Below are 57,509 nucleotides of genomic sequence, written 5' to 3' on the forward strand. Positions count from 1 at the left end.
CGGGCGTCGTCTTGCCCTCGCGCGCCGTCAGCGTGAGCTTCTCGAGCGCGCGCGCGAGCTCGCGCATCGACAGGTCCTGGGCGTCCTTGATGTTCGGCACGAGCAGTCCGCGCGGTGTCGCGGCGGCGATGCCGAGGTTGACGTACCGGCGCACCCGGATCTGGGCGCCGCCCTCGGCATCCACCCACGCGGCGTTGACCATCGGCGTGCGACGGGCCGCCCAGATCACGGCGCGCGCCATGATGAGCAGCGGCGACACCCGGATGTCGGCGAAGTCGGGAGACGCCTTGAGCCGCTTGACGAGCTCCATCGTGCGCGTGGCGTCGACGTCGGTCCACACCGACACGTGCGGCGCCGAGTAGGCCGACTGCACCATCGCCGACGACGTCGCCTTGCGGACGCCCTTGACCGCGATGGTCTCCTCGCGCCCGGCCGCATCGGGGGCCGGGGTCGAAGGAGCCACGGCCGCCGGGCCCGGCGCGGACGCCGACGCCCCGACCGCGATGGTCTCCTCGCGGACGTCGCCCCACTCGGGCGTCTGGATGTTGCGGAACACGCTCGCCTGCGACGCGTGTCGCACCACGTCGTCGCGGGTCACCTCGCCGGCGGGACCGCTGGCGGTGACCGCCGAAAGCTCGACCCCGAGATCGCGCGCGAGCTTGCGGATGGGCGGCTTGGCGACGACCCCGACGGATGCCGCGACCCGCTGCTCCGGCGCGACCGCGGGCTTGCGGCGCCGCGACTGCACGTGCCCGCCGGTGCCGTAGCCCACGAGCACCGCACCGGCGCCCTCGGCAGCGTCGGCGGGCTCGCCGTGCTCGGACTGTCCGACGGTGACCGGGGCTGCGGCATCCGTCTTCGATGCGATCGTGATGATCGCCGCACCGACGTTCACGGTCGCGCCCTCGGCGGCGAGCAGCTCGCCCACGGTGCCGGCGAACGGCGACGGCAGCTCGACGAGCGACTTCGCCGTCTCGATCTCGACCAGCACGTCGTTGACGGCGACGGTGTCGCCGGGCGCGACGCGCCACTGGACGATCTCGGCCTCGGTGAGTCCTTCGCCGACGTCGGGGAGGACAAAGGTCTGCGTGCTCATGGGTGTCCTAACGGATAGCGCCCTTGCCGCGAGAGTACAGCGGGTCGCCGAGAGGGAGGGAAGCAACCTGCATCTCGTCCACCAGGTGTTCTCTCGCGGTTGAAGGGAGGGTCAGGGGGTCAGTAGGCCAGCGAACGGTCGACGGCCTCGAGGATGCGGTCGGCATCGGGGAGGTACGCGCCCTCGAGCTTGGCCGGGGGGAACGGGGTGTCGAAGCCCGACACGCGCAGCACGGGCGCCTCGAGCGCGTAGAACGCCCGCTCCATGACGGTGGCGGCGACCTCGGAGCCGAGCGACGTGAAGCCGGGCGCCTCCTGCGCGTAGACCATGCGGCCGGTGCGGCGCACGGAGTCGAGGATGGGGCCGTAGTCGATGGGCGACAGGGAGCGCAGGTCGACGACCTCGATGCTGGTGCCCTCCGACTCGGCGAGCGCGGCCGCCTGCAGCATGGTGGTCACCATGGCGCCGTGGCCGACGAGCGTCACATCGGTGCCGCGCCGGACGACGCGCGACGCGTGCAGCGGCAGCGCGCGGGCCGAGGTGTCGACCTCGCCCTTCTGCCAGTACTTGCTCTTGGGCTCGAGGAAGATCACCGGGTCGGCCGACGCGATGGCGTCCTGGATCATCCAGTAGCCGTCGTTCGGGGTCGACGGGCTCACCACGCGCAGGCCCGGGGTGTGCGTGAAGTACGCCTCGGGGCTCTCCTGGTGGTGCTCGATGGCGCCGATGTGACCGCCGTACGGGATCCGGATGACGACGGGCATCGACACCGCGCCCTCGAGGCGGTTCGTGAGCTTGGCCAGCTGCGAGGTGATCTGGTCGAAGGCCGGGAAGACGAAGCCGTCGAACTGGATCTCGACCACCGGGCGGAAGCCGGCGAGCGCCAGGCCGATCGCGGTGCCGACGAGTCCGGACTCGGCCAGCGGGCTGTCGATCACGCGCCGCTCGCCGAATTCGGCCTGCAGCCCCTCGGTGATGCGGAAGACGCCGCCCAGCTTGCCGATGTCCTCGCCCATGAGCAGCACCCGGTCGCTGCCGGCGAGCGCCGCCCGCAGGCCCGCATTGATGGCGCGGCTGAGCGGCATGGTCTGGACGGCGGATGCCGCGGCCTCGGCGCGCGTCGCGGGCTCCGTCGTCGAGCGGATGTCGGTGTCGGTCACGATGCGCCTCCCTCGAAGGATGCCTCGTAGTCGGCGAGCCACCGCCGCTGCTCGTCCATGAGCGGGTGGGGCTCGGAGTACACGTGCGCGAACATCTCGTCGGGCTGGAGCCCGCCCAGCGCGTTCGTGCGGGTGCGGACGTCGTCGGCGAGCGCGGCCGCCTCGGCGTCGACGTCGGCGAAGAACGCCTCGGTCGCACCGCGGCCGAGCAGGAACGCCTTCATGCGGGCGATCGGGTCGCGGCGCAGCCACGACTCCTCCTCGCCGGAGGTGCGGTACTTCGTGGGGTCGTCGCTCGTGGTGTGCGCGCCGAGGCGGTACGTCATCGCCTCGATCGCCCGCGGGCCCTCACCCGCCCGGGCCTCGTCGAGCGCCGCGCGCGTCACGGCCCAGCTGGCCAGCACGTCGTTGCCGTCGATGAGGTGGCTCGGCATGCCGTATCCCTCGCCGCGCTTGTACAGCGGCGACGGCGACTGGGTCGAGACCGGCACCGAGATCGCCCACTGGTTGTTCTGCAGGAAGAAGACCTCGGGCGTGCGGTAGCTGGCCGCGAACACCATCGCCTCGTGCACGTCGCCCTGACTCGATGCGCCGTCGCCGTAGTAGACGATGACTGCCTCGTCGCGCTCGGCGTCGCCGGTGCCGCAGCGCCCGTCGAACACGAGCCCCATGCCGAACCCGGTCGCGTGCAGCGTCTGCGAGCCGAGCACCAGCGTGTAGATGTGCGTGTTGCCGTTCTTCGGGTCGGTCGGGTCCCACCCGCCGTGCGTGAGCCCGCGCATCACCCGGATGATGTCGATCGGGTCGACGCCGCGGATCTTCGTGACCACGTGCTCGCGGTACGACGGGAAGAGGTGGTCCTGCGGGCGGGCGGCGCGGGCGGAGCCCACCTGCGCGGCCTCTTGGCCATAGCTCGGCGGCCACAGCGCGAGCTGGCCCTGCCGCTGGAGGTTGGTCGCCTGCACGTCGAACGCGCGGATCACCGCCATGTCGCGGTAGAACGTCTCGAGGTCGCGGTCTCCGAGAGCCTCGACAGCCTGCCGATACGGTTCGGCGGCAGGGCTCGGCGCGAACGTTCCGTCCGCCTCGAGAAACCGCACCAGGGCGGAGTCGTCGTCCGGGATCATGAATTCACGCTATCTCTCCGTGCATGCGCCGTTCTGCATGCGTTCGACAATGGATGCCGCGATCCACCGCACGCGAGCGACAACCTCATCCTTCGTGCGAGGCCGAGACCGCCGCCGCGATCCGCAGCACCTTCTCGACCGATTCCTCCTCGCCGACCGAGATGCGGATGCCGTCGCCCGCGAACGGACGCACGATCAGGCCGGCCTCCTCGAACGTCGCGGCGAACGCCGCCGTCTCGTCGCCGGCGGGCAGCCACACGAAGTTGCCCTGGGCGTCCGGAACATCCCAGCCCGCCTCGCGGAGACCCGCCGCGAGGCGGTCGCGGCGCTCCGCGATCGCGCGGACCCGCTCCAGCAGCTCTTCCTCGGCGTCGAGACTCGCCAGGGCCGCCTCCTCGCCGTGAGCCGTGACCGACAGCGGGATCGCGGTGCTGCGGGCGGCGTCGAGCACGCGCGGGTGGCCGACCGCGTAGCCGACGCGGAGCGCCGCGAGGCCGTACGCCTTCGAGAACGTGCGCAGCACGACGACGTTCGGGTGAGCGCCGGAGGCGAGCACGCGGCGCCCGTCGACCGCGTCGGGCGCCGTGACGAACTCGTTGTACGCCTCGTCAAGGATGACGAGCACGTCGGCCGGCACGCGCTCGACGAAGGCGTCGAACTCGGCCTGCGTGACGACCGGGCCCGTCGGATTGTTGGGGCTGCAGACGATGACGGCGCGCGTGCGCTCGGTGATCGCCGCGGCCATCGCGTCGAGATCGTGGCGTGCGCCCTCCGCGAGCGGCACCTGCACCGCGGTGGCGCCGGCCACGACCGCGAGCCACGGGTACGCCTCGAACGACCGCCACGCGTAGACGACCTCGTCGCCCGGGCCCGACGTCGCCAGCACGAGCTGCGCGAGGATCGACACGCTGCCCGCGCCGATGTGGACCGCGTCGGACCCGACGCCGTAGCGCTCGGCCAGGCGCTCGCGCAGGCGGGCGGCGGTGGCATCCGGATACCGATTCAGTGCCGTCGCCGCCTGCACGCGCTCGAGCACTCCCGGAAGCGGGTCGAACGGGTTCTCGTTGCTCGACAGCTTGAACGCATCGGCGCCGGCCTGCCGGCCCTGCTTGTACGGCGGCAGCGCGGCGACCTCGGGGCGCACGCGGACGGGGATCTCGGGAGCGTCGGTCACGTGCCGAGTCTACGAGCGGGACGGATGCCGCGTCTCGGGCCGGTGCGCCCCCGGTGGCCGCCTACCGGCCCTGAGGGCTGCCGGCGCAGTCACTCCTCAGCGCAGTCCCCCGGCGCAGTCCCTCCCCTGCGCAGTCCCTCCCCGGCGCAGTCCCTCCCCGGGGCGGCGCGTTCCGTTGGCCGAGCGGGACGCCCGTGGAAGACTGGGCGCACTATGGGCTTCCTCATCCGCGTCGTCGTCAACGCGTTCGCGATCTGGGTGGTCACCCTGATCCCGGCGCTCCAGGTCTACGTCGTCCCGTTCCCGCCGGGAGAGACGCTCCAGCTGGTGCTGACGCTCCTCATCGTCGCCGCCATCTTCGCGCTGGTGAACACCATCATCGGCACCGTCATCAAGGTGCTGGCGTTCCCCCTCTACATCCTGACCCTCGGCCTCATCGGCCTCCTGATCAACGCCTTCCTGCTCTGGCTCACGGCGTGGTTCACGGGCTTCTGGAACTGGGGCCTGCGGGTCGAGGACTTCTGGTGGGGCGTCGTGGCCGCCCTCATCATCACGCTCATCAACTGGGTCTTCGGCATCATCCTGCGACCGCGCAAGGACTGACTCACCCGGTGCCGCGGGTCGCGGCGTACTCGGTCACGGTCACCCCCTCGGCCTCGGCCAGCCCGCCGAACACGTCGCGGAGGCCGTCCACCCTCGGATCGGTGGAGGCGTCCACGAGCGCCGCCGTCTCGGCGTAGGCGCTCACTGGGTGAGCGGGCACCTGGACGTCATCGAGGCCGGCGTCGGGGTCGTACACGCGCTCGGCGACGAAGCTGCCCGGCGCCCCGACCGACTGCCCGTGCCCGCCGCCGGCGAGCGCGGCGACGGGGTCGTCGGTGTGGCGCAGCGCGACACTGAGGGTGCCCGGTCCGACGTCGCCGTCGACCGGCGACCCCAGCGTGACGGCGGTCTGCACGTCGTACGGGCTCTCCAGCGCGAGGTGGGTCACGATCATGCCGCCGGCCGAGTGCCCGAACGCGTGGACGACGTCGCCGGGCTCGGCGCCGGCCGCGGCGAGCGCCGCCTCGGTCGCCGCGTACGAGTCCGACATCTGCCCCGTGTACAGCTGGACGTTCGAGGTGTTGTCCCAGGGGTCGGCGCCGCCGATCCCCGCCGACTGCATCCCGGCGACGTACACCGCGTACTGACGGGAACCGTCGGGCATGGTGTACCGCTCGACCCGCACCCGTGAGTCACCGGCCCCCGGCATCCGCTCGGTCACGGCGACCAGGCTCTGCGGCGCCACCGTCGATCCCTTCGCGAGTGACGGCGCCGACGACGAGACGTTCGGCGCCGTGGCCGGCACCGGCGTCACCGTGACCGGACCCGCCTGGCCCGACAGCCGGTCGTGCCGCCAGTGGCGCCCGGCACCGGCAGTCCCGACGACCACCGCTCCGCCGATCGTGAGCAGGCCCGTGCCGGCGCCGACGACGATCCCGCCCGGCCCGCTGAAGAGCTCGCCGGCGCTCACGCCCCATTGGGTCGACTGGCGCACCAGTTCGCCGGGCCAGGCGAGGGTGCGGTCGAACTCGGCCATGAGGGCCGCGCTCCACGCGTCGGGATGGTCTTCGGCGAGCGCGTCCAGTGCCTCGCTCAGCGAGTCGGCCAGGCTCGCGTCGCCGGCCAGCACCGCCGCCTGCTGCGCCGCGCGGAGCTCGACGATCTCGTAGGCGAGCGCCGCCTCGCGCAGCGCCGCGGCGATCGCGAGCGCCTCGGATTTCGCCGCGTTCAATTGGATGCTGAGCGCCGCCGCGGACGCCGCCGCGTCGGAGGCTCCCGCGCCGGTGCTCAGCACCATGTTCCGCAGGATCCCGAGGCTGTCGCCGATGTCGGCGAGCTCACCCTCCGACGCCTCGAAACGCGCGGCCGCCTCGCGCAGCGTCACGGTGTCGACCGCGACCACGCCGCCACCGCGGATCTGCAGGCCGTCATCCACCCGCGGCCAGGCCTCACTGACGCGCCCGATGCCGAAGTCGCGCCCTCCCCCGGGCGAATCCGCCGCCTGAGGGGCTGCGGGGTCGAGCGGGTCTGCACCGAGCCCGCCGCTCATCGGATGCCGCCCGGGCGCGTGAACCCGGCCGTGGCCTCGGCGTACAGCGCGCGGTCGCGGGCATGGGCGGCGTCGATCCGGGCGGTCTCGGCCAGGCAGCTGAGCCCCGAGACGTCGCCGGCCCACAGGGTGGCTCGGTCGTGGAAGGCGGTGGCCGCCTTCGCCTGCCAGTCGGTGGCGCCGGCGAGTCCGCGGGCCACGAGCGCGGCATCCGCCAGGTTCTCGATGAGGAGCGCCAGCTGGCGCTCCACCGTGGTCAGCTGTTGCGCCGCCGTGCCGGCGGGCGAGGTGTATGCGAGCGTCACGGGTCGATCCTCACGCCGTCGCTGCGACCCCGGCCGGCGCTCTGGTCGATCTGTTCAAAACGCCGCGCGGTCTCCGGCTGGGGAGGAGGGGCGCCGCTCCGGATGGAACGACGCCCCTCACCGGCCGCGAGACGGAGCCCGCGGCCGGATCACTCTCGGGATGCGGCTACTTGCGCACCGACACCTCGACCGTCTCGATCGTGGTGTTGCCCGCGGCATCCGTCGCCGTCCAGGTGAGGCGGTAGACCGCACCCTTCACGGCCTTGACGTCGACGGTGTCGTCGTCGATCTGCTCCCAGTCCGCCTTGGCGGTGCTCGCCTCGATGTCGGTCAGCTCGACGGTGACGTCGCCGCGGTCGTCGGCGGCGTCGATCGAGAACTCGATCGTGCGCATCTTGTTGTTGGGCGGCCACACGGTCTCGGCGTCGGCGGTCACCTCGAGGGTGGGAGCCGTCGTGTCGGGCGTCAGGTTCAGCCCGACGATCACCGGGTCGTGATCGCTCGACCGGTACGGGTCGGGCGCGTACAGCGCGTCCTGCGCGGGCTGCTTGAACGACATGTCGTAGTCGATCAGGCTCGGCTCGTCGGAGTTGATGTGCCACGACGAGACCCGCGACACGTCCGCGGTGAGAGCGGGCTGCGCGAGCGCGTAGTCGAGGTACCCCAGCTGCCCGTCGAAGACGTACGAGTACGCGTGCTCGCCGTTGTCCCTCTTCTCCAGGTCGGTGAAGCCGCCCGCGACGAAGGCGTCGATCGAGTCCTCGTGGTCGTACGAGTTCAGGTCGCCGATCACGATCGCGCGGCCGTCCGGCGCCACGGTCGTGTTCAGCCAGTTCGTCAGCGCCGTGGCCGCGGCGGTGCGCGAGGCGCTGCAGTTGCCCTGGCCGTCCTTGAGGTCGGGGCTCTCGGTGCACGCCGAGCCCTTCGACTTCAGGTGGTTGACCGACACGACGAACTCGTCGCCCGACTCGGTCGCCGCGAAGCGCTGCGTCACCGCGGGGCGGTGACGCTCATCCGACCAGGTCGGGTCCACGGCGCTGGACATCAGCTGGTGCGCGCCCACCGGCGTGACCGTCGACGGCTTGTAGATGATCGCCGTGGCGATGGCATCCGTGCCGATGACACCCGTGTTCACCGGCACGTACGTGCCCGCACCGACCTTCGCGTTGAGCGCGTCGGCGAGCGTCTGGACCGCGGTGCCGTTGTTCTCGATCTCGAGCAGCCCGAACACGTCGGCGTCGATGGCGGCGAGCGCCGCCACGATCTTGTCCTGCTGACGCTGCAGCTCCTCCGCCGAGTCGGCGCCACGAGTGCGGTCGTCGTCGCGGTCGTTCGTCGGCGTGGGGTCGATCGTGGTGAAGTAGTTCAGCACGTTGAAGCTCGAGATCTTGAGGTCTCCGCCCACGTCCGGCACCGCCGGCCGCGCGTTCGCGACCGTGAAGTCGGCACCGGTGGTCGGCTGCACGCCCCACGTGTCGAAGCGGTAGTCCAGCACGCCGGTGGCGTTCTGCACGAGGTCGCCGCTGCGGAAGGAGTGCTCGAGCGTGAACACCTCGCCGTCCGGGTGGATGGCCGGGTCGGGGTTCTGGGTGCCCCGGCCGTCGTCGAGCGTGATGCTGTTGTCGAGGTTCGCGGCTGCCAGCGCGTTCGCCGCGGCGCCGGGCTCGACCACCGCGGTCGGCTGGTCGAGGCGCCCGTTGGTGAGCGTGATGGTGCCGAAGCGGCCGTACTCGAACGTCTCGCCGATCGCGAGGTTCTGCGGCAGCGTCACCGACATGCCCTCGAGCGCCTCGCGCTGTGCGGTCGTCGCCGGCAGCGTGAGCTCCGCCGGCGCCGGCAGCTCCTGCCCCGTCGCGCACACCTCGACATCGCCGGCCACGACCTGGGTGAGGCCGAAGTACTCCGCGACCTCGCCCGCGACGCTGACGCTGTCGCCCACGGCGACGTCGGCACCGCCCTCGGCGTAGACGAAGACGCCGTCCGAGGTGGCCGGGTCGCCGTCGCCGGCATCCTGCACGTAGTAGCCGTCGAAGCCGCCGTCGGCCTGGAAGTCGCCCACGACGACGCCCTTGATCAGCACGTCCTGTCCCTGGATGGGCGATGCGGCGCCCGGGCCCTGGACGGATCCGATGGTCACCGGCGTCGCGGCGCAGTCCGCCTCGAGCTCGGGCTCGGGGTCGGGGGGCGTCAGGTGCCAGCCGAGGCCGTCGACCGTGTCGGAGGCGAAGCCGGTCCACTCGACGGCGGGGTCGAAGGCATCGGAGCCGTTCGTGTCGCCCTGCACGATGTTCGCGTTGCGCCGCAGCGTGTTGTCGGCGGTGGAGGCGAGGCCTGTTCCCCACTGGGTACCGGGGTCGTTCCCGATCTGGCCGATCACGTCGACGAAGTCCGTGCCCTTGACCAGCGCCACGGCGTCGTTGCCGTTGAACAGGCCGGTACCGACCGTCTGGTCCGCTTGGGCGAGGATGGTGGCGTTCGCCCCCGAGTGCGCGAACACGAAGACGCCGCCGGGAGCGACGGTTCCCGTGAGGGTGACCGTGAGTCCGGCCGACGCGCTGCCGTTCGAGTACTGCTGCAGCTTGTAGCCGGAGGCGGCGAGGTCGACGGGCGTGGCGCCCGGGTTGTAGATCTCGATCGCCTTGTTGTTCGACGATCCTTCGACATACTCGCTGATGAAAAGATCACCGGATGCCGCGGCCGCCGGCGCGGCGAAGGCCACGACGCCGGTCAGGGCGAGCGAGACGGCCGCGATCGATGCGGCCATCGGGCGGTGTGCTGGGGACACGGAACCTCCACGGAGCATGGCGGCCGGTGGGCCGCGCAGGGAAACGGGCACGCCGATCGCATGCCCGTCCGTCACAAGCTAGGGGAGCGGCATCCGTCCTCGAAAGACCCCAGGAGGAGAGATCCTTAACGTTCGGTGTCGGCTCGGCCAGAATGGAGTTCATGACTGCGACCGACTCGGCGCCCTTCCGCGTCGTGTTCGTGTGCACCGGGAACATCTGCCGCTCGCCGATGGCGGAGGTGGTGTTCCGTGGATTCGCGGATGCCTCGGGCCTCGGCACGCGCGTCGGCTCGACGAGTGCGGGCACCGGCGACTGGCACGTCGGCGAGCGCGCCGACCAGCGCACGATCGAGGCGCTGGAGCGCGCCGGCTACGACGGGAGCCTGCACCGCGCGCGGCAGTTCACGCACGGCGACTTCGCGCGCAGCGACCTGGTCGTCGCACTCGACCGCAGCCATGAGCGGATCCTCCGCGGGTGGGCGCGCACCGAGGGCGACGCCGACAAGATCGCGCTGCTGATGTCGTTCGACCCGGCCGCGACCACGCTCGACGTGCCCGACCCGTACTACGCGGGGCCCGGGATGTTCGACGAGGTGCTCGGTATGATCGAGAGCGCGAGCCGGGCGCTCTTCCGGCAACTCGAACCCGCCATCCGCCCGGTGCCCTGACACCGGATCGACGGCCGCCCCGATGCGAGGCGCCGCCGGGTTCGCCGAGACCGACGGGAGACACCGTGACCTCTCTGCCTCCGCAGCCCCTCAGCCCCCTCGACGGCCGGTACCGTGCCGCCGTCGGCGAGCTCGGCGAGTACCTCTCGGAGGCGGGCCTGAACCGCGCCCGGGTCGAGGTCGAGGTCGAGTGGCTGATCGCCCTCACCGACCGGTCGCTGTTCGGCACGTCGCCGCTCGCGGACGACGACAAGGCGCGTCTGCGCGCGCTGTACCTGGAGTTCGGGCAGGCCGAGATCGACTGGCTCGCGGAGAAGGAGTCGGTCACCCGCCACGACGTGAAGGCCGTCGAGTACCTCGTGCGCGACCGCCTGTCGACGCTGGGGCTCGACGCGATCGCCGAGCTGACGCACTTCGCGTGCACGAGCGAGGACATCAACTCCACGTCGTACGCCCTCACGGTGCAGCGTGCCGTGCAGCGCTTGTGGCTGCCGAAGCTCGAGCAGGTCATCGCCGCGCTGCGGGCCCTGGCGATCGAGCACCGTGCCGCCCCGATGCTCTCGCGCACCCACGGCCAGCCGGCGACGCCGTCGACCATGGGCAAGGAGCTCGGCGTCTTCGTGTGGCGTCTGGAGCGGGTCGCCGCCCAGATCGCCGGCGGCGAGTTCCTCGCGAAGTTCTCCGGCGCGACCGGCACATGGTCGGCACACCTCGCCGCCGATCCCGATGCCGAATGGCCGGGCATCTCGCTGGAGTTCATCGAGTCGCTCGGCCTCGACTTCAACCCCGTGACGACCCAGATCGAGTCGCACGACTGGCAGGTCGAGCTCTACGACCGCGTGCGTCATGCCGGCGGAATCCTGCACAACCTCGCCACCGACATCTGGACGTACATCTCGATCGGCTACTTCACGCAGATCCCGGTCGCCGGCGCCACCGGCTCGTCGACGATGCCTCACAAGATCAACCCGATCCGCTTCGAGAACGCCGAGGCGAACCTCGAGATCTCGGGCGGCCTGCTCGCGACGCTGTCGCAGACGCTCGTCACCTCGCGCCTCCAGCGCGACCTCACCGACTCGACGACGCAGCGCAACATCGGCGTCGCGTTCGGCCACTCGCTGCTCGCGCTCGACAACCTGCAGCGCGGCCTGAAGGAGATCTCGCTCGCCGAGGACGTGCTGCTGGCCGACCTCGACCAGAACTGGGAGGTGCTCGCCGAGGCCATCCAGACCGTGGTGCGTGCCGAGATCGCCGCGGGGCGCTCGCAGATCAGCGACCCCTACGCGCTCCTCAAGGACCTCACCCGCGGCCGCCGCGTCGGCGCCCCCGAGCTGGCCGATTTCGTGCGCGGTCTCGACATCGGCGACGAGGCGAAGGAGCGCCTGCTGGCCCTCACGCCCGCGACGTACGACGGTCTCGCGGCGCAGCTCGTCGACGAATACCTGGTGGTCGAGACGCCGGAGGCCTGAGCGCGTTCCGGCCGCTGACGTCGACTCTTCGGTTTCGAATCGCGCACTTGGCGGTTTTCCGGCCCCGGAAAGTGCAAAGTGCGCGATTCGAACGGGTGGAGCCACGGACACCGACGCACCGGACGACTGGTCCGGTTGCGGTGCGACGACCTCAGGCCTTCGGATCTCCGGATGCCGCGGCATCCGGATTCTCGCCGTCGCGCGGCTCTGCGGTCTCGTCGTAGAGGACGGGCTTGTCGATCTGCTTCGTGACCTGCGCGGGGTCGACGGCGAGGAGCAGCAGCGACACGATCAGCAGCACGGCGATGAAGCTGACGCCGGCGATGACGAGCGCCGTGACGACGGCGGCCTGCGCCTCTTCGGCGGTGCGCTGCTGGAAGAAGCCCATCGACACCAGCGTGACGACGCCAGCGAAGAGGGCGGCGCCGAAGGCGAGCCCGAGCAGCTGCAGGGGCTTGAGGAGGTCGCGGCGGGTGGGGCTTTCGTGGCTCACGCGGAGTCCTTCTGCGGGTTCGGGTCGGCGGGCGCGGCGGCCTCGGCCGTGGCGGGCGCGATCGGCGCCGAGGGTGCGTCTTCTGGATCGGCCGGGCGCGGCGAGAACCCCGCGATGCCGAGGTACACCGCGACGATGGCGGCGTATCCCCCGAACAGCCCGACGCCGATCGTGATGCCGGTGAGGGTGAACGTCTGGTGCGCCTCTTCGATCGTGTAGTCCAGCGCGTATGCCGGCTGGACGAACAGCAGCGCGACGCCGAGCAGCGCGGTCACGACGCCGACCACGATGGCGTCGCGAGCCTCGGCGCGCGGCCAGGGGGTGCGCTCGGGCCGGGCATCGGCGACGCCCGGCGCGATCTCGCGGCGGCCGCGGCTCGAGCCGCCCCGCCAGCCGGCGATGGCCTCGAGCGCGCCGGCGACGAGCGCCCAGACGATCACGACGGCGAAGTAGCCGATGACGGTGCGGAGGGGATACAGGCCGCTCACCATGCCGGCGACGACGGTGACGCCGCCGAGGGCGGCGGCCGGCCAGCGGCGCCCGACCGGGTAGACCAGCCACACCGAGAGGAGCAGCACCAGACCCGTGGCGATCGCGAAGCCGCTGAAGACGGCGCTGCCGACCGCGGCCGAGTGGTCGGGCGAGAACGTGATCATGAGGGCCGCGATCGCCGCGAACGCGGCGCGCGCGAGCTGCACGTGGCGCACGTCGAACGTGCGGGAAGCGGCTGATGTCACGGTGATCCTGCGGAGCGGGCGGGTCCTCGCGAGCGAGAACGGATGCCTCCAGTCTACGTGCGTCGCGCGGCGCCGCCCCCGGTGCCCTCGTTCCCCTCTGACCGCGAGACAGCACCCGACGGACGAGACTGCGGCGGATACCCGCTGTCTCGGCGGTCGGGTGCAGTCTCGCGGCCGGGGGCCTGGGCCAGGACCGGCGGGGCGTCAGCGCAGAGTGTCGAGGATGCCGGTCAGCAGCTCGAAGGTCGTGAGCGGCGAGATGATCGCGAAGCGCAGCACCGGCTCGCCGTGGTGGGAGCTCGGGACGACGAACGCCTGCTGCTCGTCGAGGAGCTCGGCCGACCACGCCTCGTAGTCCGCCAGCGTCCAGCCCTCACGGCGGAAGACGACGACCGACAGCTGCGGCTCACGGACGAGCGACAGCCCCTCGCGCGCGTCGATCTCGTCGGCGATCCGCCGCGCGAGGTCGATGCCGTACTCGATCGTGGCCCGGTACTGCGCGGTGCCGTGGGTCGCGAGCGAGAACCACAGCGGCAGTCCGCGGGCGCGACGGGTGAGCTGGATCGCGAGGTCGGACGGGTTCCAGTCGGGCTTGCCCGTGAGGGTGTCGAGGTACTCGGCCTTCTGCGTGTGCGCGGTGAGAGCGAGCTCGGGCTCGCGGTAGATCAGCGCGCACGCGTCGAACGGCGCGAACAGCCACTTGTGCGGGTCGACGATGAGAGAGTCGGCGAGCTCGACGCCCGCGAATGCCGGCCGCATGCGCTCGACCAGCATCGCGGCCAGGCCGTAGGCCCCGTCGACGTGGAACCACACGCCGCGCTCGCGCGCGACAGCGCCGACCCCCGCGATGTCGTCGACGATGCCGAAGTTCGTGGTGCCGCCGGTGGCGACCACGGCGAAGACGGCGTCGCCGTGCTCGTCCAGCGCGCGCGTCACTGCCTCGCCGTGGAGCCGCCCGTCCGCGTCGACGGCGGCCGTGACCACGTCCACGTCCATGACGGCGGCCGCCGACGCGATCGACGAATGGGCCTCGGCGCTGCAGACGACCACCCAGCGCGCGGGCGCAGGACGCCCCGCTTCGGACGCGCGGCGGCGTGCGGCATCCCGCGCGGTCACCAGCGCCGAGAGGTTGCCGATGGTGCCGCCCTGCACGAAGACCCCGCCGGCGCCGGCGGGCATGCCGAACTCGCGCGCCAGCCAGTGCAGCACCTCGTTCTCGGCGTACACCGCGCCGGCGCCCTCCATCCACGAGCCGCCGTAGATGGCGGATGCCGAGACCACGACGTCGAACGCCAGCGAGGCCTTGCTCGGTGCCGAGGGGATGAACGACAGGTAGCCCGGGTGGTCGGTCGAGACGCAGGCGGGAGCGAGCACGTTCTCGAAGAGCGCGATCGCCCGGCGCGAGCCGATGCCCTCCGGCGTGATCGAGCCGGAGGCCAGCCGCTCGAGGTCGCGCGGGGTGAGCGGCTTGTCGAGCGGCACGTCTTCGTACAGGGCCCGGCGGCGCGCGTACTCGAGCACGTCTTCGACGGTGTGGCGGGTGTCGGGCGAGATGCTGTGCATGTCGGCGGGCGAAGTCACGGGCGGTCCTTCCGGTGCGGCGGCGTGGCAAGGCTATTCGCAAGCCCCGCACCGGGCAATCGTGCCGTCGTGGGCATCCAGCAGGAATGGAGAAGCACGCCGGAGTCCTGCGTCATAGCGTGAGATCACGAGCCGCACGGCGGTCCCACGAACGCAAGGAGCAGAGACATGGCCGGGAAGACGTCGACCGACGGACTGAGTCAGGAAGAGCGCGAAGCCGTCAAGGAGCGCGCGAAGGAGCTGCGCGCCCAGGCGAAGGCGGGCAAGAACCGCGAGGCGGGCACCAAGCAGGTGCTCGAGGCCATCGCCAAGCTCGACGGCACCGACAAGGACATCGCGGAAGGGCTGCACAAGGTGGTGGGCGAGGTCGCCCCCGACCTCGTGCCGAAGACGTTCTACGGGTTCCCGGCCTACGCCAACGCCGACGGCAAGGTCGTCGTCTTCACCCAGCCGGCGTCGAAGTTCAAGACCCGCTACGCCACGATCAACTTCGACGAGCCCTCGCACCTGGACGACGGCGACATGTGGCCGGTGGGTTTCGCGGTGATCTCGTGGACGCCCGAGGTCCAGAAGCGGGTCACCCAGCTCGTGAAGGCGGCGGTCGCCGAGCCCGCCTGACGCCCGCGCCGCCGCTCTGCGGCGTGCGCCGCGTGACCGCGGGGCGCGGCATCCGTTCTCTATTCCGGATGCCGCGCCCCGCGGTCGTATGCCGAGACCCCTCGGCTTCCCGCGCAGACCTCCGCGACGAGGCCGCCCGAGCGCCACGAAGTCGGAGATCTGCGGAACGTCGGGTCATAGGCGGCGTGGTGGTCCGATCAGCAGGATTTCTCCGACTTCGTGGTTGCCCGGGTCCCGCGGGGAGGGGCTCGTGTCCCCGGCCCGTTGCGGCCGGGTCGCGCCACGGAGTCGGAGAACTGCGGAAAGTCGGACGGACCGGACCGGAGTGATCCGATCGGCGGGCGAGCTCCGACTTCGTGGTTGCCGGATTCCCGCGGAGAGGTCGTGTCCCCAGCCCCGGGGGATCAGGAACCGGCGGGCGGGGCCGCGCGGGCCACGCGGTCGGCGTGACCCAGTGCGCGGCCGGGCGCGATGCGATCGCGCACCCGTCGCTTCAGGGCGACGATGTCGGGGAAACCGCCATCGGCCGCTCGCGACCACACCAGCTCGTCGTCGGCGTAGACCTCGAAGATGCCGCCGGTGCCGGGCTCGAGCGTCGCGCCACCGCCCATGAGCTCGTCCTGGAACGTGGTGAGCAGCTCCTGGGCGATCCATGCCGCGCGGAGCATCCACGCGCACTGCGTGCAGTAGACCACGCGGATCCGGTGGGTCATGCCGGGCTCCCGTCCGCGAGGAAGTCCCGCGCGAGGTCGCGGAAGACGCGTGAGCCCGGCGTGTTGAAGTGATGTCGTCCGGGGATTTCGACGAACGTGCCGGCGGGCGCGGTGGACGCGAGGGTGCGCGAGCGCTCGAGGATCGCGTCCTCCGAGCCGGTCGCGAACAGCACCGGCTGCGTGGGCGGCCGCTGCGGATCCGGGTCGGCGTCACCGAACCGCATGCCCTCCGCGAGCGCGATCAGGGCCCGCAGATCGTTCGTGTGCACGCGCTCGGCCAGCCGCACGTAGTTCTGCGTCACCGGGTCTTCGACCGGTATGCCCTCCTCGGCATACGCCCGCGCCTGCTCGATGCGGAGGCGACCGAGCGGGCGGCCGTCGGGGATGCCGCCGAGCACGGCGCGCCCGACGTGCTCGGGGGCGTCGACCGCCAGCTGCCAGCCGACGCGCGCGCCCAGCGAGTACCCGACGTAGCGCACGGCGTCGAGGAGGTAGGTGTCGAGGACCGCGATGAGATCGCCGACGAACGCCGACATCGAGTAGGCACGGGCGTCCTGCGGCTTGTCGCTGGCGCCGTGCCCGCGCTGGTCGACGCCGATCACGCGGTATCCCGCGGACGTGAGCATCCGCACCCAGCCCGTCTCGACCCAGTTGTCGCGGCAGCTCGACGCGAAGCCGTGGACGCAGAGCACCGGCTCGGCGTCGGGCTCTCCCCACGCGTACGTCGCGATCTGATACCCCTCTGCGGTCATCACGTAGCTCGGGGCGGGCATCTCGGTCCGCGGAAGCGAGGCGGCGGCATCCATATCGCCATTCTGCTCCCCTCGCAGCGCCTGCCCGCCCTCGCGTCGTCGCCGGGCCATTCCGCAGCCGCGACCGCCTCCCGGGCCCCTGGCGACCCACCCCGGGTCGGCGGAGGTTACGCCGTTCTCGCCGCGATGGCAACCGGCTGAACCGCGACCCCGGCTGCGCCTACCGTCGCCGTATGAGCACCGATGACAGCCGCGACCCGTACCGGGCGGCGCCGCCCCGCAGCGCCGGACCCGCCGGCGACCGCGATGCCGACGGCGTCCCCGACCGCCGTGAGGCGTCCCTCCGCGACGCGGTCGTCGAGCGCGAGCACGAGAGGTTCGGCGGCTTCAAGTTCGGCTCCGCCTTCTTCGGATGGCTCACCGCGCTCGGCGCGCTCGTGGCCCTCACCGCGGTCGTCGCCGCGATCGGCGCGGCGACCGGACTCGCCACCCCGGAGGTCGTCGAGGACGCCGCCGAGGCGGCCACCGACAACATGGGCGCGGCGACCATCATCGGCGCGATCGCCATCGCCATCGTGCTGTTCGTCGCGTACTTCGCCGGCGGCTACGTCGCCGGGCGCATGGCCCGCTTCAGCGGTGCCAAGCAGGGATTCGCCGTCTGGCTGTGGGCGATCGTGATCGCCGTCATCGTCGCCGTGATCACGGCGATCGCGGGCAGCCAGTGGGACATCCTGGCGAACGTCGACATCTTCCCCCGCATCCCGGTCACCGCCGACACGGCGACGCTGACCGGCATCCTGACCGCGATCGGCGCAGCGGTGATCACCCTCATCGCCGCGATCCTCGGCGGCATGGCCGGCATGCGGTACCACCGCAGGGTCGACCGCGTCGGCCTCGGCGACAGCCGGGTCTGAGACCTCTATCCACACGATGAAAGGAGATGCCGATGGGCATGGGCGATGACATCAAGCACAACATGGAAGACATGAAGGGCAAGGTGAAGGAGGGCATCGGCGACGCGACCGACAACGAGCGTCTCGAGGCCGAGGGCAAGGCCGACCAGGTCGGCGCCAACCTCAAGAAGGCCGGCGACGACGTGAAGGACGCCTTCACCGACGACCGCTGATCTGCAGAGCGATGCCCCGGACCCGCAGTGGTCCGGGGCATCGCCGCGTCTGCGGCCGGATCAGAAGACGTCCCAGTCCCGGGCGCGCTCCGCGAGCAGCTCGATCACCCGCGTCGGCGCCGGCCCCACCGGCTCCCCCGCCCGGATCGCCAGGTGCAGCGTGTTGATCGGCGCCTCGTCGGGTCGGTGCAGCACCTCGACCGCCCCGGAGAGGATCGCGGGCTCGGCGAGGTAGCGCGGCAGCGCCGACACCCCCACCCCCGCGACGACCGCCGCCAGCACCGCCCGCAGATCGGGCACGACCATGGCGACCGCGTTTGCGGGCCGATGCCCGAACTGGCTGCGCCAGTAGCGCCGCACGATCGAGAGGTCGGCGTCGTAGGCGACGAGCGGCAGGTGCTGCAGCGCGGCGGCCGGTGCCTCCGCCGCGCGCTCCCTGTCGATGGTGCGGGCGAGCGCCGGCGCACCGACGAGCACGAACTCCTCATCGACGAGCCCTCGATAGCGGATGCCGCGCCGCGGCGTCCGCACGGACGACACCACCACGTCGAGGTCGCCGTCGGCGAGCCGCGTGAGAAGGTCGTCGGCGAGACCCAGGGCGAAATCGAGACGCAGGCCCTGTCTCGTCAGCGGCGCCAGGGCCGGCACGACGCGGGCGGCGATCACGTCGCTCGCACCTCCGATGCGGACGGCCTGCGGCGGGCCCGGGTCGGGCGTCGCCCACACGTCGTGCAACTGCGCGATCGGGCCGGTGACGCGGGCGGCGAGCGCGTCACCGGCGGGTGTGGGCGCGGCGCCGCGGGACGAGCGGACGAACAGCACGGCGCCGAGATCGGCCTCGAGCCGCGCGAGGCGCTCGCTGACCGACGGCTGGCTGACGCCGAGGCGCGTCGCGGCGGCCGAGATCGACCCGGCGCGGTGCACCTCGACGAAGGTGCGGAGCAGATCGAGGTCGGGCATGCGACATCCGTCCATCAAGAAATCTATGGCCTCAGCTCAGCATATGAAATGTCGCCGATGGTCGGCTCGTTCGACACCACGGCGGCTCAGACGGGGCCGTGACAAGGAGGAGACATGGCACACGTACTCATGGTCGTCACGGCGGCCGACGCGATCACGCTCGGCGACGGCACCGCTCACCCCACCGGTTTCTGGGCCGAGGAGCTCGTCGAGCTGCACCGCGGACTGGTCGCCGCCGGACACGGCGTCGACCTCGCGACCCCCGGTGGCGCGCGGCCGCCGGTCGACCCCGGCAGCCTCACCGGCGACGCGGAGGAGAGCTTGCGCGCCTACCTGGCCGAGATCGACGCACTGCTGGCGCACTCGCGTGCGCTGGCGGACGTCGCCGAGGGCGAGTACGACGCCATCGTGCTGCCGGGCGGGCACGGCCCGATGGTGGACCTGGCGGCCGACGCCGACCTCGGCCGTCTGCTCGTCGACGCCGTCGACCGAGAGGCGGTCATCGGTGTGCTGTGCCACGGCCCGGCCGGACTCCTGAGCGCGGTGCGCGAGGACGGGTCGTTCGCCTTCAGCGGCCGCCGCCTCACGGTGTTCAGCGATGAGGAGGAGCGCCAGGGCGGCCTGGGGGAGGGCTCGCCCTACCTGGTCGAATCCCGGCTGCGCGAGCTCGGCGCGCTCATCGAGCCCGGGGCGCCGTGGTCTGTCACCGTGGTCTCGGACGGCACGCTGGTGAGCGGACAGAACCCGCAGTCGAGCGTGGCGACGGCGCAGGCGATCGTGGACGTGCTCGCCGCACGATGAGGCGAGGGGCGCCGCCCTCGCGTCGAGATGGTGCGATGTCGCCGAGCCGCCACGCTCCGGGCGCCGACGTCGTGCTCGCTCGCCGAGATGGTGCGATCTCGACGAGAAGGGGACGGATGCCGCGGGCTGCGGCATCCGTCCCTCCAGGGCTCGCCGGCCCGGAGGGGGTGGCGAGAAAGTTCTATGCAAGCGATTATCGATTAGTGTATCTTCGTGCTGCAGACACAAGGGTCGTGCACACGAGAGGATCGACGATGATCAACAGACGTACCATCACCGCTCTGGGGGCGGTCGCCGTCACGGCAGTCGCGCTGGCGGGATGCTCTACGCCGGCCGGCGGGGAAGCGGACGGCACGACCGAGCTGCGCATGCTGGTGAACGTCACCCCGAACCTGACCGAGGAGTTCTGGAACGAGCTCGTCGCCCCGTTCGAGGAGGCAAACCCCGACATCGACGTGGTGATCCAGAACCCCGGCGCCGAGGGCGTCGCGGCCGCGGTCCCGCGCCTGCTGGCCGCCGGCGACGTTCCCGACATCGTGCAGTCGCTGCCGCCGTCGGTGGAGCTCGCTCCCGAGCTCGTCGACCTGACGGAGTACGAGTGGGCGGCCGAGGCGCCGCTGGCCGATCAGTACTCGATCGACGACAAGATCTACATGGCCGGGATCGGCGTGCAGCTGCAGAGCCTGTGGTTCTACAACAAGCAGGCGTTCGAGGAGGCCGGGATCACCGAGCCGCCGGCCACGGTCGAAGAGCTCGACGAGGCGCTCGCGAAGCTCAAGGAGGCCGGCTGGACGCCGATCCAGACCGGCGGCGACTGGATGTCGAGCCACGCGCTGCAGACGCTCGGCCTGCCCAGCATCATTGCGGAGTACCCGGACTGGTTCGCCGGCATGACCGACGGCGACCTGACCTTCAGCGAGACGTACGGCGACACCGTCGAGCGCTACGCGGACTGGGTCGCCGAGGGCTACCTCAACGCCGACGCGCTCGGCGTGAAGTACCCCGACGCCGAGCAGAACTTCCTCGCGGGCAACACCGCGCTGTACCCGATGGGCAGCTGGTTCGCCGGCACCGAGGCCAAGACCCCGGACGCCCCCGAGATCGGCGTGTTCCGCGGCCCCGCGGTCGAGGGCGTCGACAACCCCGCCATGGGCGCGAACATCGCGAGCCCCTACTCGATCATGAAGTCGTCGGAGCACCAGGACGCCGCCGCGAAGCTCGTGGAGTTCCTCGTGACCGACCAGGACGCAGTGGTCGCCCAGCTCGAGGTCGACGGCAACTTCCGGGACGGCTACGCGTACGAGACCACGCCGCTCGGCGACGAGCTGCTGGCGATCGTCGCCGACACGCCGGCGGCCGACTACACGCCGACCGGCCAGGGCTATGGTGAGCGCACCGTGCCCAACGGCTACTCCACCGAGCTCAACGCCCAGACGCAGGCGCTGCTCGGCGGCACCCCGGCGGACGCCGTGCTGCAGGCCATGGACGGCTGGTTCGCAGCCAACGCCGGCTGATCCGTCCTCACACCACCCGGGGCGCGACGCGCGACGCCGCGCCCCGGGCACCACTCACCGGAGGTCCACCGACGATGGCAGACACCGCGATCCGCGCCTCGCGCACGCGCTCGGCCGCACCCCGCTCCCGCACCCTCGCGACCTGGCAGCGCCGCATCCCCGGCTTCCTCATGGCGGCGCCGGCGGTGGCCGTCTTCCTCGCGATGTTCATCGTGCCGATGATCCTCGCGTTCGTGCTCAGCCTGACCGACTGGAACGGCTACAGCGTCAACCTGAACTTCATCGGGTTCGAGAACTACCTCCACGCGTTCCAGAACCCGCGCACGGTCAATGCCGCGATCTTCACGTTCGTCGTTGCCCTCATCGGCACCGTGCTGTGCAACGCCATCGGGCTGGCGGCGGCGGTGCTCATCGCCGGTCCCGGCCGGCCGAACACCCTGATGCGCACGGTGTTCTTCTACCCGTACATCATCAGCGCGCTGATCATCGGCTTCCTGTGGTCGGCGATGCTCGCCCCGCAGGGCGTCGTGAACAGCCTCCTCGCCCAGGTCGGCATCCCCGCTCTGCCGTTCCTCACGGACGTCACGTTCGCCAAGGCAAGCGTCATCCTCACCATCGTGTGGTCGCACTTCGGCTTCAACATGATCCTCTTCCTCGCCGGCATCAAGTCGGTGCCCGCCGAGTACTACGAGGCGGCGACCGTCGACGGGGCCACCCGCTGGCAGCAGTTCCGCAGCGTCACCCTGCCGCTCATCGCGCCGGTGCTGACCGTGAACCTCGTCCTCACGCTGGTCGGCCTGCTCAAGACCTACGACATCGTGCTGGCCCTCACCGACGGCGGCCCGGCCGGCTCGACGCAGACCATCGTCTACCAGGTGCTGAAGGACTCGTTCGCGCAGGCGAACCTCGGCTTCGGCGCCGCCCAGTCGGTGATCCTCCTCATCGTGACGGCCGTGCTCGGCCTGTCCGTGACACTCGCCCGCCGCGGCGCCGAGAAGAAGGTGACCGACTGATGACCCTCACGACGCAGACCTCGGTCAACCCCGCCGCCGAGTTGATGCTGGCCGACCCGCGCGAGGTCGGCGGCAGCCGGCGCCGCCGTCGACGCGGCGCCCGCACCGGCCCGCAGAGCATGCGCACCTCGGCCCTCGCCGCCACCGTGAAGTGGGTGCTCCTCGGCGCCGGGGCCCTCGTGATGCTCGTGCCGCTGTACATCATGGTGATCAGCGCCTTCAAGTCGCAGGAGGACATCCTCCGGCATCCGCTCGCCATCAGTCCCGAGATGTTCACGCTGGACTACCTGATGCAGGCGATCACGAGCGAGAAGTTCAACGTCATCGGCGCCTACGGCATCACGCTGCTGTTCGTCGCGCTGGTCAACCTCTTCTGCATCGCGCTGGCCGCCCCCGTCGCCTACGTCATCGCCCGCGGGCGGTCGAAGTGGCATCTCGCGCTGCTGCTGCTGTTCGTCTCGGGGCTGTTCATCCCGGGCCAGGTGACACTCATCCCCGTCGTGTTCGTGCTCCGGCTGCTCGGGCTGATCAACACGATCCCCGGATTCATCCTCTTCGAGACGGCCGCGACGCTGCCGGTGACGATCTTCCTGTTCGCCGCGTACCTGCGCACCGTTCCGCGCGACATCGACGAGGCGGCGGCGCTCGACGGCGCCGGACGCATCCGCGCGTTCTGGTCGTGCGTCTTCCCGATCATGCGGCCGATCGTCGCCACGGTCATCGTGCTCAACTCGATCGGCGTCTGGAACGACTTCGTCAGCCCGCAGGTGATCCTCGGCCCGAGCTCGGGCATCTACACCGTGACCACCGGCGTGTACGCGGCGGTCGGCGAGTTCTCGACCGACTACACCACCGTGTTCCCCACCCTCCTCCTCGCCATCGCGCCGGCCGTGATCTTCTTCATCATCATGCAGCGCCACATCATCGGCGGCCTCGTCGCCGGCGCCACGAAGGGCTGACCCGTGCCGGAACCCCGGATCCTCACCACCCCGCTCCGCGAGGTGCCCGCCTGGGCGGTGCTGGAGCGACGCCTGTTCGACGAGATCGAGACGGCCTGGCGGGCGTTCTCGGATCAGTACTGCGAGCCCGACGGCCGCATCCGCGGCGCCGGTGGCTTCGACTCCCGCGACGGGGTCGACGACCTCTACGAGCCGTTCTTCAACTGGCCCGCGTTCTACTCCCTCGGCGGCAGCGACGAGATCCTCGATCGCGCGAAGCACCACTGGGAGGGCGTGACCCGCCAGCTCACCGAGGCCGGCATGCTCACCGACGAGTACGAGAACGGCTACGACTGGTTCCACCAGGGCGAGTCGCTCCTCTTCTTCTACGGGCTGTGCGCCGCCGACCCCGCCGACGAGGCCTTCGCCGAGCGCGCCCGCCGGTTCGCCGAGCTCTACACCGACCCGGCCCACGGCAACTGGGACCCCGAGCGCAACATCATCCGCGCCCCGCACACCGGAGCGCGCGGCCCGCTCCCCGGTCTCGGGCCGGAGTGGCAGGCGTACTCCGCGGGGCAGGGCGAGATGCGGCCGTACGGCCTGCCGCTGGAGTACGTCCCCGGCGTCGAGCACTGGGAGGACCTCGAGGATCCCGCCGGCGCCGAGGCGATGGGCAGAGCCATGCAGCTGCTCGCGGCGGGCGACGTGCCGGTGAACCTCGCCGCGACGAGCCTTGCGGCAAACCGGTGGCTGTACGACGGCGACGCCGCCTCGGCGCAGTGGGTGACACGCTACGTCGACGGCTGGCGCGAGCGCGCCGCCGCCAACGGCGGCCTGCTCCCCGACAACGTCGCCCCCGACGGCACCGTCGGCGGGCTGCACGAGGGCCGCTGGCACGGCGGCCACTACGGCTGGACGTGGCCGCACGGCCTGCACTCGGTGGGCATGAGCACGCTGATCGGCGGCCTCAACGCCGCCCTGGTCTCGGGCGACGACGGCGCCCTCGACCTCACGCGCACCATGCTCGACACGGTGATGGAGCAGGGCGTCGTCGCCTCCGTGGCCGAGACGCCCTTCAGCCTGCGGGGCGGGGCCATGGCGCGACTGGGAGCGGATGCCGACAAGCCGATGCTGCTGGTGCCGTACCGGTTCGGCCGTCACGGCTGGTTCGACTACGGCCCCGTGCCGATGGAGCTGCCCACGTGGCTCTGGTGGTGGACTCGCGACCCCGCCGACCGCGCCCGGCTGCGCCGGGCGGTCGACGGCCTCCCCGGCACCGACGAGCCGGTGAAGCCGTTCCGCGACAAGGTCGAGGCCGGGCACGAAGCGCCCTGGCTCGCCTTCCTCGAGGGCGAGCTCGACGACTACCCGGTGCGCGCCCTCTCGATGGCGCTCGGCCAGGTGGCCCGCCGCCTGGCGGTCATGCAGACCGAGGTGCTCGACCCCGCGACCGTCCACCTGCACTTCTGGCAGCGCGTGAACCCGGTCGTCACCGAGGTGCTCGGCCAGCTGATCACCGGCACGCCGCAGGTGCTCTACAACGGCGGCCTCCCGTTCGCGGCGGTGGCCTACGAAGACGCCGACCGCCGGCGCCCCGGTCTGCCGCCGGATGTCGCCGCCCTCGTCACCGGACTCGACGGCGACCGCATCGAGCTCGAGCTGGTGAACCTGTCGTCGACCGGCGTGCGCCGGGTGCGCGTGCGGCCCTCCCGCTTCGGGCAGCAGCGGCTGGCGGCCGTGGTCTCGAGCGGTGAGCGCGACGGCGACTGGCCCGGGCGCTCCACGGCCTACGTGTCCGCCGCCGGCAGCCCGGTCACCGAGACGGCGCACCTCGACGCGGCCGACGTGCTCGTCGAGCTGCCGCCGTCGCACCGCGCCACGCTCACACTCATCACCGCCCCCGCCGCGGGGCGGCCCCGCCACGTCGGCGCCGCCGCCGACGCCTCGATCGGAGCGGCCGGGTGATCCCCGCGCCCGCCGCCGATCGGACGACCCTCACGAGGAGGACCACATGACCGACATCACCACCCCGCTGCCCCGGCCGTCGCTGCGCCTGCCGGTGCGCGGCGAGCCCTTCGAGCGCGCGAGCCTCGACGCGATCACCGGGCTCGACCGCGTCTCGTCGGCGACCGCCTGCGCCAAGCTGCACGGGCTCGGGGTCACCCGGTCGTTCGTGGAAGGCCCTCGTCCGCTGCAGCCGGGTCAGCGCATCGTCGGCTCGGCGATCACGCTGCAGTTCATGCCGCAGCGCGAAGACCTCGCCTCGGGGCTCGGCCAGGAGTACGTCGAGCGCCACACCGCGCTGTGGGCCGTCATGGAGACGGTGCAGCCCGGCGACGTCCTGGTCATCCAGGCGTACGGCAGCCAGTTCTCGGGCTGCATCGGCGACATCCTCGCCCGCTACTTCCAGCGCAAGGGCGGTGTCGGCATCGTCGTCGACGGCCGCATCCGCGACTCCGGCCGCATCCGCGACCTCGGGCTGCCGGTGTGGTCCACGGGCGTGACGCCCCACTACGCCTCGCAGTCCGAGCTGTTCCCCTGGGCCTACGACGTGCCGGTGGCCGTCGGCGGCGCGCTGTGCCTGCCGGGCGACCTCGTCGTCGCCGACGACGACGGCCCCGTGATCATCCCGCAGGCCATGGCCGGCGAGGTCGTCGACTCGGCCCGCGACCACGAGGAGTGGGAGGTCTTCAGCCGTCACCGCCTCGACGAGGGCGCGCGCCTCAGCGACTACTACCCCCTGACGCCCGACACCCGCGAGGAGTACGAATCGTGGCGTTCCGCCCGGGCCTTCGCCCGCTGACCCCGACGCCCGGCGCCTCCGGCACGCTGGGCCTCGGCTGCGCGCCGATCGGCAACCTGTACACCGCCGTCGCCGAGGCCGACGCCGTCGCGACCGTCGAGCGGGCGCTGGATCGCGGCATCCGCTTCGTCGACACCGCCCCGCACTACGGCGCCGGCGCGAGCGAGCAGCGGCTCGGGCGGGCGCTTGCGGGGGTGCCGCGGGACTCCGTCGCCATCGCGACCAAGGTGGGCCGCCGCATCGTCGACGCCGACGGCCGCGACGTGGCCGTCGGCGACGTGGGCACGGGCACCGTCGGCGACCTGTCACGCGACGGCGTGCTGCGCAGCCTCGAGGGGAGCCTCGCGCGGCTCGGCACCGACCGCATCGACCTGCTGCACCTGCACGACCCGGAAGACGTCGAGGAAGCGCTGCGCACCGCGATCCCCGCCCTCGTCGAGCTGCGCGACCAGGGCGTCGTGCGCGCGATCGGCGTGGGGATGGTGTGGAACGAGCCGCTCGCGCGCTTCGTGCGCGAAGCGCCCGTCGACGTCGTGATGATCGCGGGCCGCACGACGCTGCTCGACCGCACCGCCGAGGCCGATCTGCTGCCCGCGGCACGCGCACACGGCGTCGGGATCATCGCCGCGGGCGTCTTCAACTCGGGCATCCTCGCCGACCCCGAGGGTGCGCCGTACTTCGACTACAAGCCGGCCGCGACCGAGCTCGTCGAGCGCGCACGCCGCCTCGACGCCGCGTGCGCCGCGCACGGCGTCGCGCTGCGTCACGCGGCCGCCCGCTTCCCCCTGCGCCGTCCGCCGGTCGAAGCCGTCGTGATCGGGGCGCGCACGCCCGCCGAGGTGGACGACTTCGTCGACGGCGCCGCCGCCCCGATTCCCGACGCGCTGTGGGACGAGCTGGAGCGGGCGTGAGCCTGGCCGTCGTCGACGCCCACGTCCATCTGTGGGACGTCGACGCGGTCCCCCTGTCGTGGTGGCGTCCCGACCTCGGCCTCCCTCGCGCGGCGCTCCTCGACGATCTGCTCGCCGTCACCCGCATGGCGCCGTCGCGGGTCGCGCGGGCCATCGCCGTGCAGGCGGCCGACACGGCCGAGGAGGCGGAATGGCTCGCCGGCACCGCGGCGGCGTCGCCGTTCCTCGGCGCCGTCGTCCTGCAGTACGACGCGAGGACGGATGCCGCCGCCTGGGCGGGCATGGCGCAGCCCGTCATCGACCGCACCGAGGCCGGCGACATCCGCGCCGAGGCCGGCCACATCCGTGCCCGGGTGGGCGGCATCCGTCTCGCCACCCCCACGGGCGCTCCCGACTTCGGCGACGTCCCGGGGCTGGAGTCGCTCGCCCGCGGCCTCGGCGCGAGCGGCCGCGTGCTCGAGCTGCTCATCCGCTCCGAACAGCTGCCGGCCGCCGCCGACCTCGCGGCGCGGCATCCCGCCCTCGCCGTCGTGGTGTGCCACCTCGCGCTGAACGGCGAAGCGCCCGACGCCGAATGGCGTGCGGTTCTCGCCGCCTTCGCGCGGCAGCCCAACGCCCGGGCGAAGGTCTCGGGGCTGGTCCGGGGCGGCAACGGCGACGACGCGCGCGTGCGCACCGCGCTGGCCCACGCGTTCGAGGTGCTCGGGCCCGAGCGCCTGATGTTCGGCAGCGACTGGCCGGTCAGCGCGCGCTTCGCGGGCTACGGCGAGGTGCTCGAGCGCACGGCCGCCGCCCTGCCCGCACTCGGCGCGGATGAGTCGCAGGCGTTCTGGGCCGGCACGGCGAACGGCTGCTACGCGGTCGCACCCTCGGACTGAGCGCCGGCGGAGGCCCCGCCGTCCGCGTCGTCGAGGAGCGTGCCCGCCGCGTGAGCGCGGAAGAGCCGCGCGCAGGCGTCGCGATCGTCGCCCGAGAGGTGGTCGAGGAGGCTCCGGTGCCACTCGGCGACCTCGTGCCAGTCGCCCGAGAACTCCGGGTCGCCCAGCACGTGCAGCGAGCGCAGGCTCGGCTCGATGATGTCCCACATGCGCGGGAGGTAGGCGTTGCCGCTCGCCTCGATGACGGCGCGGTGGAAGGTGAAGTCGAGCTCGCGGAACTCGGTCAGATCGCGCTCGGCGGCCGCGGCGTGCATGCCGTCGATGAGCGCGACCAGGTAGGCCTGGGTCTCGTCGTCGAGGCGGCGCCACGCGAGGGCGCCGGCGAGCTCCTCGAGGGCCGCGCGCGCGATCTTCGCCTGCTCCGCCTCTTCGGGCGTGTAGCTGGCGACGAAGTTGCCCTGGTGGCGGATGTGGGTGACCAGGCCCTCGTGCGACAGACGCTTGAGCGCGTCGCGCACGGGCGCTTGACTGACCTGCAGGCGGCGCGCGAGCTGCGATTCCACCAGCTGCTCACCCGGAGCCAGCGTGGTGTCTTTGATCATCGCCTTGATGAGGTCGTAGATCTGATCGGAGAGCAGACCGCGCTTGAGCCCGGTGAACGAGGTGAGCGGGTCGGTCATCTGCCCAGGGTACTTCATAATCGACAATCGTTAATCCCTTCGCGCGAGCGAGTCGTACGCGGCCAGCCAGGCGTCGGCGATGACGCGAGATCCGCGCGCGGTGGGGTGCACGCCGTCCGGCGCGATCGCCGCCACGCCCTCCCGGTCCGCGGCCGCCGACATGAGGTCGTGCAGCGGCACCAGCGCCGCGTTCGCCTCCGCCGCGATCCGGCGCACCACGTCCCGCTTGGGATCGAGGTCGTCGAGCCATGCCCGCTGCTCCGCCCGCACCGGAAGGAAGAACGGCTCCATCAGGATCAGCGCGCCGGCGCCGCCGGAGTCGGCGATCAGCGACCGGTAGGTCGCCTCGAAGGCCTCGGCGCTCGTCGGGTCGTCCTGGTCGAAGCGCCGCCACATGTCGTTGACCCCGACGAAGATCGTCAGCACGTCGGCACCGTGCGGCGCGACATCCTGCTCCCACCGCCCCGCGAGGTCGACGGCGCGGTTGCCGGCGATGCCCACGTTGACGACACGGACGGATGCCTCGCCCCGGCCGAGCTCGTCTGCGACGAGGCTGACGAACCCGTCGCCGAGCGAGCCGGCGTCGCCGCGGTCGCGACCGGCGTCGGTGATCGAGTCGCCGACGAAGACGAGGGTGGATGCGGGTGCGGGTGTGGTCATGTCGGTGTCGCTCCTTCGCGGTCTGGCGCCATCCTAGGCAGGCGCAGAGGGGAGGACGCGGCGGCGCCCTCCCCTCTGCAGATCGGCTACTTCACGGTGACCTTCACCGGCTTGGACGCCGTCTCGCCGTTGGCGTTGGCGAACACCGCGACCAGGGTGTGGTCGCCCGGCGCCACGCCGGTCAGTTCGACCGACGCGTGCTGGGCGCCGGGCGTCGCCGCCACCAGCTCGCCCGAGCCGACGACGACGCCGTCGAGCTCGAACCGGTAGGACGTCGCGTTGGTGCCCCACCACAGGTCGGCCGTCGCCGTGAAGGCGCCGTCGCGATCGCGGTTGTCGTGCGACACCTTGGGCGTTCCGGGCGCGGCGTGGACGACCTTCACGGTCGTCGACGTGGTCGCCGTCGTGCCCTTCGAGTTCACCAGCTCGCCGGTGTACACGTACGTGCCGTTCGGCTTGCCCGTGAAGCTCACGCCGGTGGTCTGCGACATCCCGTCGGTGGCCGTCAGGACCTTCGTGGCCACGAGCGCGCCGTTCTCGTAGAGGCGGAACAGGCTGCCCGGCGTTCCCCACCACAGGTTCATCACCACGTCGTAGTTCCCGTCGTGCAGGCCGTACTCCCACCCGCTCGTGTTCGACAGGCTGCCCTTGCCCGGGGCGGCCGTCGCACCGTCGTCGAGCACCGCCGGCTGCAGCCGCAGCGCGTTCTGCTCGACGTAGTGGTACACGTTCAGGTACCCCTCGTCGGCGATCGGGTTGGATGCCCCCGCGTCGAGGTGGCTCCAGACCGTCTCGCCGTCGACGCGCAGGACGAGGCGGGTTCCGGCGTCGACCTCGACGGCGCCGAACTCCAGCTCGTGCTCCTCGCCGGCCCGGATGACGGTGTTGGGGATGACATCGAGCATCGTCTGCTGGGGCTTCCAGCTCTGGAATTCGATCGTGTCCTCCTTGATCACCACCAGGTACCCCTTGTTCCCGTTCACCCACGTCGGGTCGCCCGCGCGATCGGATCGTACGGCGAAGCCGTACCAGCCGCCGTCGAAGGCGTCCACGGCCGCGCGGAACCGCAGCAGGCCGCTGCCGAACGTCTCGGCGCTGTAGCCGTACACGCCCTCGGCGTCGATCCGCAGGCTGCCCTCGTCGAAGTCGACGGCGTCCGAGACCGGCCATCCCGCGGGGTCGAGCAGCGGGGTGACGACATCGATGACCGGGTGCTCGGCTCCCTGCACCTCGACCGTCGAGGTGGCCGTGATCGAGGCATCCGCGAGCGAGGTCGCCGTGATGGTCGCCGTGCCCGCGGCGAGCGCGGTCACACGCCCCGTCTCGTCGACGGTCGCGACCTCCGGCGCGTCGGAGGTCCACTCGACGCGCGGGTTGGTCGCGTCGGACGGCGTCACCGAGAGGTCGAGCGTGAGACGCTCGCCCGGCTCGAGCGTCGCCTGGTCGGGCGAGACGTCGATCCCGGTGACGGCGGTCGGCACGATCGAGAAGGTGACGTCGTCGAAGTCGAGCGCCGTGAACTTCTCCACGTAGAACCCGACCTTGCCCGATGCGGTGGGCGAGGGGTTGGGTCCCTCGATCACCGTCTCGCCGTCGACGGTCACCTGCACGCCCGAGCCCTTGACGACCATGCGCACGTCGTACACCGTGTCGGGCGCGAGCCCGGCGCCGGCGGGCAGCTTCACCTCCTTGAGGATCTGCCACTGGGCGCCGTAGATCGTCCACGTCGAGCCGGCCTCGGCGTGGCGGTACCGCACGTGGCCGCCGGGGTTCGTGCCGGTGCGGTCGTAGACGAGCATGATCCCGCCCTCGGGCACGACCGCGGGCGTGCGCACCTGGAAGTCGAGCACGTAGTCCGTGAAGTTGCGGGGCAGCTGCGAGTTCGCGCCGCCCTTGATCCGGTACCAGTGCTCGCCGTCGGCGTCCTCCACGATCGCGCGGTTGGGGTCGACCGGCCAGCCGTTCGCGCCCGTCTCGAAGTCGGTCGCGTGCATGACGCCGTCGCCGTCGGCCACGACGACGACCATCTGGTCGCTGATGGCCGGGTCCGCCTTCGAGGTGACGGTGACGGTGATCTCGCCGGGCATCAGCGCGGTCAGGAGGCCCGAGGCATCCACGGTGGCGATGGCCGGGTCGCTCGACGCGTAGTCGACCGCCGGGTTCGAGGCGTTCCAGGGGACCACCTCGGCGCGCAGGCTCGCCGTCTTGCCGAGGTCGACGGTGAGCTGGTCGGCGGGCAGGTGCACGCTCTCCAGCGCCACCGAGTCGGGCCCGTGCGGCACGCCGATCTTGCCCTGCGGGCCGATCTGGTCGAACGGGATCGCGGCGAAACCGGGGATCCGGCTGAACACGGCGGCGTCCTCGCGGAGGCGGAAGTCGCCCGCCTGCCAGTCGACGAAGCCCGGGTCTTCACCCGTGACCCAGTTGTCGGCGTAGTTCATCAGGTTCTTCACATCGCGGGCGCCGTGCTCGTTGACCTGGCCCGAGCGGGTGAGCGTCGGGTTCCACGTCACGTTCTTCTCGAACACGTTGTTCGCGGGGAAGTAGTGGTTCTCGTCGAAGAACGTCAGCAGCTCGGGGTACTTCTCGCCGTACGGCGTGTCGACGAAGCCGTTGTTCTGCTCGAACAGCTCGATCCAGCCCGGCATGTACGACGTGTCGACCGTGTTGCCGGGCTGGTCGCCCATCCACATCTCGTAGTTGTCGTACGGCACGTGGGCGTCGACGAACACGTTGTTGCGGGTGGTGATGTGGTCGCCCGATCCGCTCTTGATCGCGGCGTTGCCCATCCGGTAGAAGACGTTCTCCTCGATGGTGAGGCCCATCGTGAGGTTGTCGGGGTAGATGCCCTCCACTCCCAGGCGCCCGATGCCGGTGTCGTGGAAGTAGTTCTGCCGGATCACGGTGCCGCGCTGCTGCGGCGTGGCGCCGGCGTTCATGTAGATCGCGCCGAGGTCCTGGAACGTCTTGCAGACGTCGTAGATGTCGTTGCGCTCGATGAGATGGTCGTTGCCGTGCACGATGATGCCCGGGTGCGGGGCGTCGTGGATCTCGTTGTTGCGGCCGATGTTGCCGACGCCGTCGAACATGATGCCCGGGTTGTAGGCCTTGTGGTAGTACGCGAAGTCGTGGATGTGCGAGTTCTCCACGCGGTTGCGGCCGGGCTCGAGCGTCGTCTTGTCACCGCCCTGCAGCACCACCGGCACGCCGCCGATGTGACGAAGGTGCGAGTCGATCACCGCGTGGTCGCGTCCGCCGCGGTTCACCGGGATGCCGTCGTAGGTGTACCGGCCCGGCGAGTTGATGAGCACGCCGCCGTCGGCGAAGTTGCGGATTTCGCTGCGCTCGATGCTGACGTGGCTGCCGCCCAGGATCACCGCCGCGTTCGCGCGTCCGTACTCGAGGACGAGCTCCTCGAACGACACGTGCGAGGTGCCGTCGGTGCGGAGCATAGGTTCGCCGAGCATCGTGACGGTCGCCTGCGCGCCGCCCAGGAACGCCTGGTTGGGCATGAGGTAGAGCTGTCCGCTCTCGCGGTCGATGTAGTACTCGCCGGGCGCGTCCAGCTCTTCGAGCAGGTTCTCGGCGAAGTGGAAGTCCTCGAACCAGGTCTTCATGAGGCCCGACATCTCGCCGTAGCGGAGCGTGATGGTCTTCGCCTCGGTGTCGATCGCGGCGATCTTGTTGTACGACCACTCCCAGCTGTACCCGAAGATGCCGTCGAGCCACACGTCGTCGGCCTCGGTCCAGTACTGGGGCCGGTCGTAGTTGTAGCTGAACGTGCCGCCGCGCTCCTGCAGGTCGGCGTCCTTGCGGGTGGGGCCGACGTCGATGATCTCGTCCATCTGGACGGTCGCGCCGTCGTTGGGCCAGCGCGCGAGCGTCATGCCCTCGCCGCCGATGTAGAGCTCCATCGGCGGCACCGTGCTGACGTCGTTGGCCTTCCAGTAGCCGTGGCGGCTGAGCTGGCCGTAGTCGGTGATGCCGGCGGCGGCCAGGTCGATGGCGACGACCTTGCTGCGCGCCGACTGGTCGACGATCCGGCTCAGCACCGCCTCGTCGGCGACGGGCTCGAAGGCGCCGGAGTCGAGCGGGATGCCGCCGGTCAGTGTGACGGTCTCGCCGGGGTAGGAGCGGTAGGTGATGGGCGACTCGGCGGTGCCGGAGTCGTCCGCGCCGAGCTCGAAGGCCTCGGTGCGGGGGTAGCTGCCCTCGCGCAGCGAGACGGTGACGCCGCCCGCCGGGAGTCCGTCCGACGCCTTGAGGGCGCGGATGGCGTCGCGGGCCCCCTCGAGCGTGCGCAGGGGAGCGTCGATGGCACCGCTCGCGCCGTCGTCGCCGTCGGGGGCGACGAAGATCTCGGCGGGAGCGGCCGGGTCGGGCGCGGCGTGCGCGGCGGTCGCGGTGGCGGCGACCAGCGTGCCGACCAGCGCGAGTACTGACAAGAATCGCTTCATCGCGATGTTCCAGCCCTTTCGTGAGTGACCGCGACGTCGCGGTCGCCTGCGTGGGGTGGTCCGCCGCGCGCACGCCGGCGGCGGACGCGAGAGGGAACGTGCGCGACGTTACACTAATCGATAATCGCGTATCAAGAGTCGATCACGTCTTGAGGTCGCGAGCCCTCCCGCCCGCGTCGAGATGGTGCCATGTCGCCGAACCGCCACGTTCCCGGCGCCGACGTCGTGGTGGCTCGCCGAGATGGTGCGATCTCGACGGCGGTACCGGGCGGGACGCGCAAAGACGATGACGGATGCCGCGGGCCGCGGCATCCGTCATCTCGTCGTCGTGGGCGTCAGGCGAGGGGCTGCTGCAGCTCCGTGATCCACTCCGACTGCGGGCCTTCGGCCTGGAGGTAGACCTCGCGGCACGCGCCGTCGAAGGTCGCGCCGTCGGCGAGCGCGGCCTGCATGAACCGGTGCCAGGCGTCTCCGATGCCCGCCATCTCGCCGTGGTACTGCGTGACGGCGGCCCGCTCGACCGCCGGCAGCTGCACGATCTCCCAGCCGTCGCCCGGCACGGGGTCGTCGCCGGCGATCCACGACACCCAGGCCCGCAGGTCGTCGGTGCCCTCGACCGGCTCGTACCAGAAGACGCCGGGCTCTCGGTAGTCCACGCCCGCCGCCTCGAGGGCGTCGTAGAGCGGGGGGAGGATGCGGTCGATGGTCGCGGGCACGTTCTCGCCGCCCGGGACCACCCCCGATGCGGCGTACACGGTCACGGGCTCGAGGCGTCGGTAGGCGATCTCGGTCATCTGGCGTTCTCCTTCATCGAGGTATCGGAGCTGTTCGTCGACGCGCGCGAGGCGAGCCGTCTCGGCGGCGACCGACGCGACGAGGTCGAGACGCCGGCGCTCGAGCACGCGCCGCAGCGCCGCACTCTCGTCCGGCGAGCGCAGCACCTCCGCCGCGTCCTCGAGACCGCACCCGACGTCTCGCAGCTGCGCGATCCGCAGCAGCGGCGACAGCTGCTGCGGCGCGTAGCGGCGATAGCCGGTGCGGTCGTCGACGTCGGCCGGCACGAGCAGGCCGATGGCGTCGTAGTGCCGCAGCATCCGCACGCTCACCCGCCCGAGTGCGGCGAACTGTCCGATGGTGTACATGGTGGAGACCACGCTCGACGATGACACAGTGTGAGGGTCAAGGCGAGCCTTCGAGCGAGCGGATGCCGCGGCCCCCGGTCGCGGGCACCGACGACCGGGTCGCACGTTAACGTCTTCTCACGCACTGCTCGCCCCGCGTTCACCGGCGCGCCGCGTCGCGGTCGCCGCCTCGTCAAGGCACGGCCGTGCCCGCGCGATTGCGTCGGCGCATGAGTCGAATCCCCACACGACGCGTCCTGCCGCGCCTCATCGCCGCCGCAGTCGCGGCCGCCACCGCCGTGGCGCTCCTCCCCGCCACCGCCGCCTCCGCCCGCCCGGTCGGCGCCGCCCCCGCGGCGTCGAACTCGCCGTTCGTGCAGACCCACGTGCCGACCCTCGTCGCCCGTGCGACGTTGTCGGCCGACCACCTCGAGCCGGGACCCGCCTCCGGCGCGCTCGCGAGCCCGGGCAACGGCCGCACGGGCCCCTGGGACGGCCAGGTCATCCCCGGCTTCTCGGCCATGATCGACAACGGCGACGGCACGTTCTGGGCGCAGCCCGACAACGGCTTCGGCAGCAAGGGCAACTCGGCCGACTTCCTGCTTCGCAACTACCTCGTGCGACCGGCGTGGCAGACGGCCGACGGCGGTGCGGGCGAGATCCAGATCGAGCGGTTCATCTCCTACAACGATCGCAACGGCGTGCTGGACTTCCCCATCGTGAACGACGGCACCGCCGACCGGCTGCTCACCGGTGCGGACTTCGACATCGAGTCGGTCGTCCGGGCCAAGGACGGCACGTTCTGGGTCGGCGAGGAGTTCGGGCCGTTCCTGCTCCACTTCGACGCCGACGGCACGCTCCTCGAGAAGCCGTACGCGCTCGACGGCGCCAAGTCGCCGCAGAACCCGTACCTGCAGCCGGGCGAGACGCCGCGCGTGCGCGCGAGCCGCGGCTTCGAGGCGCTGGCCGCGTCGAAGAACGGCCGCTACCTCTACCCGGTCGTCGAGGGCTCCTACGCCGGCGACGCCGATCTGCGCCGGCGCGAGATCCTCGAGTTCGACACGCGCGCCGGGCAGTACACCGGTCGCACGTGGAGCTACCAGACCGACCAGGAGCCGAACGTCATCGGCGACGCGTTCACCGTCCGGGGCGACGTGCTGATCCTCATCGAGCGCGACGACTTCGAGGGCGAGCAGGCGGTCACCAAGCGCGTCTACGAGGTGGACCTGCGCCGCACCGACGCCGAGGGCTACCTCGAGAAGACCCTCGTGCTCGATGCGCTGCGCATCGCCAACCCGCACGGGATCGGCGCGGGCGACGGCTACGGCACCGGCGAGATCTTCTCGCTCCCCGTGCAGTCGTTCGAGACCGTCGTTCAGCTGAAGGACGGCAGCCTCCTCATCGGCAACGACAACAACTACCCCGGCAACGACGCGCGCATCCCGGGCACCCCCGACGACACCGAGTTCGCGATCGTCGACCTCGACAAGACCAAGATCGAGCCGTCGACCGTGAGCCTCATCGGCCACCGCGGCGCCAGCGGCTCGCGCCCCGAGCACACGCTCGCGGCGTACGAGACGGCGATCCTGCAGTGCGCCGACTACATCGAGCCCGACGTCGTCTCGACCAAGGACGGCGTGCTCGTCGCCCGCCACGAGAACGAGATCGGCGGCACCACCGACGTCGCAGCGCGCCCGGAGTTCGCCGCGCGCAGAACGACGAAGGTCATCGACGGCGTCTCGATCACCGGCTGGTTCACCGAGGACTTCACGTTCGCCGAGCTGCGCACCCTCCGCGCGAAGGAGCGGCTGCCGCAGACGCGTCCGGCGAACACCGCGTTCGACGGGCTCTACGTGATCCCGACGCTCGACGAGGTGATGGATCTCGCCCGTCACTCGGTGAGCTGCGACGGCCGGCCGGTCGGCGTGTACCCCGAGACGAAGCACCCGTCGTACTTCGACGCGATCGGGCTGTCGCTCGAAGAGCGGCTCGTGGCGGCCCTGCGGGCCAACGGACTCGACCGCGCTGACGCGCCCGTGATCGTGCAGAGCTTCGAGACCGCGAACCTGCGCGACCTCGACGGCCTCACCGACGTCACGCTCGCACAGCTGGTCAGCAGCTCCGGCCGCCCGTACGACTTCGCGCTCACCGGCGACACGCGCACCTACCAGGATCTCGTGATGCCCGCCGGCCTCGCCGAGATCGCGACCTACGCCGATGGCGTCGGACTCGAGAAGTCCGTCATGATCCCGCGCACCGCCGACGGCCGCCTCGGCACGCCCACGCCGGTCATCGCCGACGCGCACGCGGCGGGGCTGACCGTGCACGGCTGGACGTTCCGGGCCGAGAATCAGTTCCTGCCGGTGGAGTTCCGCTCCAGCGCCGACCCGAGCGCCCACGGCGACCTGGACGGCGAGCTGCGCGTCTTCATCGCCGCGGGCATGGACGGCGTCTTCAGCGACCACCCCGACATCGCCGCGGTGACGATCGACACCGTGACGGTCGACGCCGTGACGGCGGAGGGCTGAGCGCACACCCTCGGGGGGACGGATGCCGCGGCCCGCGGNCATCGGCGACGGCGCTTTGGCGGTCTGGGAGCAGGCAGCGGCGGACGATCGCCGCGCGGTCTGGCTGGTCGGCACCGCCCGGGAGGCGAGGGATGCCGCGGCCCGCGGCATCCGTCCCCCCGCGTTCTCCGGGGCCGGAGGCTCGGCGGCGCCGCCTGACCGGCCTGCCTTCCGCGCCGACGCGTGCCGGAATCACGCATTTCGCGCGTTTCAGCGCATCACCGGCGCCTGACACAATGCGGAGGACGGGTGCCGCCGGGGGGCGGCGCTTTCGACGAAGGGACGAGTATGGCCATCGACGGCGCCCCCGGGGCGGGACTGACGACCGAGCAGCTCGCGGAGGAGGTCACTCACCTCGCGACGCCCGACCTGCTGAAGACGCCGTTCGGCGACTTCGAGTTCTTCGACGGCGTGCCGAAGGCCGAGTCGGTGCCGTCGATCTACGACGCGCTCGACCTGCTGCGCGGCATCGACGCGTTCCTCACCGCGGTGCCGGGGGCCTCGCTCGTCGCGATGCGCCGCGGCCTGCGGTCGGCCGGCGTCGACGCACCCGACAAGATCGGCTTCACCGACCCGCGCGCGAACTCGGGCAGCATGTTCCTCACGCCCAACACCGAGACGACGTACGGCACGACGTTCCTCGACCTGAAGGCGTGGGGCCCGACCGTCATCGAGGCGCCGCCGCAGTCGCTGTGCGTCGTCGACGACTTCTGGTTCCGCTACGTGGCCGACATGGGCATCGCCGGGCCCGACAAGGGTGCGGGCGGGAAGTACCTGTTCCTGCCGCCGGGGTACGACGGCGAGCGCCCCGGCGGGTACTTCACGTACGAGTCGCCGACGTACGCGAACTGGGTGGTGCTCCGGGCGCTCGGCGGCGTGCCGGCGATGAAGCAGACGCGCATCTACCCGCTGGCCGAGGCCGACGCGCCGAGGGAGAACACCTTCATCAACATCGCGGCGGTGCTGCAGAACACGGTGCACGCCAACGACTTCTCCTTCTTCGAAGAGGTCGCGCAGCTCGTCGCGGAAGAGCCGGTCACCGCCCTCGATCCCGAGCGAGCCGGCACGCTCGCCGCGATCGGCATCGCGCACGGCGGGCCCTTCGAACCCGACGAGCACCGTCGCGCCCTCCTGGACGAGGCCGCTCGCACAGGCGCTGCGATGTCGCGGGCGCTGGTGTTCGCGCCGCGCGACCCCGGGGCCTACTTCTGGGAGGGCTCGTCGTGGAAGAACGCGTTCGTCGGCGGCAGCTACGAGTTCCTGCGCAACGGCGCCCGCAACCTCGACGCCCGCACGCAGTTCCACTACTTCGCCACGGTGATCACCCCCGCGATGGCGCACGCGCAGGTCGGCGCCGGCTCGGCCTACGCGTACACCGCCGAGGACGCCGACGGTCAGGTGCTCGACGGCTCGGCGACCTACTCGCTGCGGATCCCCGCCGACCCGCCGGCGAAGAACTTCTGGGCGGTCGACCTCTACGACACGCAGACGCGGTCGCTGCTGCAGTCCACCGCGTACCCCGCCCTCGCCAGCCTGTCGGGCACCGTGCAGGCGGAGGACGACGGCTCGTACGTGCTGTGGTTCTCGCCCACCGCGCCCGAGGGCAAGGAGTCGAACTGGATCCCCACGATCCCGGGCAAGTCGTGGTTCCCGATGGTCCGGCTGTACGGCCCGCTCGAGCCGTGGTTCGACAAGACCTGGACACTTCCCGAGCTCGTGAAGGAGAGCTGACATGACCGACCTCGACACCCTCGCCACCGAGGCCTACGTCTACGGCTTCCCGCTCGTCTTCAACCTCGAACAGGTGGTCCGCTACGCCACCACCGGCGTCGGCGGCAACCCGCAGGCGCCGTTCAACTCGTTCTCGCATGCGCGCACACTGGCGACCGCCGCCGACACCTTCGTGTCGATCAACAACGACACCGTGTACTCGATGGCGCAGCTCGACCTCGGCGTCGGCCCGGTGCGGCTCTCGGTGCCGGCGTCCGACCGGTACTATGTGCTGCAGTTCGTCGACGCGTGGACGAACAACTTCGCCTACATCGGCACCCGGGGCACGGGCAACGACGCCGGCGAGTTCCTGCTCGTCCCGCCGGCATGGGAGGGGGATGCCGGGGGCCTCACCGTCGTCCGGGTGCCCACGCGCGTCGCCTCGATCGTCGGCCGCTGGTCGTGCGCGGGGGCCGACGACCTGCCCGCGGTGCACGCTCTGCAGGACGCGCTGGTGCTCGCCCCGCTCGATGCCGACGCGGTCGCCGCCGGGGTCCCCGCGGTGGGATCGCAGGGCGACGACGCGCTCGACTTCTGGGAGAAGTACCGCGTGTGGTCGCAGGCGTTCCCGCCGGCACCGCGCGACGAGGGGCTGCAGGCCTCGTTCGCGCCGCTCGACCTGACGGGCGATGCGCCCGTCGGCGCCGGGTCTGCCGAGCAGCAGGCGGCGCTGCGCGCCGGCGCCCAGGCGGGCCCCGCTGTGCTGGCGAAAGCGATGGCCGCGGCGGCTGAGGGCGGCGCGCCCGGAGCCTGGTCGGTCACGCTCCACGTCTTCGACTACAACCTGGACTTCTTCGAGGTCGGCGCGAAGGACGACCCCGCGTGGAAGACGACCGACCCGAAGGTGCGCATCGTCGAGCGGGCCGTCGCCGCGAAGGCCGGGCTGTGGGGCAACCACGGTTACGAGGCCGCCTACGTCATGACGTTCACCGACGCCGACGGGCAGCCGCTGACGGGCGAGCACGATTACGAGCTGCGGCTCTCGCCGCCGCCACCGGTCGGCGCGTTCTGGTCGGTCACGATGTACTCGCTCCCCGAGTTCTACCTCGTGGCCAACGAGATCGACCGCTACTCGGTGGGCGACCGCACCCCGGGGATCGTGACCGACGCCGACGGCGGCCTCACGATGCGCATCTGCCGCACCCGGCCGTCCGACCCGGACGCCGCCGCCAACTGGCTGCCGGCACCCGAGGGCGCGTTCCGCCCGATCCTGCGCATGTACATGCCGGGCGACGCCGTGCTCGACGGCACGTACGCACCGCCGCCCATCGCCCGCCTCGGCTCCTGACGCCTCGCCCCGTCGTCCCTGAGACGACGGGGCGCGGACGAGACCCCGGGCATCACCCAGCGTCTCGTCCGCCGACTGTCGTCTCACCGGACAACGAGGGGGACGGATGCCGCCACCCGCGTCGTGCGCGGGCCGCGGCATCCGTCCCTCTCCCGTCTCGTCCGCCGACGGCCGTCTGCTTGCTCCGGCCCCGCGAGGTCGCGCCGAGACAGGGGATTCGCGCCGAGACCGAGGGCATCGCCCCCGTGTTCGACCGAAATGCCCGGGTTCGGCGGAGCCGGGAGCGCCGCGCATCGGTCACGGGCCCGCCGCGAGCGCCCCATGCCCGTCGCGGCCCCTCCGCATGCCCCCGCGGACGCGGCGCCTGCCGCCCGCGCGCTCATCGCCGAGACAGGGGATTCGGGCCGAGACCGAGGGCCTCGCCCCCGGGTTCGACCGAAATGCCCGGGGTCGGCGGAGCCGGGAGCGCCGCGCATCGGTCACGGGCCTGCCGCGAGCGCCCCATGCCCGTCGCGGCCCGTCCGCATGCCCCCGCGGACGCGGCGCCTGCCGCCTGGGCGCTCATCGCCGAGACAGGGGCTTCGGGCCGAGACCGAGGGCCTCGCCCCCGGGTTCGACCGAAATGCCCGGGTTCGGCGGAGCCGGGAGCGCCGCGCATCGGTCACGGGCCCGCCGCGAGCGCCCCATGCCCGTCGCGGCCCCTCCGCATGCCCCCGCGGACGCGGCGCCTGCCGCCCGGGCGTCCATCGCCGAGACAGGGGATTCGGGCCGAGACCGAGGGCCTCGCCCCAGGGTTCGACCGAAATGCTCGGGTGCGGCGGAGCCGGTAGCGCCGCGCATCGGTCACGGGCCCGCTGCGAGCGCCCCATGCCCGTCGCGGCCCCTCCGCATGCCCCCGCGGGCGCGGCGCCTGCCGCCCGCGCGTCCATCGCCGAGGCAGGGGATTTGGGCCGAGACCGAGGGCCTCGCCCCAGGGTTCGACCGAAATGCCCGGGTTCGGCGGAGCAGCGAGCGCCCCGCACCCGTCACGGGCCGCCGCGCACCGCTCACGGGCGCGGCGCGCCCCACGGCCGTCACGCGCCCCACGGCCGTCACGCGCCCCACCGCCGTCGGGGCCCGACGCGCGCGGGCCCGACGCCGCGCGGGTCGGGTCAGCCGCGCTGGCGGCGACGCGCGCGGGATCGGATGCCGATGAACCGGCGCGGTCGCCGCATGCCGCCCGGTGTCTGCGCGCCGGCCGGCAGCACGATCGGCTGCGTGACGATCGCGTCGACGACCATCGAGCCGTCGGTCGGGCCGATGACCGCGATGGGCGTGGTCGGCGTGGCTACCATCGGCGTGACCGGGGCCGCCGCGAGCTTCCGGTGCGCGACGACGTAGGCCGGAACGAGCACGACGACCGCGCCGAGCCAGGCCAGCGGGTTGCTCGCCGCGACGCCGATGAACCCGAACATGGTGCCGAGCACGACCGCCGCGCCCACGCGCATGACGAGCTCGATCACGCCCGTGACGGTGGGGATGAGGGTGTGGCCGAGTCCTTGCAGCGCGCCGCGGAGCACGAACAGGATGCCGAGGATCCAGTACGTCGCGCCGTTGATGGCGAGCATCTGCGCGGCGAGCCCGACGACCTCGCCCGAGGCCTCGTCGACGAACAGCTGCACCACGGCGGCGCCGAACGCGATGAGCAGCGCGCCGAGCACGATCGACGCCGCGGCCGACATCCACGTCGCCTGCGTCACGCCGCGGCGGATGCGGTCGGGCCGGCCGCCGCCGTGGTTCTGGGCGACGAACATCGACACCGCGAGCCCCAGCGATTGGAGCAGCGCGACGGCGAGCCCGTCGACGCGCGAGGCCGCGGTGTACGCCGCGACGGCCTCGGCGCCCAGCTCGTTCAGGGCGACCTGCACCGCGAGCGTCCCGATCGCGATGATCGACGCCTGGAAGCCCATCGGCAGGCCGAGACGCAGGTGCTCGGCCAGCTCGGCGCGACTGATGCGCCAGTCGCTGCGACGGACGTGGAGCACCGGCATCCGTCGACGAACGAACTCCAGGCACAGCACGACCGAGATCGCCTGCGACACCACGGTGGCAAGTGCCGCGCCGGCGACGCCCCAGCCCCACGGACCGACCATGAGGATCACCAGCACCACGTTGAGCGCACAGGCGATGGTGAGGAACACGAGCGGCGTGCGCGAGTCGCCGATGGCCCGGATGATCGCCGACAGGTAGTTGAAGAACATCATCGCGCCGGCGCCGAGGAAGCTGATCTGCGCGAAGACGACGGCGTCGTCCATGAGCTCGGGCGGCGTCTGCAGCAGCACGAGCAGCGGCGCCGACAGGAGCGGGGCGACCACCGTGAGGATCACCGTGCACAGCGCGGTGAGGAGCGTCCCGGCGGCGACGGAACGCCGCACGGCCGCGTGGTCACGGGCGCCGAAGGCCTGCGCGGTCGGGATCGCGAAGCCCGACGTCAGACCCCACGCGAAGCCCAGCAGCAGGAAGAGCATGCTGCCGGTCGCGCCCACCGCGGCGAGCGCGTCGACGCCGAGCTGCCGGCCGACGACGATGGCGTCGACGAAGTGATACAGCTGCTGGACGACGTTTCCGATGAGCAGGGGAACGGCGAACACGACGATGACACGCCAGGGGCGGCCCGTCGTCAGGGCGGTGGTCATGAGGGCGGCTCTCGAGCGAGAAGGAGAGGAACGAGGACGGATGCCGCGGCGACGGCGGCGGGAGCTGCCGAGTGGCAGACGCCCAGTGTATCGAATCGATTCGGCGAAACAACTGAATGATCGCCTGGCGCACCGGCGGATCGGCGCGCGCCGAGGGTCGGATGAACGGCACCTTGCGGCTCGCCCCCGTCGGCTAATACCATTAGCCTCATGAACGCCGCACGAGTACTGTGGGCCCTGCTGGCAGTCGCTCTGCTCGCCTTTGCCGTCTTCGAGTCGGTCAAGTACGGCTGGGTCGCGGGCGGTGTCGTCATCGCGTTCGCGGTGATGCCCGACCTTGCGCTCATCGGCGCCTTCGCCGAGCACGGCCGGCTGCGACCGGCGCGCGTGCGCGCGTACAACCTGCTGCACACGCCGTGGATCCCGCTCGCGCTCATCGCGGCGAGCATCGTACTGCCGCTGCCATCGCTCGGGTGGGGCCTTCGGGGCGGGCTCGAGCTCTTCCTGGCCGGTCTCGCGTGGCTGCTGCACATCGCTCTCGACCGCGCGTTCGGCTACGGGCTGCGCGCTTCCGACGGCTCGATCCGCCCGGTCGGCCGTCGGCGGGCGCACGCATGACGAGCGCGCGCCGGGAGGAGCTCCTCGACCTTGCCGCTGAACTCCTCGAGCGCGAAGGGCTCGATGAGTTCGGCATCGGCAGCCTCGCGCGCGCGGCTCGGATCAAACCGCCGAGCCTGTACAAGCACTTCACCGGGCTCGCCGAGATCCACAACGCGCTGATCTCACGCGGGTTCGCCGACTTCGCGGTGGTGATGACGGATGCCGCGGCTGCGGCATCCGATTCCCCCCGGTCGCGGGTGGCCGCGTTCGCCGGCGCGTATCGGCGCACCGCGCTCGCGCGGCCGCAGATGTACCGCCTCATGACCGCGCGACCGCTGGATCGAGCGGGGATCGCGCGGGGGTCGGAGCTTGCGGCGATGGCGCCGCTGCTCGACCTGTTCCGCGAGGACGGCGACCACCATGATGTGGCGCGATCCGCGTGGGCGTGGGCACATGGTCTGGTCTCACTCGAGATCGCGCAGCGGTTTCCACCGGGCGCCGACTTGGATGCGGCGTGGGACGTGCTCGTTGACGCCATGGCGTCGCGGGTGGCGGCGTGATCGTTCGTCTATTACTTCGAAACTTGTGCCTCCGCCGCGGGTACTCAGCGGCTACACTGTAGATCATAGATTCGGATAGAGTCGGCCCTTTCGGGGGCTTCGAGGGGTTGCGGCTACGGCCGTCGGCAGGTGCTGAGGCAGAGCGCGCATCGCGCGGAATCTCGCCCCGCCCTCCGACTGCGAGCCTCATGACTGCCACACCCGCCCCCGATGCCGGCGACGACGCCGGCGTCGCGCCGGAGTTCTTGCGCGTGGTGCGCCTGGTCGACGCATTCGCGGCAGGCAGAGAGAGCCGGTCGGCCGCAGAAGCCGCCGAGATCCGGCTGCTGGCGGATGCCGCGGCCGCCGTCGCACGGCCGCCACACGCTTCTCCCGACCGCACCCGCCGAGCCGAGCTCGACCGTAGGGCGCTGGTGGCGGATCTCGCGACGTCGAGCCGGGTGTCGGAGTTCACCGTCAACCGGCTGCTGACCGAGGCAGCCGATCTGTGCCTGCGCTTCGCCGCGGGCGTCGAGGCGCTCGAGCGAGGAGAGATCTCCCGCCGGCATCTCGCCGTGATCCACGACCACGGCGACCCGATCGATGACGACGCGGACCGGGCCGAGTTCGTCGCGCTGGCGCTCGAGCGCGCGCAGAACCTGACCCCGGGGCGACTGGCCCCGGTGCTGCGTGTGCTCGCCGAGCGATTCGTCGCCCGCACTCTCGAAGAGCGTCACGAGAGGCCGCCGCCGGGCGCCGCATCGAGGTGGTCGATCTGCCCGACGACATGGCCGCGCTCAACGCGATCATGCCTGCGACGCTGGCGCACGGCATCGCCGACCGTCTCACCCGGCAGGCTCATTCGGTCATCACCGCGCGTGCCGGCGACGGCGACGCGGCGCCCGGCGGCGAGGGCGGCTTCGGTGCGGGGCCCGAGGGCCCGGTCGAGGTGGATGAGCGCACCATGGATCAGCTGCGGGTCGACATCTTCACCGACATCCTCCTCACGGCCGGCCCCACCGACTGCGTCGCCGGCAGTGGCCTCGACGCGATCCGCGCCACCGTGCAGGTCACGATCCCGGTGCTCACGATGACCGGCGTCTCCACCGAGCCCGTCCTTCTCGCCGGGTACGGTCCGATCGCGCCTGACACGGCAGCCGTCCTCGCTGCGGGCGCCCCAGGCTGGGAGCGCGTCATGACCTCCCCGGTGAGCGGCAACGTCATCGCCGTCGACCGCTACCGTCCCGGGCCGGCGCTACAGCGCTTCCTCGCCGCCCGCGACGAGCGCTGTCGTTTCCCCGGCTGCCGCCGCCCGGTCTGGCGGTGCGACATCGACCACACCATCCCGGCCTCCGAAGGCGGGCCGACCCACCACGCGAATCTGGCTCACCTCTGCCGCGGGCACCACACCCTGAAGGGGGTGACGGCGTGGAGCGTCGAGCAGATCTCGCCGGGCGTGCTGGTGTGGACGAGCCCCACCGGCCGCAAGCACACCGACCGGCCGGAGCCGGTGGTGCGATTCGTCGCAGATGACGCCACCGAGCGCTACCGCCGCATGATGCGCGAGCCCTGGCTCTTCCCCGCCGATCCACCCGGATCCCCGGGCGCCGCACCCTTCTGACCTCCACTGCTTCGACCGACGGCGGGGTCGACGGCCGCGCCATCTCTCCGGCGTACTCCCCTCAACCCCGTGATCAAGACCCCGCCGACGAGAAGGGCGCCGCCGACGATCTCGGCGACGGTGGGGATCTGCCCGAGCAGCAGGGCGGCCGAGGCCATCGCCACGACGGGTGCGAGCAGCACCCAGGGCACCACGGCGGCGGAAGCGTTGCGGGCGAGGAGCCCGTTCCAGATCGAGTAGCCGATGATCGTGCACAGCACCGCCGTGTAGAGCGTCGACAGCGCCGACTCCCACCCGAACGCCGCAATCCCGGCCGCGATCGCCTGCGGCCCCTCGACCACGAACGAGAGCATCAGCGCGGGGACCGGCACCACGAGCGCCGACCACACCGTGAGCGAGAGCGAACCCCATCGCCCGGGCCCGCTGACGGCGCCGGCGCGACGCGAGATGACGTTGCCGACGCCCCACGAGAGCGCCGCGGCGAGCGCGAGCGCCACAGCGAGCGCAGGCGCATCGCCACCGCGACCGGCCGCCACGATCGCCAGCCCGACCACGCCGAGCGCGACACCGCCGATCTGCGGAGCCGTCGGACGCTCCCTCAGCACGGCGGCCGCGATGAGGATCGTGAACACCGCCTGCGCCTGCAGCACCAGCGCCGCAAGACCCGGTTGCAGACCGAGCGCCATCGACGTGTACAGGAGCCCGAACTGCCCCAGGCTCATGAACAGCCCGACACCGACGATCGTGCGCCACGACGTGCGCGGGCGCGGAACCACGATGACGGCCGCCGCCACGACCAGGAACCGGATCGCGACGAACAGCAGGGGCGGCACGTCAGTCATCCCCCAGTCGATGACGACGAAGTTGAAGCCCCAGAACGATGCCACCGCCGCAGCCAGCACCATGTCGCGTCTGTTCACGCTTCCACTTCAGCGCGTTCACCGATGAAGCACCAGCGATGCTTTTCTCATGAATCGATGTAGCGTTGCTTCATGATCGATCTGGATGCGGTGCTGTCACTCCGGGCCGTCGCCACGCAGGGCAGCGTCGTGGCCGCCGCCACCGCTCTCGGGTACACCCCGTCGGCCGTCTCGCAGCAGGTCAAGCGCCTCGAGCGCGAGACCGGCATCGCCCTCCTCGAACGCGCCGGGCGCGGCGTCATCCTCACCGAGGCCGGCACGAGGCTCGTCGTCGCCTCGACGCCGATCCTCGCCGATCTCGAGCGTCTGCGCGCCGACCTGCAGCTCGCCGCGGGAGCCGACGACCGCGTCGTGGGCGAGATCCGGCTCGCGGCATTCTCCACGGTGGTGCGCGGACTGGTGATTCCGGTGCTCGACGACCTGGCGGCGCGGCATCCCGATCTGTCACTCCCGCTGCGCGAGAGCGAGCCGTGGGAGACGATCGCCCTTGTCGCCTCGGGCCAGCGCGATCTCGGCATCGTGCACCGCTGGGGCGGCGTCGCCCTCGCGATGCCCGACCATCTCGTCTCGACGCCGCTCTTCACCGACGTGGCCGACGTGATCCTGCACCGAGATCACCCGCTCGCCGGCCGGAGCGTCCTGCACCCCGAGGAGCTCGCGGGCGAGCACTGGGTCGCAACGTTCGAGGCCACGATCTGCCGGCAGTGGCTGCGGCGGCTGTTCGACGGCGTCCCCAACGCCCCGCGTATCGTGCACGAGTCGATGGAGTTCCAGAACCACCTCGAGCTGGCCCGCGCGGGGCGCGCGGTCGCGCTGGTACCTCGCCTCGGCCGCGGCGACCTCGGCCCCGACGTGGTGGCGATCCCGACCGCCGACCCCGCATCGACCCGCGACGTGCTGGCGGTGCATCGCCGATCGCAGGAGGATTCTCCCGCGCTCCGCACCGTGCTCGACGCCTTCGTCGAGCACGCCCGCGACATGTAGGGCCCGACAGCGCCGCCGCGCCCCGGGCCCGAGGCCCGAGGCCCGAGGCCCGAGGCTCAGCTCATCCCATCCACGACGTACGGCCGAACCGCTCCCAGCGCTCGACGACGCGCGGGGTCGCGGCATCCGTCCCCGGCTCGTACACGGCGCGGCCCTCGATGAAGACGCGCTCGACGCGCGAGTCCACGGCCAGTGGGTCACCCGACCACACCACGACGTCGCCGTCGCGACCGACCTCGAGAGCGCCCACGCGCTCGTGCAGGCGAAGGATCTCGGCCGGGTTCGTGGTCAGCGCCTCGAGGGCCACGGGCGCCGAGAGACCGTCGCGCACGGCGAGGATCGCCTGCAGCCGCAGCTGGTCGATAGGCACGACGGGGTGGTCCGTCGTGATCGCGACCTTGACGCCCGCGTCGGCGATGAGGGCGAGGTTGCCGATGGCGCGGTCGCGCAGCTCGACCTTCGAGCGCGACGTCAGCAGCGGTCCGAAGATCACCGGGATCTGCTTCTCGGCCAGCACGTCGGCGATCTTGTGCGCCTCGGTGCCGTGGTTGACGATCAGCGTGTAGCCGAACTCCTCCGCGAGGCGGATGGCGGTGGCGATGTCGTCGTGGCGGTGGCAGTGCTGGTCCCACAGCAGATCGCCCGCGAGGACGGCGGCGAGGGTCTCCTTGCCGAGGTCGCGCTCGAACGGCTCCTCCTTCTCGGAGGCCACGGCACGCTTGTCGGCATAGTTCTGCGCGGCGACGAACGCGTCGCGCAGCACCGACGCGACGCCCAGGCGCGTCGAGGGCGTCTGCTTCTTGTCGCCGTACACCCGCTTGGGATTCTCGCCGAGCGCCGACTTCACCGAGACGTCGGTGGCGAGGATCTGCTCGTCGACGGTCCGGCCGCCCCACGTCTTGATCGCGACCGTGCGGCCGCCGATGGGATTGCCCGATCCCGGCTTGATGACCGCCGTCGTGACGCCTCCGCGCAGCGCGTCGCGGAAGCCGACCTCTTCGATGTCGATGCCGTCCAGCGCGCGGAATCGGGAGCCGTTCGGGTCGGTCATCTCGTTCGTGTCGTTGCCCGACCAGCCCTCGCCGTCCTCGTGGACCCCCAGGTGCCCATGCGACTCGACGAAGCCGGGAACCACCCAGCTGCCGCCGGCGTCGATCACCTCGGCGCCGTCCGGCACCGCCGTGTCGGGCCCGCCGACGGCGGTGATGACGCCGTCGGTGACGACCACCGTGCCGTTCTCGATCGGGTCGGAGCTGACGGGGACGACGTAGCCGCCGGTGACGGCGAGGATGCGAGCCATGCCTTCCAACCTACGCCGGACCGGTTGACCGGGCGCCGGTTCCGGAACGGACGGAGATACGCTACCGTATCTATGTGCAGCAGATTCCGGATGCCTCGAAACGCCGTCGTTCCGCGGCGCAGGTCGAAGCAGCCGCCCATGCGGCGACGATCGAGCTGCTCATCGCCGGCGGCCCGGCCGCGGTCACGATGGAGGCCGTCGCTCAGCGCATCGGCACGTCGAAGCCGGTGCTCTACCGGCGATGGCCCGACAGCGCCGCACTCACTCGCGACGCTCTCCTCACCCGGGCGAAGATGCTGATCCCGCCACCTGACACCGGGTCTCTGCGGGGAGACATCCGCAGCGTGCTGACGCAGTGGTCGGCCTCCTTCGCCACGCCGGCTGCCGCGCTGTATCCAGTCATCATCGGCGTCATGGCCCACGACTCCGATTTCGCCGAGGGCTTCCGCTCCTCCGTGATCGCGTGGCGACGCGACGCGATGCACGACATCTTCGCGCGCGCGGCGCAACGCGGCGAGGTCGACGGCGCGACGCCGATCGACATCGTGTCGGAACTGGGCCAGGCCGTGCTGTGGCACCGCCTCCTGATCACCGGTGACCCGGTGGACGAGGCCTTCGTCGACCGGCTGCTCGACGAGGTGATCCTCCCGCTCGCGGGCGGATCTTCGGCGCACGCGCCGGACGAAGACGCGCGGCACGCAGAAGCGGCCTCCCCTGGCCCCCGGCACGAGGCCCCGGAGAAGGGAAGGACGACGACATGAGGGCAGCGATCATCGGCGCCGGTATCGGCGGACTGTGCACGGCGATCGGACTCGCACGCGCCGGCGCCGACGTCACGGTGTTCGAGCGGGCCGAGGTGCTCAAGCCGAGAGGCTCGGGGCTGTCAATCTTCGGCAATGGCCTGGCGGCCCTCGACGCGCTCGGCGCCGGCGACGCCGTCCGCGCCATCTCGGGCTCCGGCGCGACGGCGTCCCGCGCCGGCCAGCGCACGCCCGACGGGTCCTGGCTCGCGACGATCCCCGCAGCGGGCGTCGGCGAACTGCGCATCGTCCACCGCGCCGACCTGCACGAGCAGCTGGTCGCGTTGCTGCCGCCCGGCGCCCTGCGCCTCGGCGTGGCCGTCACGGCCGTCGCCGACGGGGGCCGCCGCGTGGAGTTCGCAGACGCATCCGGCACCGCCGCGGGAGAGTTCGGCCTCACGGTGGCCGCGGACGGCCTCCGCAGCGCGGTGCGCCGGTCGTGGCCCGGGGATCGCGGCATCCGCTATTCGGGCTACTCCACGTGGCGCGGTGTCACCGACCGTCCGGTCGATCTGCGCGGAGAGGCCGGTGAGACGTGGGGCCGCGGCCTGCGATTCGGGCTCGCGCCGCTCGCCGACGGCAGGGTCTACTGGTTCGGCGTGGCCACCATGCCCGAGGGCGCGGCGATCGACGACGAGTTCGGTGAGGTGCGGCGACTGTTCGGCCACTGGCACGCTCCCATCCCGGAGCTCTTGGACGCGACCGACCCCGAGGGCGTGTTCCGGCTGCCGATCCACGATCTCGCCGGCCCGCTGCCGACGTTCCGGCAGGAGCGATGCGTGCTGCTCGGCGACGCCGCGCATGCGATGACACCCGATCTCGGCCAGGGCGCCGGACAGGCGATGGAGGATGCCGCGACCCTCGCCGCACTGCTCGCGCCGTTCGTCCGCGCCGGCACCGCGCCCACCGCGGGGATCGACGACGCGCTGGCGGAGTACGACCGCCTGCGCCGCGCCCGCACCCAGCCCCTCGCCCGGCGGGCCCGCATGCTCGGCCGCGTCGCCCAGGCGCGCAGCGCCGTCGGATCCGGATTGCGGGATGCGGTGCTGCGGGCGACGCCGCCGTCCGCGCTCGCGCGGCAGGCCGCGGCCGTGCAGCACTGGCAGCCACCGGTGCCGGGCGCGGCCCTTCAGCCGGCGGGCGGCGACCAGCGCGGGATCTCGGGAGGCAGCTCGGCCTCGTCGATCACGTAGGTGCCGGGCTCCCCGGTGAGGCGCCACCAGCTCGGTCCGGACTTGTACCGGTCGTACCGGCTCCACCGTTCGCCGTCGAAGCGGTAGTCGCGGTGGTCGACGAACGCGAAGTGGATCGTGGAGCCGGCGACCTCGTGCGTCCAGTACTGCACGGCTGCGGCATCCGTCATCCGCTCACCCTAGCGAGCGCCGTCGACGCGCCGACGTGTCAGCGCGCTTCGCCCGCGACGGTTCGGCGGTAGAGGACGGCCTGGGAGGCGAGGCGCCGTGCGATCGACGCCGACGCGTCAGCTGCGACGCGGCGGGAAGAGAACCACCGCGAGCACGACAGCGAGCGCTGCACCGAGGATCTGGGCCCCGATGAAGACCACCGCCGAGTCGGGGGCGATGCCGGTTGGCGGGCGAGGAGGGGGGCGTCGACCGTCACGCGGTCGGCGTGAGCTCGGCGATGAGCGTCTCGACGCGGCCGCGGATCTCGTCGCGGATGCGGCGGACGGTGTCGGCAGCCTGGCCCGCGGGGTCGTCGAGCTGCCAGTCCTCGTAGCGCTTGCCCGGGAAGATCGGGCAGGCGTCGCCGCAGCCCATCGTGATCACCACGTCGGACTCCTTGACGGCGTCCACGGTGAGCAGCTTCGGCACGTTGTTCGCGATGTCGATGCCCTCCTCGGCCATCGCGTCGACCGCGACCGGGTTGATCTGATCCTTGGGCTCGGAGCCCGCGGAGAGGACGTCGATGCGATCGCCGGCGAGCGCCTGCAGGTACCCGGCGGCCATCTGCGACCGGCCGGCGTTGTGCACGCAGACGAAGAGGACGGTGGGCTTGGTGCTCATGCGCGGGTCTCGCTTCCGTTTCGGGTCGAGCGTCGCTCGAGGAGGATGGTGTCTCGCCAGGTGCCGGCGTGCGGACCGAGCTGCGAGCGCGCGATGCGCTCCCGACGGCCCACGACCCGGAAGCCCGCGCGTTCGTGCAGGCGCAGACTCGCGGCGTTCTCGGGGAAGATGCTCGACTGGATCGTCCAGTAGCCTGCCCGTTCGGCGGCCTCGATGAACGCGTCGAGCACGAGCCGCCCGACGCCCCGGCCGTGGTGAGCCGGGTCGACGTACACCGAGTGCTCGATGACCCCGCGGTACACCGCGCGAGTCGAGACGAGGGATGCCGCGGCCCAGCCGACGACGGTGTCGGCGTCGTCGACGGCGACCAGGCGCGCGTCAGGGATCTTGCCGGCGTCGAACTGCTCCCAGCCGGGGACCGACGTCTCGAAGGTGGCCTCGCCGCCGGCGATGCCTGCCGCGAAGATCGCCTCCACCTGCGGCCAGTCCGCCGCGGTCATCTCCCGGATCCGTGTCATGAGCAGCAGGAGCCCTCGCCGAGGCCGGTCGAGCAGACCCCCGTCGCGGGGAGGGTGAGCTGCACCTCCGTCGCGGCGCGCATGTCGCCGTCGAGCCACGCAACCACGGAACGCACCTGTTCGTACCCGGTGGCGAGGAGGAACGTGGGCGCCCGGCCGTACGACTTCATGCCGACGAGGAAGAAGCCGGATTCGGGATGCCGCAGCTCGTCGAAACCGTGCGGGGTGACGGTGCCGCACGAGTGGAGGTTCGGGTCGATCAGCGGAGCCAGCCGCACCGGGGCCTCGACGATGTCGTCCAGCTGCAGCCGCACCTCCCGCAGCATGCCGAGATCCGGCCGGAACCCCGTAGCGCTCACGACGATGTCGGCGTCATGGGTGACGGTCTGGCCGCGCCGGGTCCCGGCCAGGCGCACGCCGTCGCCGTTGCCGCGGAGCGTCGAGATCTCGAAGGAGTCGATCTTGTCGACCACCCCGTCGGCGACGAGCCGGTCGACGCGAGAGCCGAGCCGTGCCCGGTCGGCCAGCTCGTCGTCGGCCGACGACGACACCCGCACGGCGGAGGCGTTGCGGATCAGCCACGTCACCCGCGTGCCCGGCTCGGTCTCGACGAGTTCGGCGAGGGCGATGAGGGTGTTCGCGGCGGAGTGCCCGGCGCCGACGACGGTGGTGTGCCGGCCCGCGAATCGCGCACGGTCGGCGCCGAGGACGTCCGGGAGCGCGTGGACGACCAGGTCCTCCACGTCGGTCGCGCCGACGGGATCGAGCCCCGAGGAGCCCAGCGGGTTGGGCGTGCGGTAGGTGCCCGACGCGTCGATCACCGCGCGTCCGGTCAGCTCCTCGACCTGCCCCTCGCCGGCCAGCATGCGGACGAGGAACGGAGTGGCGTCACGGCCGGCCGTGCGAGTGCGGTCCATGCCCTCGCGCGCCACCGCGAGCACGCGCGCGCCGTAGCGGATGTGGGGCCGGATGTCGTCGAGCTCCGCGAGCGGGGCGAGGTACTCGTCGACCAGCTCGCGGCCGGTGGGGGCTCGGCCCTCATCGATCGGGGCTGTCCACCCGGCATCCTCCAGCAGCCGGCGCGAAGCGGGGTCGATCAGGTGCCGCCACGGCGAGAAAAGCCGGGTGTGCCCCCAGAGCCGGACGGCCGATGCCGCTTCGCCACCGGCTTCCAAGACGACGAATCGGATGCCGCGCTCCGCGAGATTCGCAGCGGCCGCCAGCCCGATCGGCCCGGCGCCGATGATCACGACCGGCAGCGTCGCCAGCCGCGAGCCCGTCGCGGCGCGTGGCGTCAGGTCGAGCAGAGTCACGGTGACCTCCCAGGAGGATATCGACGATTGTCGATGTTCAGTATGGGCGGATCTATCCACGGGTGTCAATATCGATTATTGTCGATGCATGGTCACGATGCTCGAGGTCACCGACATCACCGGCGCGGTGGGTGAGGTCTGCTGCGCGCCGCTGGTGAAGGAGCCGCTCTCGCAGCAGGAAGCCGACCAGCTCGCGGTCACACTGAAGGCACTCGCCGACCCGGCCAGATTGCGGCTGCTGTCGATCGTGGCCTCCTCCGAGGGACAGGAAGCGTGCGTGTGCGATCTCATCGAACCGGTGGGCCTGTCGCAGCCGACGGTGTCGCACCACCTGAAGGTGCTCACCGCGGCCGGCTTCCTCACCCGCTCCAAGCGCGGGACGTGGGCGTACTACCGGCTCGTCCCGGAGGCGCTCGGCCAGGTCTCCGCACTGCTCGTCGGCGCGTAGGCGGACGCCCGGGGTTGCACCGGGCGCGCGGGCTCCCCGGACTCCCGCACGCCCGGCGCGCGCCGAAACGCGGGGCAGGGCCCAACCGCGGGCGCGGCCGCGCAGAACGCCCTCGTGTGGGCACAGACCCTCGTCTCGGCACACGCTCGGGCTTCGGAGCGCGCCGGCTGGACGTGGGAACGGATGCCGGGGCCCGCAGCCCGCGCGGGCCCGACCTGGCGGAGCGAACGCAGCCTTCCGAAAGCACGCGACGGATTGACGGTGACGCTTCCTCGAGACGTCCGCGGGCTGCTACCCGAAGTCGCCCGGGGCCATGTCGGTGAAGCGGGAGAAGTGGCCCTGGAAGGCGACGGTGATCGTGTCGGTCGGGCCGTTTCGGTGCTTGGCCACGATCAGGTCGGCCTCGCCGGCGCGCGGCGAGTCCTTCTCGTAGGCCGCCTCGCGGTGCAGCAGCACCACCATGTCGGCGTCCTGCTCGATCGAGCCCGACTCACGGAGGTCGGAGAGGGCAGGCTTCTTGTCGGCGCGCTGCTCGGCGCCACGGTTCAGCTGCGACAGCGCTATGACCGGCACACCGAGCTCCTTCGCGAGCAGCTTCAGCGCACGCGAGAACTCCGAGACCTCCTGCTGACGCGACTCGACGCGCTTGCCCGAGGTCATGAGCTGGAGGTAGTCGATCACGACGAGCTTGAGGCCCGCACGCTGCTTGAGCCGGCGGCACTTGGCGCGGATCTCGACGAGCGTCATGTTCGGGCTGTCGTCGATATAGAGAGGTGCGTCGTTGATGCGGCCGCGCGTCGCGGCGACGGTCGTCCAGTCGCGCGAGTCGAGCGTGCCCTTGCGCATCGACTGCAGCGGGATGGCACCCTCGGCGCTCAGCAGGCGCATCGCGATCTCGCTGCGCCCCATCTCGAGCGAGAAGAAGATCGTCGGCATGTTGTGCTTGAGCGCCGCGGCCCGCGCGAAGTCGAGCGCGAGCGTCGACTTTCCCATCGCGGGACGCGCCGCGATGATGATCATCTGGCCGGGGTGCAGCCCGTTCGTCAGCGAGTCGAGACCCGAGAACCCGGTCGGGATGCCGGTCATCTGACCGTCGCGACCGCGCGCCGCCTCGATCTCTTCCACCGCGGCATCCACCGCGATCGTCAGCGGCACGTAGTCCTCGGCCTGCTCGGCGCCGGTGACGGAGTAGATCTCGGCCTGCGCGTTGTTGACGAGATCGAGCGCCTCGCCCTGCCCCGAGTAGCCCATCTGCACGATGCGCGTGCCCGCCTCGACGAGGCGGCGCAGCAGCGCCCGCTCCGAGACGATCGAGGCGTAGTAGCCGGCGTTGGCGGCGGTCGGCACGATCGACGTGAGCGTGTGCAGGTAGTCGGCCCCACCCGCACGCTGCAGCTCGCCGGTCTTGATCAGCTCGTCGGTGACGGCGACGACGTCCGTCGGCTCACCGTGCGAGTAGAGGGTGAGGATCGCCTCGAAGATGAGCTCGTGCTTCGGGATGTAGAAGTCGGTGCCGCGCAGCATCTCGATGACGTCGGCGACCGCATCCTTCGAGAGCAGCATGCCGCCCAGCGCACTCTGCTCGGCGAGCAGGTCGTGCGGGGGAGTGCGCTCGTAGTCGTTGCGCGCCCCCTCGCGGGGACCCCCCATGCGCTCTTCGGAGATGTCGGCGATCGACATAGGCTGCGTGTCCTCCCCATCGTTCGTTCACATCGTCCGGGCAGGCACCGACATCCGGAGCCGCGACCTCGACGAGGTGCACGCGACACGCGTGCATGACCGAACAGCCGGATGCCTCGGCATCCCGCCCCCGCTTCGTTCCGTCGTGCGATCCCGGCCACCTGCCGCGCCGTCCAGAGCTGAATCCAGCACTGAGGCGCGCGCCCCGAGTGGGCCGCACCCCACGCTATGGACGGCCCTGGACACTCGCAACAGCGCCTGTGGATAACTTTGTGGAAAGCCTGCGAGAAACGCCGACGCAGCTGTGAACAACGTCTGTGGAGAACTACCGGCTCTTCTGGGGGATATCTCCGTGAATTGCGGCATGACCTGGCGTTTCAGATTTCACAGCCTGTGGAGAGAGATGTGGTTGAAGTGCGGGTTGAAGGTTTCATCTCCGAGCGCGTCCTGTGCACAATTCCGCAGGTCCTCCGACACGGTCCGAGACGGGCGTCGCGACGCGGCCGACAGACATCGGGTCTGGACACGGGCGCGAGACCCGCGCTAACCTCTCAACTCCAGGCACCCTCACGCACGATCCGTTCGGAACGTGCGGCACTTTCGTCGTGGGAGGTGAACGTGGAGATCGCAACCTCGCAGCTGCCGAGGATCGTGCGGCTGGCCCTGATCGGGGTCGCAACCGCGTTCGCCTGGATCGTCGTCTCGCTCGTCCTCGGCCTCGGGCTGGGGCAGGCGCACGCCGACGACTCCGACCGCGGCGGACTGCTCGGGGGTGCACTCGGCGCTGTCACCTCGGTGGTCGACACGACCGCATCGACGGTGACCGGCACGGTCTCCGGTGTCACCACCGGGGTCACCGAGGTCGTGAACCAGGTCGTGTCGGTCGCTCCCGCCCCGGTGCAGCAGCCGGTGAGCGAGGTCGTGCAGACGGTCGGCACCGTCGTCACGGCGGTCACGCAGCCCGTCTCCGACGCGGTGTCGGGCGGGGTCGTGAGCGGCGTCACGCAGCCGGTCGTCGACGTCGTGACCCAGGTCCCTGTCGTCGGCGACATCGTGTCGGGCATCGGCCTCGACGACGCCGTGACCGACCTGGGCGACACCGTCGACGACACGCTCGGCGGCGTCGTGGACGCCGTCGATGAGACCGGCGAGACCATCGGCCTCCCGCCCGCCGACGGCGGCACGGGGCCCGTCATTCCGGGCCTTCCGGGCCTTCCGGCACTCCACGGCCTCCCCGACGGGGACGCCGAGACTCCGGCTGACACGGCCGTCCCGGCCGACGCCGCGCTTCTCGCACACACGGGTGCCTCCACCGCGCCGTCCGACCCCGCCGACGCCGCCGGCGTCGTGGGCGCCTGGGCCGCGGCATCCGTCTCCACCCCCGCCGCGACGCACGCGGCGGCCACTGCTTCCTCCACCGCGCCCGGCGGCGCGGGCGGAGGTGCGGGCGGCCCCTCGGGTATTCCGGGAGGACTCTGCCTGCCGACTTCTTCCGCGGGACCCGGTGGTGCGGGTCCCGGCGCCTGGGCGCTCGTCGCCCTCGAACCGCTCGATGCGCACCGTGCCTGGGCGCATCGCGACGGGCCCGAGGACGAGCTCGCCCCGCCGGCGCCTGCCGGATCCACCGACGTCTCCCCCGACTGATCGGTTCCGCGTCGCGCTGCCCGTCCGGGCACGTGCGGCACACGGAACATCAGCGCCTCGCGCGCTGCGCAGCGCACCCTCGCACGCTGCGGACCGATCACATCACGAAGGGGAACACCATGCGTACTTTCTACAAGCGCGCCCTTCTGGGCACGCTTCTGGCCGGCGGCATCACGCTGCTCGGCG

At 71.7% G+C, this 57,509-nt stretch carries 52 protein-coding genes (2 of these 52 running past the window's edge); 26 read left to right on the top strand and 26 right to left on the bottom strand.

All coding sequences use genetic code 11. From position 1 onward, the window contains the following. The 4 genes from R8Z57_RS15555 to R8Z57_RS15570 form a co-directional block, all read right to left on the bottom strand. On the bottom strand, positions 1-1,096 hold the 5' portion of the coding sequence (locus tag R8Z57_RS15555) for a dihydrolipoamide acetyltransferase family protein (protein ID WP_318354690.1). 272 nt of this gene lie to the left of the window's left edge; only the first 1,096 of its 1,368 coding nucleotides appear in the window; its start codon is at positions 1,094-1,096; the stop codon falls past the left edge of the window. Positions 1,097-1,215: 119 nt separating this feature from the next. Further along, positions 1,216-2,181 (bottom strand): alpha-ketoacid dehydrogenase subunit beta, encoded by a 966-nt coding sequence (locus R8Z57_RS15560; protein WP_318354758.1) that lies wholly within the window; start codon positions 2,179-2,181, stop codon positions 1,216-1,218. A 71-nt stretch (positions 2,182-2,252) separates the two neighbouring features. After that, positions 2,253-3,383, bottom strand: a complete 1,131-nt coding sequence (locus R8Z57_RS15565; RefSeq protein WP_318354691.1) for a thiamine pyrophosphate-dependent enzyme — start codon at positions 3,381-3,383, stop codon at positions 2,253-2,255. An 85-nt stretch (positions 3,384-3,468) separates the two neighbouring features. Further along, positions 3,469-4,557, bottom strand: coding sequence for a histidinol-phosphate transaminase (locus R8Z57_RS15570; protein WP_318354692.1), 1,089 nt, complete (start codon positions 4,555-4,557; stop codon positions 3,469-3,471). Between the two features lie 213 nt (positions 4,558-4,770). On the opposite strand from R8Z57_RS15570, the gene R8Z57_RS15575 reads away from it, so the two are divergent. Then, a complete protein-coding gene (locus R8Z57_RS15575; protein WP_318354693.1) occupies positions 4,771-5,160 on the top strand; it encodes a phage holin family protein in 390 nt (129 codons plus the stop codon). Between the two features lies 1 nt (position 5,161). Here R8Z57_RS15575 and R8Z57_RS15580 read toward each other — a convergent pair whose 3' ends face one another. From R8Z57_RS15580 to R8Z57_RS15590, 3 genes are all read right to left on the bottom strand, one after another. Beyond that, positions 5,162-6,649, bottom strand: coding sequence for a hypothetical protein (locus R8Z57_RS15580; protein ID WP_318354694.1), 1,488 nt, complete (start codon positions 6,647-6,649; stop codon positions 5,162-5,164). Beyond that, entirely contained in the window at positions 6,646-6,954 is a 309-nt protein-coding gene (locus R8Z57_RS15585) for a hypothetical protein (protein ID WP_318354695.1), read from the bottom strand. The genes R8Z57_RS15580 and R8Z57_RS15585 overlap by 4 nt, the downstream gene beginning before the upstream one ends. Before the next feature lie 166 nt (positions 6,955-7,120). Further along, a complete protein-coding gene (locus tag R8Z57_RS15590) occupies positions 7,121-9,718 on the bottom strand; it encodes an ExeM/NucH family extracellular endonuclease (RefSeq protein ID WP_318354696.1) in 2,598 nt (865 codons plus the stop codon). 182 nt (positions 9,719-9,900) lie between these two features. On the opposite strand from R8Z57_RS15590, the gene R8Z57_RS15595 reads away from it, so the two are divergent. Together R8Z57_RS15595 and purB are read left to right on the top strand one after the other, a co-directional pair. Next, positions 9,901-10,407 (top strand): low molecular weight protein-tyrosine-phosphatase, encoded by a 507-nt coding sequence (locus R8Z57_RS15595; protein WP_318354697.1) that lies wholly within the window; start codon positions 9,901-9,903, stop codon positions 10,405-10,407. A gap of 65 nt (positions 10,408-10,472) precedes the next feature. Continuing rightward, positions 10,473-11,876 (top strand): adenylosuccinate lyase, encoded by a 1,404-nt coding sequence (gene purB / locus R8Z57_RS15600; RefSeq protein WP_318354698.1) that lies wholly within the window; start codon positions 10,473-10,475, stop codon positions 11,874-11,876. Positions 11,877-12,027: 151 nt separating this feature from the next. On the opposite strand, the gene R8Z57_RS15605 is transcribed toward purB, so the two are convergent. From R8Z57_RS15605 to R8Z57_RS15615, 3 genes are all read right to left on the bottom strand, one after another. After that, positions 12,028-12,369, bottom strand: coding sequence for an amino acid transporter (locus R8Z57_RS15605; protein ID WP_318354699.1), 342 nt, complete (start codon positions 12,367-12,369; stop codon positions 12,028-12,030). Next, entirely contained in the window at positions 12,366-13,106 is a 741-nt protein-coding gene (locus tag R8Z57_RS15610) for an acyl-CoA synthetase (protein ID WP_318354700.1), read from the bottom strand. The genes R8Z57_RS15605 and R8Z57_RS15610 overlap by 4 nt, the downstream gene beginning before the upstream one ends. Before the next feature lie 204 nt (positions 13,107-13,310). Next, on the bottom strand, positions 13,311-14,687 hold the full coding sequence (locus R8Z57_RS15615) for a pyridoxal phosphate-dependent decarboxylase family protein (RefSeq protein ID WP_378722492.1): 1,377 nt from the start codon (positions 14,685-14,687) through the stop codon (positions 13,311-13,313). 168 nt (positions 14,688-14,855) lie between these two features. On the opposite strand from R8Z57_RS15615, the gene R8Z57_RS15620 reads away from it, so the two are divergent. Beyond that, positions 14,856-15,305 (top strand): hypothetical protein, encoded by a 450-nt coding sequence (locus R8Z57_RS15620; RefSeq protein ID WP_318354701.1) that lies wholly within the window; start codon positions 14,856-14,858, stop codon positions 15,303-15,305. A gap of 404 nt (positions 15,306-15,709) precedes the next feature. On the opposite strand, the gene R8Z57_RS15625 is transcribed toward R8Z57_RS15620, so the two are convergent. Beyond that, a complete protein-coding gene (locus R8Z57_RS15625; protein WP_318354702.1) occupies positions 15,710-16,018 on the bottom strand; it encodes a SelT/SelW/SelH family protein in 309 nt (102 codons plus the stop codon). After that, entirely contained in the window at positions 16,015-16,824 is an 810-nt protein-coding gene (locus R8Z57_RS15630; RefSeq protein ID WP_318354703.1) for an alpha/beta hydrolase, read from the bottom strand. Before R8Z57_RS15630 ends, R8Z57_RS15625 begins: the two co-directional genes overlap by 4 nt. Positions 16,825-17,003: 179 nt before the next feature. Here R8Z57_RS15630 and R8Z57_RS15635 point away from each other — a divergent pair, with 179 nt between their 5' ends. After that, positions 17,004-17,684: a hypothetical protein gene (locus R8Z57_RS15635; RefSeq protein ID WP_318354704.1), complete on the top strand. Its 681-nt coding sequence runs from the start codon at positions 17,004-17,006 to the stop codon at positions 17,682-17,684. Between the two features lie 32 nt (positions 17,685-17,716). After that, entirely contained in the window at positions 17,717-17,896 is a 180-nt protein-coding gene (locus R8Z57_RS15640; protein WP_318354705.1) for a CsbD family protein, read from the top strand. Positions 17,897-17,956: 60 nt separating this feature from the next. Here the strand turns inward: R8Z57_RS15640 and R8Z57_RS15645 are convergent, their stop codons facing one another. Beyond that, on the bottom strand, positions 17,957-18,856 hold the full coding sequence (locus R8Z57_RS15645; RefSeq protein ID WP_318354706.1) for a LysR family transcriptional regulator: 900 nt from the start codon (positions 18,854-18,856) through the stop codon (positions 17,957-17,959). A gap of 114 nt (positions 18,857-18,970) precedes the next feature. Here R8Z57_RS15645 and R8Z57_RS15650 point away from each other — a divergent pair, with 114 nt between their 5' ends. From R8Z57_RS15650 to R8Z57_RS15685, 8 genes are all read left to right on the top strand, one after another. Beyond that, entirely contained in the window at positions 18,971-19,657 is a 687-nt protein-coding gene (locus tag R8Z57_RS15650; protein WP_318354707.1) for a type 1 glutamine amidotransferase domain-containing protein, read from the top strand. A 254-nt stretch (positions 19,658-19,911) separates the two neighbouring features. Further along, complete coding sequence (locus R8Z57_RS15655; protein ID WP_318354708.1) at positions 19,912-21,171, top strand: ABC transporter substrate-binding protein; 1,260 nt, start codon at positions 19,912-19,914, stop codon at positions 21,169-21,171. Between the two features lie 74 nt (positions 21,172-21,245). Further along, positions 21,246-22,184 (top strand): sugar ABC transporter permease, encoded by a 939-nt coding sequence (locus R8Z57_RS15660; RefSeq protein ID WP_318354709.1) that lies wholly within the window; start codon positions 21,246-21,248, stop codon positions 22,182-22,184. Then, entirely contained in the window at positions 22,184-23,143 is a 960-nt protein-coding gene (locus R8Z57_RS15665; protein ID WP_318354710.1) for a carbohydrate ABC transporter permease, read from the top strand. The genes R8Z57_RS15660 and R8Z57_RS15665 overlap by 1 nt, the downstream gene beginning before the upstream one ends. A 3-nt stretch (positions 23,144-23,146) precedes the next feature. Continuing rightward, the gene (locus R8Z57_RS15670; RefSeq protein WP_318354711.1) at positions 23,147-25,087 is read left to right on the top strand and encodes a hypothetical protein; all 1,941 of its coding nucleotides are present in this window, start codon (positions 23,147-23,149) and stop codon (positions 25,085-25,087) included. A gap of 46 nt (positions 25,088-25,133) precedes the next feature. Next, positions 25,134-25,925, top strand: a complete 792-nt coding sequence (locus tag R8Z57_RS15675; RefSeq protein ID WP_318354712.1) for a ribonuclease activity regulator RraA — start codon at positions 25,134-25,136, stop codon at positions 25,923-25,925. Beyond that, complete coding sequence (locus tag R8Z57_RS15680) at positions 25,895-26,836, top strand: aldo/keto reductase (RefSeq protein ID WP_318354713.1); 942 nt, start codon at positions 25,895-25,897, stop codon at positions 26,834-26,836. The genes R8Z57_RS15675 and R8Z57_RS15680 overlap by 31 nt, the downstream gene beginning before the upstream one ends. Next, entirely contained in the window at positions 26,833-27,714 is an 882-nt protein-coding gene (locus R8Z57_RS15685) for an amidohydrolase family protein (RefSeq protein ID WP_318354714.1), read from the top strand. Before R8Z57_RS15680 ends, R8Z57_RS15685 begins: the two co-directional genes overlap by 4 nt. Here R8Z57_RS15685 and R8Z57_RS15690 read toward each other — a convergent pair. The 4 genes from R8Z57_RS15690 to R8Z57_RS15705 all read right to left on the bottom strand — a co-directional run bounded on the left by R8Z57_RS15690 (position 27,690) and on the right by R8Z57_RS15705 (position 34,680). Further along, entirely contained in the window at positions 27,690-28,394 is a 705-nt protein-coding gene (locus R8Z57_RS15690) for a GntR family transcriptional regulator (RefSeq protein WP_318354715.1), read from the bottom strand. The genes R8Z57_RS15685 and R8Z57_RS15690 overlap by 25 nt on opposite strands. 30 nt (positions 28,395-28,424) lie before the next feature. Next, positions 28,425-29,054 carry an SGNH/GDSL hydrolase family protein gene (locus R8Z57_RS15695; protein WP_318354716.1) on the bottom strand — a complete coding sequence of 210 codons (630 nt, stop codon included), beginning with the start codon at positions 29,052-29,054 and terminating at the stop codon, positions 28,425-28,427. 86 nt (positions 29,055-29,140) lie between these two features. After that, the gene (locus R8Z57_RS15700) at positions 29,141-33,511 is read right to left on the bottom strand and encodes an Ig-like domain-containing protein (RefSeq protein WP_318354717.1); all 4,371 of its coding nucleotides are present in this window, start codon (positions 33,509-33,511) and stop codon (positions 29,141-29,143) included. A 335-nt stretch (positions 33,512-33,846) separates the two neighbouring features. Continuing rightward, entirely contained in the window at positions 33,847-34,680 is an 834-nt protein-coding gene (locus tag R8Z57_RS15705; RefSeq protein ID WP_318354718.1) for a MerR family transcriptional regulator, read from the bottom strand. A 182-nt stretch (positions 34,681-34,862) separates the two neighbouring features. Here R8Z57_RS15705 and R8Z57_RS15710 point away from each other — a divergent pair, with 182 nt between their 5' ends. The 3 genes from R8Z57_RS15710 to R8Z57_RS15720 all read left to right on the top strand — a co-directional run bounded on the left by R8Z57_RS15710 (position 34,863) and on the right by R8Z57_RS15720 (position 40,257). Further along, entirely contained in the window at positions 34,863-37,160 is a 2,298-nt protein-coding gene (locus tag R8Z57_RS15710) for an esterase-like activity of phytase family protein (RefSeq protein ID WP_318354719.1), read from the top strand. 327 nt (positions 37,161-37,487) lie between these two features. After that, entirely contained in the window at positions 37,488-38,930 is a 1,443-nt protein-coding gene (locus R8Z57_RS15715) for a DUF1254 domain-containing protein (protein WP_318354720.1), read from the top strand. A gap of 1 nt (position 38,931) precedes the next feature. Next, positions 38,932-40,257: a DUF1254 domain-containing protein gene (locus R8Z57_RS15720; RefSeq protein WP_318354721.1), complete on the top strand. Its 1,326-nt coding sequence runs from the start codon at positions 38,932-38,934 to the stop codon at positions 40,255-40,257. 1,151 nt (positions 40,258-41,408) lie between these two features. Here the strand turns inward: R8Z57_RS15720 and R8Z57_RS15725 are convergent. Next, positions 41,409-42,932 carry an MATE family efflux transporter gene (locus R8Z57_RS15725; RefSeq protein WP_318354722.1) on the bottom strand — a complete coding sequence of 508 codons (1,524 nt, stop codon included), beginning with the start codon at positions 42,930-42,932 and terminating at the stop codon, positions 41,409-41,411. A 210-nt stretch (positions 42,933-43,142) separates the two neighbouring features. On the opposite strand from R8Z57_RS15725, the gene R8Z57_RS15730 reads away from it, so the two are divergent. After that, the gene (locus tag R8Z57_RS15730; RefSeq protein WP_318354723.1) at positions 43,143-43,550 is read left to right on the top strand and encodes a DUF4260 family protein; all 408 of its coding nucleotides are present in this window, start codon (positions 43,143-43,145) and stop codon (positions 43,548-43,550) included. After that, a complete protein-coding gene (locus R8Z57_RS15735; RefSeq protein WP_318354724.1) occupies positions 43,547-44,092 on the top strand; it encodes a TetR-like C-terminal domain-containing protein in 546 nt (181 codons plus the stop codon). The genes R8Z57_RS15730 and R8Z57_RS15735 overlap by 4 nt, the downstream gene beginning before the upstream one ends. A 113-nt stretch (positions 44,093-44,205) precedes the next feature. On the opposite strand, the gene R8Z57_RS17440 is transcribed toward R8Z57_RS15735, so the two are convergent. Continuing rightward, positions 44,206-44,808 (bottom strand): hypothetical protein, encoded by a 603-nt coding sequence (locus R8Z57_RS17440; RefSeq protein WP_378723651.1) that lies wholly within the window; start codon positions 44,806-44,808, stop codon positions 44,206-44,208. Between the two features lie 29 nt (positions 44,809-44,837). On the opposite strand from R8Z57_RS17440, the gene R8Z57_RS17445 reads away from it, so the two are divergent. Then, entirely contained in the window at positions 44,838-45,692 is an 855-nt protein-coding gene (locus R8Z57_RS17445; protein WP_378723654.1) for an HNH endonuclease, read from the top strand. On the opposite strand, the gene R8Z57_RS15745 is transcribed toward R8Z57_RS17445, so the two are convergent. Further along, positions 45,617-46,612 (bottom strand): EamA family transporter, encoded by a 996-nt coding sequence (locus R8Z57_RS15745; RefSeq protein WP_318354725.1) that lies wholly within the window; start codon positions 46,610-46,612, stop codon positions 45,617-45,619. The genes R8Z57_RS17445 and R8Z57_RS15745 overlap by 76 nt on opposite strands. Before the next feature lie 72 nt (positions 46,613-46,684). Here R8Z57_RS15745 and R8Z57_RS15750 point away from each other — a divergent pair, with 72 nt between their 5' ends. Further along, positions 46,685-47,596: a LysR family transcriptional regulator gene (locus R8Z57_RS15750; protein ID WP_318354726.1), complete on the top strand. Its 912-nt coding sequence runs from the start codon at positions 46,685-46,687 to the stop codon at positions 47,594-47,596. Between the two features lie 61 nt (positions 47,597-47,657). Here the strand turns inward: R8Z57_RS15750 and R8Z57_RS15755 are convergent, their stop codons facing one another. Continuing rightward, entirely contained in the window at positions 47,658-48,896 is a 1,239-nt protein-coding gene (locus tag R8Z57_RS15755) for an amidohydrolase (RefSeq protein WP_318354727.1), read from the bottom strand. Between the two features lie 74 nt (positions 48,897-48,970). On the opposite strand from R8Z57_RS15755, the gene R8Z57_RS15760 reads away from it, so the two are divergent. Together R8Z57_RS15760 and R8Z57_RS15765 are read left to right on the top strand one after the other, a co-directional pair. After that, positions 48,971-49,657 carry a TetR/AcrR family transcriptional regulator gene (locus tag R8Z57_RS15760; protein WP_318354728.1) on the top strand — a complete coding sequence of 229 codons (687 nt, stop codon included), beginning with the start codon at positions 48,971-48,973 and terminating at the stop codon, positions 49,655-49,657. Further along, positions 49,654-50,889 (top strand): FAD-dependent monooxygenase, encoded by a 1,236-nt coding sequence (locus R8Z57_RS15765; RefSeq protein WP_318354729.1) that lies wholly within the window; start codon positions 49,654-49,656, stop codon positions 50,887-50,889. The genes R8Z57_RS15760 and R8Z57_RS15765 overlap by 4 nt, the downstream gene beginning before the upstream one ends. Here R8Z57_RS15765 and R8Z57_RS15770 read toward each other — a convergent pair. From R8Z57_RS15770 to R8Z57_RS15785, 4 genes are all read right to left on the bottom strand, one after another. Continuing rightward, entirely contained in the window at positions 50,826-51,059 is a 234-nt protein-coding gene (locus R8Z57_RS15770; RefSeq protein WP_318354730.1) for a hypothetical protein, read from the bottom strand. The two genes, R8Z57_RS15765 and R8Z57_RS15770, sit on opposite strands and share 64 nt — an antisense overlap. A 253-nt stretch (positions 51,060-51,312) precedes the next feature. Continuing rightward, the gene (locus tag R8Z57_RS15775) at positions 51,313-51,720 is read right to left on the bottom strand and encodes an arsenate reductase ArsC (RefSeq protein WP_318354731.1); all 408 of its coding nucleotides are present in this window, start codon (positions 51,718-51,720) and stop codon (positions 51,313-51,315) included. Further along, entirely contained in the window at positions 51,717-52,220 is a 504-nt protein-coding gene (locus tag R8Z57_RS15780) for a GNAT family N-acetyltransferase (RefSeq protein ID WP_318354732.1), read from the bottom strand. The genes R8Z57_RS15775 and R8Z57_RS15780 overlap by 4 nt, the downstream gene beginning before the upstream one ends. A 14-nt stretch (positions 52,221-52,234) precedes the next feature. Then, positions 52,235-53,551, bottom strand: coding sequence for an NAD(P)-binding domain-containing protein (locus R8Z57_RS15785; RefSeq protein ID WP_318354733.1), 1,317 nt, complete (start codon positions 53,549-53,551; stop codon positions 52,235-52,237). Between the two features lie 88 nt (positions 53,552-53,639). Here R8Z57_RS15785 and R8Z57_RS15790 point away from each other — a divergent pair, with 88 nt between their 5' ends. Next, positions 53,640-53,999: a metalloregulator ArsR/SmtB family transcription factor gene (locus tag R8Z57_RS15790; protein WP_318354734.1), complete on the top strand. Its 360-nt coding sequence runs from the start codon at positions 53,640-53,642 to the stop codon at positions 53,997-53,999. A gap of 291 nt (positions 54,000-54,290) precedes the next feature. On the opposite strand, the gene dnaB is transcribed toward R8Z57_RS15790, so the two are convergent. Beyond that, positions 54,291-55,679, bottom strand: coding sequence for a replicative DNA helicase (gene dnaB / locus R8Z57_RS15795; RefSeq protein ID WP_378723727.1), 1,389 nt, complete (start codon positions 55,677-55,679; stop codon positions 54,291-54,293). A 618-nt stretch (positions 55,680-56,297) separates the two neighbouring features. On the opposite strand from dnaB, the gene R8Z57_RS15800 reads away from it, so the two are divergent. Then, a complete protein-coding gene (locus tag R8Z57_RS15800; RefSeq protein WP_318354735.1) occupies positions 56,298-57,323 on the top strand; it encodes a hypothetical protein in 1,026 nt (341 codons plus the stop codon). Between the two features lie 119 nt (positions 57,324-57,442). Continuing rightward, positions 57,443-57,509, top strand: the beginning of a protein-coding gene (locus R8Z57_RS15805; RefSeq protein ID WP_318354736.1) for an LPXTG cell wall anchor domain-containing protein. Its footprint extends 1,466 nt past the window's final position; only the first 67 of its 1,533 coding nucleotides appear in the window; it begins with the start codon at positions 57,443-57,445; the stop codon falls past the right edge of the window.

Source organism: Microbacterium sp. M3 (assembly GCF_033548675.1).
Classification (GTDB): domain Bacteria; phylum Actinomycetota; class Actinomycetes; order Actinomycetales; family Microbacteriaceae; genus Microbacterium; species Microbacterium arthrosphaerae.

Coding starts and splice junctions, on each gene's coding strand:
- R8Z57_RS15560 (WP_318354758.1), bottom strand. CDS start 2,181: ATGCCGCTCAGCCGCGCCATCAATGCGGGCCTGCGGGCGGCGCTCGCC.
- R8Z57_RS15565 (WP_318354691.1), bottom strand. CDS start 3,383: ATGATCCCGGACGACGACTCCGCCCTGGTGCGGTTTCTCGAGGCGGAC.
- R8Z57_RS15575 (WP_318354693.1), top strand. CDS start 4,771: ATGGGCTTCCTCATCCGCGTCGTCGTCAACGCGTTCGCGATCTGGGTG.
- R8Z57_RS15580 (WP_318354694.1), bottom strand. CDS start 6,649: ATGAGCGGCGGGCTCGGTGCAGACCCGCTCGACCCCGCAGCCCCTCAG.
- R8Z57_RS15590 (WP_318354696.1), bottom strand. CDS start 9,718: ATGGCCGCATCGATCGCGGCCGTCTCGCTCGCCCTGACCGGCGTCGTG.
- R8Z57_RS15595 (WP_318354697.1), top strand. CDS start 9,901: ATGACTGCGACCGACTCGGCGCCCTTCCGCGTCGTGTTCGTGTGCACC.
- R8Z57_RS15620 (WP_318354701.1), top strand. CDS start 14,856: ATGGCCGGGAAGACGTCGACCGACGGACTGAGTCAGGAAGAGCGCGAA.
- R8Z57_RS15625 (WP_318354702.1), bottom strand. CDS start 16,018: ATGACCCACCGGATCCGCGTGGTCTACTGCACGCAGTGCGCGTGGATG.
- R8Z57_RS15630 (WP_318354703.1), bottom strand. CDS start 16,824: ATGGATGCCGCCGCCTCGCTTCCGCGGACCGAGATGCCCGCCCCGAGC.
- R8Z57_RS15635 (WP_318354704.1), top strand. CDS start 17,004: ATGAGCACCGATGACAGCCGCGACCCGTACCGGGCGGCGCCGCCCCGC.
- R8Z57_RS15640 (WP_318354705.1), top strand. CDS start 17,717: ATGGGCATGGGCGATGACATCAAGCACAACATGGAAGACATGAAGGGC.
- R8Z57_RS15645 (WP_318354706.1), bottom strand. CDS start 18,856: ATGCCCGACCTCGATCTGCTCCGCACCTTCGTCGAGGTGCACCGCGCC.
- R8Z57_RS15650 (WP_318354707.1), top strand. CDS start 18,971: ATGGCACACGTACTCATGGTCGTCACGGCGGCCGACGCGATCACGCTC.
- R8Z57_RS15655 (WP_318354708.1), top strand. CDS start 19,912: ATGATCAACAGACGTACCATCACCGCTCTGGGGGCGGTCGCCGTCACG.
- R8Z57_RS15660 (WP_318354709.1), top strand. CDS start 21,246: ATGGCAGACACCGCGATCCGCGCCTCGCGCACGCGCTCGGCCGCACCC.
- R8Z57_RS15665 (WP_318354710.1), top strand. CDS start 22,184: ATGACCCTCACGACGCAGACCTCGGTCAACCCCGCCGCCGAGTTGATG.
- R8Z57_RS15675 (WP_318354712.1), top strand. CDS start 25,134: ATGACCGACATCACCACCCCGCTGCCCCGGCCGTCGCTGCGCCTGCCG.
- R8Z57_RS15690 (WP_318354715.1), bottom strand. CDS start 28,394: ATGACCGACCCGCTCACCTCGTTCACCGGGCTCAAGCGCGGTCTGCTC.
- R8Z57_RS15695 (WP_318354716.1), bottom strand. CDS start 29,054: ATGACCACACCCGCACCCGCATCCACCCTCGTCTTCGTCGGCGACTCG.
- R8Z57_RS15700 (WP_318354717.1), bottom strand. CDS start 33,511: ATGAAGCGATTCTTGTCAGTACTCGCGCTGGTCGGCACGCTGGTCGCC.
- R8Z57_RS15710 (WP_318354719.1), top strand. CDS start 34,863: ATGAGTCGAATCCCCACACGACGCGTCCTGCCGCGCCTCATCGCCGCC.
- R8Z57_RS15715 (WP_318354720.1), top strand. CDS start 37,488: ATGGCCATCGACGGCGCCCCCGGGGCGGGACTGACGACCGAGCAGCTC.
- R8Z57_RS15720 (WP_318354721.1), top strand. CDS start 38,932: ATGACCGACCTCGACACCCTCGCCACCGAGGCCTACGTCTACGGCTTC.
- R8Z57_RS15725 (WP_318354722.1), bottom strand. CDS start 42,932: ATGACCACCGCCCTGACGACGGGCCGCCCCTGGCGTGTCATCGTCGTG.
- R8Z57_RS15730 (WP_318354723.1), top strand. CDS start 43,143: ATGAACGCCGCACGAGTACTGTGGGCCCTGCTGGCAGTCGCTCTGCTC.
- R8Z57_RS15735 (WP_318354724.1), top strand. CDS start 43,547: ATGACGAGCGCGCGCCGGGAGGAGCTCCTCGACCTTGCCGCTGAACTC.
- R8Z57_RS15750 (WP_318354726.1), top strand. CDS start 46,685: ATGATCGATCTGGATGCGGTGCTGTCACTCCGGGCCGTCGCCACGCAG.
- R8Z57_RS15755 (WP_318354727.1), bottom strand. CDS start 48,896: ATGGCTCGCATCCTCGCCGTCACCGGCGGCTACGTCGTCCCCGTCAGC.
- R8Z57_RS15765 (WP_318354729.1), top strand. CDS start 49,654: ATGAGGGCAGCGATCATCGGCGCCGGTATCGGCGGACTGTGCACGGCG.
- R8Z57_RS15770 (WP_318354730.1), bottom strand. CDS start 51,059: ATGACGGATGCCGCAGCCGTGCAGTACTGGACGCACGAGGTCGCCGGC.
- R8Z57_RS15775 (WP_318354731.1), bottom strand. CDS start 51,720: ATGAGCACCAAGCCCACCGTCCTCTTCGTCTGCGTGCACAACGCCGGC.
- R8Z57_RS15780 (WP_318354732.1), bottom strand. CDS start 52,220: ATGACCGCGGCGGACTGGCCGCAGGTGGAGGCGATCTTCGCGGCAGGC.
- R8Z57_RS15790 (WP_318354734.1), top strand. CDS start 53,640: ATGGTCACGATGCTCGAGGTCACCGACATCACCGGCGCGGTGGGTGAG.
- dnaB (WP_378723727.1), bottom strand. CDS start 55,679: ATGTCGATCGCCGACATCTCCGAAGAGCGCATGGGGGGTCCCCGCGAG.